This window comes from Silanimonas algicola, assembly GCF_054777375.1.
On sequence record NZ_BAAHAS010000001.1, the window covers coordinates 703,064 to 757,735 of the forward strand.

Annotated in this window: 56 protein-coding genes, 1 tRNA gene and 1 other RNA gene (2 of these 58 only partly in view); 20 read left to right on the plus strand and 38 right to left on the minus strand. The window is 69.6% G+C overall.

The window, feature by feature from the left end:
- Both ACYVAK_RS03330 and ACYVAK_RS03335 read right to left on the minus strand, forming a co-directional pair.
- Nucleotides 1-168: the 5' end (the start) of an aminopeptidase P N-terminal domain-containing protein gene (locus ACYVAK_RS03330; RefSeq protein WP_461057955.1), read on the minus strand. Its footprint begins 1,161 nt before the window's first position; 168 of the gene's 1,329 nt are visible here — the first part of the coding sequence; the start codon lies at nt 166-168; its stop codon lies beyond the left edge, outside the window.
- The gene (locus tag ACYVAK_RS03335) at nt 168-707 is read right to left on the minus strand and encodes a UPF0149 family protein (RefSeq protein WP_461057957.1); all 540 of its coding nucleotides are present in this window, start codon (nt 705-707) and stop codon (nt 168-170) included. The genes ACYVAK_RS03330 and ACYVAK_RS03335 overlap by 1 nt, the downstream gene beginning before the upstream one ends.
- A gap of 114 nt (nt 708-821) precedes the next feature.
- On the opposite strand from ACYVAK_RS03335, the gene ACYVAK_RS03340 reads away from it, so the two are divergent.
- The 7 genes from ACYVAK_RS03340 (at nt 822) to rpiA (ending at nt 5,559) form a co-directional block, all read left to right on the plus strand.
- Complete coding sequence (locus ACYVAK_RS03340; protein ID WP_461057959.1) at nt 822-3,038, plus strand: putative bifunctional diguanylate cyclase/phosphodiesterase; 2,217 nt, start codon at nt 822-824, stop codon at nt 3,036-3,038.
- A gap of 32 nt (nt 3,039-3,070) precedes the next feature.
- Complete coding sequence (locus ACYVAK_RS03345) at nt 3,071-3,295, plus strand: TIGR02449 family protein (protein ID WP_397574215.1); 225 nt, start codon at nt 3,071-3,073, stop codon at nt 3,293-3,295.
- The gene (locus ACYVAK_RS03350) at nt 3,292-3,591 is read left to right on the plus strand and encodes a cell division protein ZapA (RefSeq protein WP_461057961.1); all 300 of its coding nucleotides are present in this window, start codon (nt 3,292-3,294) and stop codon (nt 3,589-3,591) included. Before ACYVAK_RS03345 ends, ACYVAK_RS03350 begins: the two co-directional genes overlap by 4 nt.
- Nucleotides 3,592-3,645: 54 nt before the next feature.
- Nucleotides 3,646-3,833: non-coding RNA, 6S RNA (gene ssrS / locus ACYVAK_RS03355), on the plus strand.
- 4 nt (nt 3,834-3,837) lie between these two features.
- A complete protein-coding gene (locus tag ACYVAK_RS03360) occupies nt 3,838-4,425 on the plus strand; it encodes a 5-formyltetrahydrofolate cyclo-ligase (protein ID WP_461057963.1) in 588 nt (195 codons plus the stop codon).
- A gap of 1 nt (nt 4,426) precedes the next feature.
- On the plus strand, nt 4,427-4,909 hold the full coding sequence (locus ACYVAK_RS03365) for an EVE domain-containing protein (RefSeq protein WP_461057965.1): 483 nt from the start codon (nt 4,427-4,429) through the stop codon (nt 4,907-4,909).
- The gene (rpiA, locus tag ACYVAK_RS03370; RefSeq protein ID WP_461057967.1) at nt 4,906-5,559 is read left to right on the plus strand and encodes a ribose-5-phosphate isomerase RpiA; all 654 of its coding nucleotides are present in this window, start codon (nt 4,906-4,908) and stop codon (nt 5,557-5,559) included. The genes ACYVAK_RS03365 and rpiA overlap by 4 nt, the downstream gene beginning before the upstream one ends.
- Before the next feature lie 434 nt (nt 5,560-5,993).
- Here the strand turns inward: rpiA and ACYVAK_RS03375 are convergent.
- The 3 genes from ACYVAK_RS03375 to rplM all read right to left on the minus strand — a co-directional run bounded on the left by ACYVAK_RS03375 (nt 5,994) and on the right by rplM (nt 6,946).
- Nucleotides 5,994-6,068 (minus strand) — tRNA-Gln (locus ACYVAK_RS03375).
- A 47-nt stretch (nt 6,069-6,115) separates the two neighbouring features.
- The gene (gene rpsI / locus ACYVAK_RS03380; protein WP_461057969.1) at nt 6,116-6,508 is read right to left on the minus strand and encodes a 30S ribosomal protein S9; all 393 of its coding nucleotides are present in this window, start codon (nt 6,506-6,508) and stop codon (nt 6,116-6,118) included.
- 12 nt (nt 6,509-6,520) lie between these two features.
- Entirely contained in the window at nt 6,521-6,946 is a 426-nt protein-coding gene (rplM, locus tag ACYVAK_RS03385; RefSeq protein WP_461058626.1) for a 50S ribosomal protein L13, read from the minus strand.
- Between the two features lie 202 nt (nt 6,947-7,148).
- On the opposite strand from rplM, the gene coq7 reads away from it, so the two are divergent.
- Entirely contained in the window at nt 7,149-7,796 is a 648-nt protein-coding gene (coq7, locus tag ACYVAK_RS03390; RefSeq protein ID WP_461057971.1) for a 2-polyprenyl-3-methyl-6-methoxy-1,4-benzoquinone monooxygenase, read from the plus strand.
- A gap of 31 nt (nt 7,797-7,827) precedes the next feature.
- Here coq7 and sugE read toward each other — a convergent pair whose 3' ends face one another.
- Together sugE and speD are read right to left on the minus strand one after the other, a co-directional pair.
- Nucleotides 7,828-8,151, minus strand: a complete 324-nt coding sequence (gene sugE, locus ACYVAK_RS03395) for a quaternary ammonium compound efflux SMR transporter SugE (protein ID WP_461057973.1) — start codon at nt 8,149-8,151, stop codon at nt 7,828-7,830.
- Nucleotides 8,152-8,154: 3 nt separating this feature from the next.
- Nucleotides 8,155-8,979: an adenosylmethionine decarboxylase gene (speD, locus tag ACYVAK_RS03400; protein WP_461057975.1), complete on the minus strand. Its 825-nt coding sequence runs from the start codon at nt 8,977-8,979 to the stop codon at nt 8,155-8,157.
- A 155-nt stretch (nt 8,980-9,134) separates the two neighbouring features.
- Here speD and crp point away from each other — a divergent pair, with 155 nt between their 5' ends.
- Nucleotides 9,135-9,836 carry a cAMP-activated global transcriptional regulator CRP gene (gene crp / locus ACYVAK_RS03405; protein WP_461057977.1) on the plus strand — a complete coding sequence of 234 codons (702 nt, stop codon included), beginning with the start codon at nt 9,135-9,137 and terminating at the stop codon, nt 9,834-9,836.
- Between the two features lie 43 nt (nt 9,837-9,879).
- On the opposite strand, the gene trpC is transcribed toward crp, so the two are convergent.
- The 7 genes from trpC to pdsR all read right to left on the minus strand — a co-directional run bounded on the left by trpC (nt 9,880) and on the right by pdsR (nt 17,131).
- Entirely contained in the window at nt 9,880-10,668 is a 789-nt protein-coding gene (gene trpC, locus ACYVAK_RS03410; RefSeq protein WP_461057979.1) for an indole-3-glycerol phosphate synthase TrpC, read from the minus strand.
- Nucleotides 10,665-11,708, minus strand: a complete 1,044-nt coding sequence (gene trpD, locus ACYVAK_RS03415) for an anthranilate phosphoribosyltransferase (RefSeq protein WP_461057981.1) — start codon at nt 11,706-11,708, stop codon at nt 10,665-10,667. The genes trpC and trpD overlap by 4 nt, the downstream gene beginning before the upstream one ends.
- Before the next feature lie 3 nt (nt 11,709-11,711).
- On the minus strand, nt 11,712-12,089 hold the full coding sequence (locus ACYVAK_RS03420) for a hypothetical protein (protein ID WP_461057983.1): 378 nt from the start codon (nt 12,087-12,089) through the stop codon (nt 11,712-11,714).
- A complete protein-coding gene (locus ACYVAK_RS03425) occupies nt 12,089-12,670 on the minus strand; it encodes an anthranilate synthase component II (RefSeq protein WP_461057985.1) in 582 nt (193 codons plus the stop codon). Before ACYVAK_RS03425 ends, ACYVAK_RS03420 begins: the two co-directional genes overlap by 1 nt.
- A 95-nt stretch (nt 12,671-12,765) precedes the next feature.
- On the minus strand, nt 12,766-14,238 hold the full coding sequence (gene trpE, locus ACYVAK_RS03430; RefSeq protein ID WP_461057987.1) for an anthranilate synthase component I: 1,473 nt from the start codon (nt 14,236-14,238) through the stop codon (nt 12,766-12,768).
- 147 nt (nt 14,239-14,385) lie between these two features.
- Nucleotides 14,386-16,404 carry an ATP-binding protein gene (locus ACYVAK_RS03435; protein ID WP_461057989.1) on the minus strand — a complete coding sequence of 673 codons (2,019 nt, stop codon included), beginning with the start codon at nt 16,402-16,404 and terminating at the stop codon, nt 14,386-14,388.
- A gap of 37 nt (nt 16,405-16,441) precedes the next feature.
- Nucleotides 16,442-17,131 carry a proteobacterial dedicated sortase system response regulator gene (gene pdsR, locus ACYVAK_RS03440; RefSeq protein WP_461057991.1) on the minus strand — a complete coding sequence of 230 codons (690 nt, stop codon included), beginning with the start codon at nt 17,129-17,131 and terminating at the stop codon, nt 16,442-16,444.
- 137 nt (nt 17,132-17,268) lie between these two features.
- Between pdsR and ACYVAK_RS03445 the strand changes: the two genes are divergently transcribed.
- Complete coding sequence (locus ACYVAK_RS03445) at nt 17,269-17,421, plus strand: hypothetical protein (protein WP_461057993.1); 153 nt, start codon at nt 17,269-17,271, stop codon at nt 17,419-17,421.
- Between the two features lie 163 nt (nt 17,422-17,584).
- Here the strand turns inward: ACYVAK_RS03445 and rpe are convergent, their stop codons facing one another.
- The 3 genes from rpe to ACYVAK_RS03460 are packed head-to-tail and all read right to left on the minus strand — an operon-like array spanning nt 17,585 to nt 19,007.
- Entirely contained in the window at nt 17,585-18,259 is a 675-nt protein-coding gene (rpe, locus tag ACYVAK_RS03450) for a ribulose-phosphate 3-epimerase (RefSeq protein ID WP_461057995.1), read from the minus strand.
- Nucleotides 18,260-18,307: 48 nt separating this feature from the next.
- A complete protein-coding gene (locus ACYVAK_RS03455) occupies nt 18,308-18,634 on the minus strand; it encodes a J domain-containing protein (protein ID WP_461057997.1) in 327 nt (108 codons plus the stop codon).
- A 1-nt stretch (nt 18,635) separates the two neighbouring features.
- Nucleotides 18,636-19,007 carry a c-type cytochrome gene (locus tag ACYVAK_RS03460; protein ID WP_461057999.1) on the minus strand — a complete coding sequence of 124 codons (372 nt, stop codon included), beginning with the start codon at nt 19,005-19,007 and terminating at the stop codon, nt 18,636-18,638.
- An 81-nt stretch (nt 19,008-19,088) separates the two neighbouring features.
- Here ACYVAK_RS03460 and ACYVAK_RS03465 point away from each other — a divergent pair, with 81 nt between their 5' ends.
- From ACYVAK_RS03465 to ACYVAK_RS03480, 4 genes are all read left to right on the plus strand, one after another.
- Nucleotides 19,089-19,997, plus strand: coding sequence for a phosphoribosylaminoimidazolesuccinocarboxamide synthase (locus ACYVAK_RS03465; RefSeq protein WP_461058001.1), 909 nt, complete (start codon nt 19,089-19,091; stop codon nt 19,995-19,997).
- A gap of 2 nt (nt 19,998-19,999) precedes the next feature.
- Nucleotides 20,000-20,485, plus strand: coding sequence for an Mpo1 family 2-hydroxy fatty acid dioxygenase (locus ACYVAK_RS03470; RefSeq protein ID WP_461058628.1), 486 nt, complete (start codon nt 20,000-20,002; stop codon nt 20,483-20,485).
- Entirely contained in the window at nt 20,482-21,372 is an 891-nt protein-coding gene (locus ACYVAK_RS03475; protein ID WP_461058003.1) for a DMT family transporter, read from the plus strand. The genes ACYVAK_RS03470 and ACYVAK_RS03475 overlap by 4 nt, the downstream gene beginning before the upstream one ends.
- 205 nt (nt 21,373-21,577) lie before the next feature.
- A complete protein-coding gene (locus ACYVAK_RS03480; RefSeq protein ID WP_461058005.1) occupies nt 21,578-22,624 on the plus strand; it encodes a TerC family protein in 1,047 nt (348 codons plus the stop codon).
- A gap of 103 nt (nt 22,625-22,727) precedes the next feature.
- Here the strand turns inward: ACYVAK_RS03480 and ACYVAK_RS03485 are convergent, their stop codons facing one another.
- The 5 genes from ACYVAK_RS03485 to ACYVAK_RS03505 form a co-directional block, all read right to left on the minus strand.
- Nucleotides 22,728-25,292, minus strand: a complete 2,565-nt coding sequence (locus ACYVAK_RS03485) for an efflux RND transporter permease subunit (protein ID WP_461058007.1) — start codon at nt 25,290-25,292, stop codon at nt 22,728-22,730.
- A complete protein-coding gene (locus ACYVAK_RS03490) occupies nt 25,279-26,364 on the minus strand; it encodes a WD40/YVTN/BNR-like repeat-containing protein (protein WP_461058009.1) in 1,086 nt (361 codons plus the stop codon). The genes ACYVAK_RS03485 and ACYVAK_RS03490 overlap by 14 nt, the downstream gene beginning before the upstream one ends.
- Nucleotides 26,365-26,474: 110 nt before the next feature.
- Entirely contained in the window at nt 26,475-27,842 is a 1,368-nt protein-coding gene (locus ACYVAK_RS03495) for a DUF1329 domain-containing protein (RefSeq protein WP_461058011.1), read from the minus strand.
- 20 nt (nt 27,843-27,862) lie between these two features.
- On the minus strand, nt 27,863-29,890 hold the full coding sequence (locus ACYVAK_RS03500; RefSeq protein WP_461058013.1) for a DUF1302 domain-containing protein: 2,028 nt from the start codon (nt 29,888-29,890) through the stop codon (nt 27,863-27,865).
- A 222-nt stretch (nt 29,891-30,112) separates the two neighbouring features.
- A complete protein-coding gene (locus ACYVAK_RS03505; RefSeq protein ID WP_461058015.1) occupies nt 30,113-30,958 on the minus strand; it encodes a nucleoside-diphosphate sugar epimerase in 846 nt (281 codons plus the stop codon).
- Between the two features lie 102 nt (nt 30,959-31,060).
- On the opposite strand from ACYVAK_RS03505, the gene ACYVAK_RS03510 reads away from it, so the two are divergent.
- Nucleotides 31,061-32,455, plus strand: coding sequence for an SLC13 family permease (locus ACYVAK_RS03510; RefSeq protein WP_461058017.1), 1,395 nt, complete (start codon nt 31,061-31,063; stop codon nt 32,453-32,455).
- Between the two features lie 13 nt (nt 32,456-32,468).
- Here ACYVAK_RS03510 and ACYVAK_RS03515 read toward each other — a convergent pair whose 3' ends face one another.
- From ACYVAK_RS03515 to ACYVAK_RS03530, 4 genes are read right to left on the minus strand one after another with little or no spacing between them, the layout of a single operon-like run.
- A complete protein-coding gene (locus tag ACYVAK_RS03515) occupies nt 32,469-33,278 on the minus strand; it encodes a hypothetical protein (protein WP_461058019.1) in 810 nt (269 codons plus the stop codon).
- Nucleotides 33,279-33,312: 34 nt separating this feature from the next.
- Complete coding sequence (gene lpdA, locus ACYVAK_RS03520) at nt 33,313-35,106, minus strand: dihydrolipoyl dehydrogenase (protein ID WP_461058021.1); 1,794 nt, start codon at nt 35,104-35,106, stop codon at nt 33,313-33,315.
- Nucleotides 35,107-35,123: 17 nt separating this feature from the next.
- Complete coding sequence (locus ACYVAK_RS03525; RefSeq protein WP_461058023.1) at nt 35,124-36,044, minus strand: carbon-nitrogen hydrolase family protein; 921 nt, start codon at nt 36,042-36,044, stop codon at nt 35,124-35,126.
- Nucleotides 36,041-37,432 carry a dihydrolipoyllysine-residue acetyltransferase gene (locus ACYVAK_RS03530; RefSeq protein WP_461058025.1) on the minus strand — a complete coding sequence of 464 codons (1,392 nt, stop codon included), beginning with the start codon at nt 37,430-37,432 and terminating at the stop codon, nt 36,041-36,043. The genes ACYVAK_RS03525 and ACYVAK_RS03530 overlap by 4 nt, the downstream gene beginning before the upstream one ends.
- A 257-nt stretch (nt 37,433-37,689) precedes the next feature.
- On the opposite strand from ACYVAK_RS03530, the gene ACYVAK_RS03535 reads away from it, so the two are divergent.
- Both ACYVAK_RS03535 and ACYVAK_RS03540 read left to right on the plus strand, forming a co-directional pair.
- Complete coding sequence (locus ACYVAK_RS03535; RefSeq protein ID WP_461058027.1) at nt 37,690-38,307, plus strand: OmpW/AlkL family protein; 618 nt, start codon at nt 37,690-37,692, stop codon at nt 38,305-38,307.
- Between the two features lie 112 nt (nt 38,308-38,419).
- Complete coding sequence (locus ACYVAK_RS03540; protein ID WP_461058029.1) at nt 38,420-39,907, plus strand: glycosyltransferase family 39 protein; 1,488 nt, start codon at nt 38,420-38,422, stop codon at nt 39,905-39,907.
- 12 nt (nt 39,908-39,919) lie between these two features.
- On the opposite strand, the gene ACYVAK_RS03545 is transcribed toward ACYVAK_RS03540, so the two are convergent.
- Genes ACYVAK_RS03545 through ACYVAK_RS03555 form a run of 3 tightly spaced genes read right to left on the minus strand, consistent with a single transcriptional unit; the run spans nt 39,920 to nt 42,500 of the window.
- Nucleotides 39,920-40,714 (minus strand): NRDE family protein, encoded by a 795-nt coding sequence (locus ACYVAK_RS03545; protein ID WP_461058031.1) that lies wholly within the window; start codon nt 40,712-40,714, stop codon nt 39,920-39,922.
- Nucleotides 40,705-41,232, minus strand: a complete 528-nt coding sequence (locus ACYVAK_RS03550; protein WP_461058033.1) for a DNA-deoxyinosine glycosylase — start codon at nt 41,230-41,232, stop codon at nt 40,705-40,707. Before ACYVAK_RS03550 ends, ACYVAK_RS03545 begins: the two co-directional genes overlap by 10 nt.
- 29 nt (nt 41,233-41,261) lie before the next feature.
- The gene (locus ACYVAK_RS03555) at nt 41,262-42,500 is read right to left on the minus strand and encodes a glycerophosphodiester phosphodiesterase family protein (RefSeq protein ID WP_461058035.1); all 1,239 of its coding nucleotides are present in this window, start codon (nt 42,498-42,500) and stop codon (nt 41,262-41,264) included.
- A 58-nt stretch (nt 42,501-42,558) separates the two neighbouring features.
- On the opposite strand from ACYVAK_RS03555, the gene dinB reads away from it, so the two are divergent.
- Both dinB and ACYVAK_RS03565 read left to right on the plus strand, forming a co-directional pair.
- The gene (gene dinB / locus ACYVAK_RS03560; RefSeq protein ID WP_461058037.1) at nt 42,559-43,623 is read left to right on the plus strand and encodes a DNA polymerase IV; all 1,065 of its coding nucleotides are present in this window, start codon (nt 42,559-42,561) and stop codon (nt 43,621-43,623) included.
- Nucleotides 43,624-43,680: 57 nt separating this feature from the next.
- Nucleotides 43,681-45,621, plus strand: a complete 1,941-nt coding sequence (locus ACYVAK_RS03565) for a S9 family peptidase (protein WP_461058039.1) — start codon at nt 43,681-43,683, stop codon at nt 45,619-45,621.
- 6 nt (nt 45,622-45,627) lie between these two features.
- On the opposite strand, the gene glpK is transcribed toward ACYVAK_RS03565, so the two are convergent.
- From glpK to ACYVAK_RS03600, 7 genes are read right to left on the minus strand one after another with little or no spacing between them, the layout of a single operon-like run.
- Nucleotides 45,628-47,133 carry a glycerol kinase GlpK gene (glpK, locus tag ACYVAK_RS03570; RefSeq protein WP_461058041.1) on the minus strand — a complete coding sequence of 502 codons (1,506 nt, stop codon included), beginning with the start codon at nt 47,131-47,133 and terminating at the stop codon, nt 45,628-45,630.
- The gene (locus ACYVAK_RS03575) at nt 47,133-48,746 is read right to left on the minus strand and encodes a glycerol-3-phosphate dehydrogenase/oxidase (RefSeq protein WP_461058043.1); all 1,614 of its coding nucleotides are present in this window, start codon (nt 48,744-48,746) and stop codon (nt 47,133-47,135) included. Before ACYVAK_RS03575 ends, glpK begins: the two co-directional genes overlap by 1 nt.
- A 52-nt stretch (nt 48,747-48,798) precedes the next feature.
- The gene (locus ACYVAK_RS03580) at nt 48,799-49,776 is read right to left on the minus strand and encodes a TraB/GumN family protein (protein WP_461058045.1); all 978 of its coding nucleotides are present in this window, start codon (nt 49,774-49,776) and stop codon (nt 48,799-48,801) included.
- Nucleotides 49,773-50,732, minus strand: a complete 960-nt coding sequence (cyoE, locus tag ACYVAK_RS03585; RefSeq protein WP_461058047.1) for a heme o synthase — start codon at nt 50,730-50,732, stop codon at nt 49,773-49,775. Before cyoE ends, ACYVAK_RS03580 begins: the two co-directional genes overlap by 4 nt.
- 4 nt (nt 50,733-50,736) lie before the next feature.
- Nucleotides 50,737-51,867 (minus strand): COX15/CtaA family protein, encoded by a 1,131-nt coding sequence (locus ACYVAK_RS03590; RefSeq protein WP_461058048.1) that lies wholly within the window; start codon nt 51,865-51,867, stop codon nt 50,737-50,739.
- A complete protein-coding gene (locus ACYVAK_RS03595; RefSeq protein ID WP_461058050.1) occupies nt 51,864-52,421 on the minus strand; it encodes a hypothetical protein in 558 nt (185 codons plus the stop codon). The genes ACYVAK_RS03590 and ACYVAK_RS03595 overlap by 4 nt, the downstream gene beginning before the upstream one ends.
- Nucleotides 52,418-53,122, minus strand: coding sequence for an SURF1 family protein (locus tag ACYVAK_RS03600; protein ID WP_461058052.1), 705 nt, complete (start codon nt 53,120-53,122; stop codon nt 52,418-52,420). Before ACYVAK_RS03600 ends, ACYVAK_RS03595 begins: the two co-directional genes overlap by 4 nt.
- A 57-nt stretch (nt 53,123-53,179) precedes the next feature.
- Here ACYVAK_RS03600 and ACYVAK_RS03605 point away from each other — a divergent pair, with 57 nt between their 5' ends.
- Nucleotides 53,180-53,386: a DUF2909 domain-containing protein gene (locus ACYVAK_RS03605; RefSeq protein ID WP_461058054.1), complete on the plus strand. Its 207-nt coding sequence runs from the start codon at nt 53,180-53,182 to the stop codon at nt 53,384-53,386.
- Between the two features lie 70 nt (nt 53,387-53,456).
- On the opposite strand, the gene ACYVAK_RS03610 is transcribed toward ACYVAK_RS03605, so the two are convergent.
- A complete protein-coding gene (locus ACYVAK_RS03610; RefSeq protein ID WP_461058056.1) occupies nt 53,457-54,332 on the minus strand; it encodes a cytochrome c oxidase subunit 3 in 876 nt (291 codons plus the stop codon).
- A 33-nt stretch (nt 54,333-54,365) separates the two neighbouring features.
- Nucleotides 54,366-54,672: the 3' portion of a cytochrome c oxidase assembly protein gene (locus ACYVAK_RS03615; RefSeq protein WP_461058057.1), read on the minus strand. It continues 281 nt past the right edge of the window; the window shows 307 of its 588 coding nt (coding positions 282-588); the start codon falls outside the window, past its right edge — the gene reads right to left on this strand; the stop codon is at nt 54,366-54,368.

Consider the following 54,672-nt stretch of genomic DNA (forward strand, 5'->3'; position numbering starts at 1 on the left):
GAAGTCGGAATCCTGCCGGTAGGGGTGGTGCGTGTCGTGGCTGCGGATGCGCTCCGGCGCGGCCGGAAGGATCAGGATGGCGTCGTCCTGCGCCATCTGCAGCAGGGCACGGCGGCGGCGCTGGTATTCGCCCTTGGCGACCTCGGCCGGGGCCTTCGGCGCCACCATCAGTGCAGGCGCTTGCGATCGCCGGTGGCGGCGAGGCAATCGCCGTGGATCAGCAGGGCCGCCACGCGGACGAACTCCTCGAGTTCCACCAGGGCCTCCTCGTCCGCGTCCGGATCGTCGTAGCTGACGTCGGATTCGGCGATGCGGGCGACATCCCCCAAGGCCTCGCGCGCCTCCTCGCCGAGCTTTGGCTCGATGCCGGCCAGACCGACACCGCCAAGGAAGCCGCGGCACCAGGCCACCAACGCCTCGCCCCGCTCGGCCACCGGCGCATCGTCGTCGGGAAGGAGCAACTCCAGGCCGAAGTCCGTCCCGCCGAGCTGTTCGATGGTCGCCGCGTCCAGGCGGCCGAGGGCCGACGACGCCGGCGGCAGCGGCACGGCGTCATCGCCCATGGCCTCGGCGAGCCAGTTGGCGCGCGGTGGATGGCCGCAGCGCAGGGCGCACAAGGAGCCATGCAGCTCGGACGGATCCACGGACAGCGAGAGCGCGGCGATCTGCTCGGCCACCGCGGCGTAGGAGGGCAAGGAATCGGACATGTCACGCGGCCACAATCTGTCCCTGCAGTCTATCAGCGGCCCGCGCGCTTGGTGCCCGTCCCGGCCCTGCGTACACTGCTTGTCCTGCCGACGACCCCGAGGCGACCACCCGCAATGCCCGCTGCCCCGTTCGCGGCCGAAGCTTGGTTCCTGGTGGTCGTGCTGGGCATGGCCCTCTTGGGGCTCTTGGTGGCGAGGCTGCGGTCGAAGCAGATCCGCCATGCGGAAGACGATGCCCGTGCCAACGAGATCCGCCGGCTCAAGCAGCAGGCCGACCTCATCCTGGCGACCTCCGGCGACGTGCTGTGGGAGCTGGACGTACGCACCGGCATGCTCGTCCGGCAGGGCATCCAGCGCATCGCCGGCAACACCGCGCCGGATGCGGTTCCGCTGGCGAAGTGGCGCGAGGAATCGGTGCATCCGGACGACGTCGAGCGACTTCGCGGCCTGGTCGAGCGCCACGTCAATGGCGAAGGCGCGCTCTTCGAGTCCGAACACCGCATCCGCCACGAAGACGGCAGCTGGCGCTGGGTCCGCGCCCGCGGCAAGGTCACCGAGCGCGATGCCAGCGGCAAGGCGATGAAGCTCGGCGGCACCACGCGCGATATCCAGGACCTCCGCCGCGCGGAGCGCGAGACCCGAGTCGCCTACGAGGTTTTCCGCAGCATGAGCGAGGCGGTCTCGGTGATCGACCTCGACTTCACCTTCGTCGCGGTCAACCCGGCGTTCTCGCGGATCACCGGATACAGCGAAGCGGACGTCGTCGGCCTTCCATCCAACCTGCTCGATTCCTCCCAGCACAGCGCCGAGTTCTACCAGCGCGTCCGCGGGGTCGTCGTCCGCAGTGGCCACTGGAGCGGCGAGATGTGGCAGCGGAGGAAGGACGGCGGCGAGTTCCTGAGCTGGATCGAGCTGTCGGAGGTCACCGACGCCAGCCAGCAACGCACACACTTCGTCGCGGTCGTCAACGACATCACGCAGAAGAAGCGCGCCGAGCAGGAACTTCGGTATCTCGCGAACTACGACACGCTCACCGGCTTGCCGAACCGGACCCTGCTGGCCGAGAGGCTGTCCCGCGCGATCATCCGCGCACGCCGCCAGGAGAGCCGCGTCGCCGTGCTCTTCATCGACCTCGACCACTTCAAGGACATCAACGACTCGCTCGGCCATGCAGCGGGCGACCGCCTGCTGAAGGCGGCCGCGGCTCGCCTGCAGGCCGCGGTCGGACCTACCGACACGGTGGCGCGGCTCGGTGGCGATGAGTTCACGATCATCGTCGAGGACCTCGACGGGGTAGCGTCGGTCGAACGCCTGGCGCGCGAACTTCTCGCGGCGTTCAACCTACCGCTCGAGGTCGACGAGCGTCACAACGTGAGCATCACGCCGTCCGTGGGCATCAGCCTGTATCCCGACCATGCGATGGTGCCGACCGACCTGCTGAAGTTCGCGGACACCGCGATGTACCAAGCCAAGTCGCAGGGGCGGAACACCTTCGAGGTGTACGACGAGGCGATGGACGCGGAGGCACGCCGCCGGGCCAACCTGCTCGCCGCACTCCGGCGGGCACTGGCCCAGGACGAGTTCCGCCTCGTCTTCCAACCCCGACTGAGCCTGCGCAGCGACCGCATCGTCGGCGTGGAAGCCTTGCTGCGCTGGCGTTCGGCCGACGTCGGCGAGGTCAGCCCGGTCGAATTCATCCCGCTCGCCGAGGAAAGCGGGATGATCCTCGCGATCGGTGAATGGGTGATGCGCGAGGCATGCCGGACCCTTCGGCATTGGCGGGACGACGGCCTCGTCGACATTTCCTGCAGCATCAACGTTTCCGTCCTCCAGTTGCTGCGTTCGCCGCTGGCGGACCAGCTCCGCGGGATCCTCGCCGAGACGGGCGTGCCGCCGGACCGGATCGAGCTCGAGGTCACCGAGAGCATGGTGATGCAGAACGCCGAACAGACGCTCGCCGTTCTCCACCAGTTGCGCGAGGTCGGCGTGCGGGTCGCCATCGACGACTTCGGCACCGGCTATTCGTCACTGATCTACTTGAAGCGACTGCCGATCGACACGTTGAAGATCGACAAGGCCTTCATCGGCGACCTGACGGACGACCCCGACGACAAAGCGATCACGGCGACGATCATCACCATGGCGCATTCACTCGGCCTGCACGTCGTCGCCGAGGGCGTGGAGACCGCCGCCCAACTCGGCTACCTCCGCGGCCAGGGCTGCGACGAGGTGCAGGGCTATTGGCTGTCCCGCCCCCTCGAGACGCCCCAGGCCTTCGCCTTCATCCGCGAGCGCAACGAAGCACCTCGCGGCGGCGCGAACGCCGCTTGACCGCCTTTCCCATCGCCGACCAAGATGCCGCCATGAGCCGACATCCCGACCCGCGCGACGACCTCGCGACGCTCGCTGCCCGCATCGACGCCCTCGTTGCCGTGGTGCAGCGGCTGTCCGACGAGAACCGGCGGCTGGTGCAGGCCCAGGAGCAGCTGGCCGGCGAACGCGCGCAGCTGCTGTCGAAGAACGAACAGGCGCGCAGCCGTGTCGAAGCCATGATCCAGCGCCTGAAGTCGATGGAGGCCAGCCCGTGAGCGAGGGCGTCAACATCCGCATCCTCGACCGCGAGTTCACCATCGGCTGTCCGCCGGACGAGCGCGAGGCCCTGCAGTCCGCCGCGCAATTGCTGGACGCCCGCATGCGCGGCATCCGCGGCGACAACAAGATGGCGGCGTTCGACCGCATCGCGGTGATCGCGGCGCTGAACCTCGCCGCCGAAGTGAACGCGTTCCGGCGAGAGCTCGACGGCCGCGACGGCGACCTGTCGCGCGGCATCGCCGACCTCAACCGCAAGCTCGAGTCGCTGCTCGCCGTCCACGCCTCGCGCTGAACCACGGCGGCCGTCACGGCCTTGCGACGCCATCGGGCGGCTATACTGCGCATGCGTCCTCTGCTGTGCTCGACAGCGTGCGCTAACATTTCGCCTTGACCCATAAATACGGCCCGGGAATTCAGCTTCATCGCCGGTGTGCATGTCCGCCCTGCTGCGGAAAGCCTGAACGCGATGACTGCGCTCCCACTTGATCCTCGGGATCAAGGTCGTTTCGTACGCATCGGCACGGCGGAGGACGTCTTCTTGAACCCCAGCGAGCTTCGAGCCTCGATGCGCGAGCGCCGCCGTGCGCTGCCCGTCCGCGAGCGGCTCGACGCGGCCGCCGCCGTCGCGTCGCACCTGCTGCCCGAGCTCGCCGCCTTCGAAGGCCGCATCGCCGGCTATTGGGCCGTCGGTGGCGAGCTGCCGTTGCATGCCGTGCAGGCCAATCTTCCCGCCACGCTGCGCTGGTGCCTGCCGGTGCTCCACGAGGACGGCCGCCTGCGCTTCCGCGAGTGGTCGGCGGGGCAGGCGCTTGCGCCCAATCGCCATGGCATACCGGAACCCGCACAGGGGCCGCTGCTGGCGGCCGACCAACTCGCCGTGGTGTTGGTGCCCTTGCTCGCGTTCGACGCGAAGGGCGATCGCCTCGGCCAGGGCGGCGGCTGGTACGACCGCAGCTTCGCGTTCCGGCGCACCGGCGACGGAGCCCTGGCCGCGGCGCCGCGCTCGCCGCGACTGGTCGGCATCGCCTACGACGGGCAGCAGGTCGACGTGCTCGAGGCCGCCGACTGGGATGTCCCGCTCGATGCCGTCGCCACGCCCTCCGCTTTCCATCGCTTCGACCGCTGACATGCCCAAGCCCGCCCGCCAGTACTGGCTGATGAAATCCGAGCCGGACGAGTTCTCCATCGACGATCTCGAACGCGTCGGCGCAGAGCCCTGGAGCGGCGTCCGCAACTACCAGGCCCGCAACTTCATGTGGAAGCAGATGCGCGTCGGGGACGGCGTGTTCTTCTACCACTCGAACGCCGACGTTCCGGGTATCTACGGCCTCGCCACGGTCGCCTCGACGCCCTACCCTGACCCGACGCAGTTCGACGCGACGTCCGACTACTTCGACGCCAAGAGCACGCGTGAGGACCCGCGCTGGTGGCTGGTCGACGTCGGCTTCGAACGCAAGCTGTCACGCGCCATTTCCCTCGACGAGCTCCGCGGGCACGCCGACGCGCTCGATGATTTCGCCCTGCTCCGGCGGGGCAACCGCCTGTCCGTGCTGCCGGTGACCGCCGCGCAGTGGAAACACATCCTCACGCTGGAGAAGCAACGCCCATGAGCACCGCCGACGAACAGAAACGCGCCTCGGCGCTGAAAGCCCTCGAATACGTCGAGGACGGCATGGTCATCGGCGTCGGCACCGGCTCGACGGTGAAGCATTTCATCGACGGCCTCGGCGCGATGAAGGACCGCATCGAGGCGGCGGTCTCCAGCTCGGAACAGAGTACCGCCCAGTTGAAATCGCTCGGCATTAGGGTGATGGACCTGAACGCCGCCGGCCCGCTGTCGCTCTACGTCGACGGTGCCGACGAGTGCGACCCGCACAATCGGTTGATCAAGGGCGGCGGCGCCGCGCTGACGCGCGAGAAGATCATCGCCGAGGCGAGCAAGACCTTCGTCTGCATCATCGACAAAGCCAAGGAGGTCGACGTGCTCGGGCGCTTCCCGCTCCCCGTCGAGGTGATCCCGATGGCGCGCTCGCTGGTGGGCCGCAAGATCGTGGCCCTCGGCGGCCAGCCGGTGTGGCGCGAGGGCGTCACCACCGACAACGGCAACTGGATCCTCGACGTGCACAACCTGCGCATCGTCGATCCACTGACCCTCGAGCGCGAACTCAACCAGATCCCGGGCGTCGTCACCAACGGCCTGTTCGCGCGCCGCGCGGCGGACGTCGTGATCAGCGCCGGCGACGTCCGCAGGAACCGCTGAGTCCCAGCGCCTCGCGGCGTCGCCCATCGCCTGCGGCCGCGCCCGCAGGCGCAGCATCGCCGCCAATCCATCGTGGATCGCGCCGACCTCGTAATCGAGCCGCGAGAGGGCGAAGGCGGCGTGCGAGCGGGACGGTCAGCGCGGCGGTGATCGAGCGCCGGGTCACGTCTTCGGGCAAGCGCACATCGAGCACGATCGCACGCACTTGCGCCTTCCTCGCCGCCTTGACCGGCAGCAGCCACCGGGGATGACCGGCGGTTTCGGCAGCGCGTCGAATCCTCGCCGAAGGCATCGCCCTCCGCGAGGTAGACGACAACCTTCGGCGCGCCGTCCAAGGTCTTGGTGACCGTGACCGCGCCCTCGCGGATCAGGCAGGAGCGCCGGGCGAACGCCAACGACAAACGGCCCCGAAGGGCCGTTGCTTGCTGCCGGTTTGGCAGCCCGTGATGGATTCGAACCACCGAATGCCTGAGTCAGAGTCAGGTGCCTTACCGCTTGGCTAACGGGCTGTAGATCCAGAGCACCGGCGCCGGCAGAGCCGACGCACGGGCGAAGCTTAGCGCTTCGAGAACTGCGTGGCGCGGCGGGCCTTGTGGAGGCCGACCTTCTTACGCTCGACTTCGCGGGCGTCTCGGGTCATGTACCCGGCCTTGCGCAGCTCCGGCTTCAGCGTGTCGTTGTACTCGACCAGCGCGCGGGCGACGCCGAGACGGATCGCACCGGCCTGGCCGGTGGTGCCGCCGCCTTCGACGGTCACCAGGATGTCGAACTGCTCGGTGGTCTTCGTCAGCTCGAGCGGCTGGCGCACGATCATGCGCGAGGTCTCGCGGCCGAAGAACTCGTCGAGCGGACGGCCGTTGACGGTGATGTTGCCCGTGCCCTTGCGCAGGAACACGCGGGCGGTCGAGGACTTGCGGCGGCCGGTGCCGTAATTCTGCTGGAGTGCCATGTGCGGTCTCTTTTACAGGTCCAGCGGCTTCGGCTGCTGGGCGGTGTGCGGGTGCTCGGCGCCGGTGTAGACCTTGAGCTTGCGGAACATCGCGCGGCCCAGCGGCGTCTTCGGCAACATGCCCTTGACGCCGATTTCGATCACGCGCTCGGCGTGGCGGTCGAGGGCCTGCTCGAGGGACTCGGACTTCAGGTTGCCGATGTAGCCGGTAAACCGGTGGTACATCTTGTCCTTCAGCTTGTTGCCGGTGACCGCGATCTTGTCGGCGTTGATGACCACGAAGTAGTCACCGGTGTCGACGTGCGGGCTCCAGGTCGGCTTGTGCTTGCCGCGCAGGCGGAACGCCAGTTCCGAGCACAGGCGGCCCAAGGTCTTGCCGGCCGCATCGACGACGAACCAGTCGCGCTGGACGGTCTCGGCCTTGGCGCTGACGGTCATGCTCTTCATGACAGCTCCAGAAAGCGAAAAGTGAAAGGGTAGACGAAAAAGGATAGCTGGCCTCCCGACCCTTTGCAAGGGGCAGGGGCGTGTCCGACGTTCAGGTTCCCGCCCGGAACCGGGGGTTCACAGGGCGTGGCTGGCGCGACGGCGCGAGGGTGCGCGAGCATACGGCATCGCCGCCCACCCCATCCAGACCCCCGTGCCCACCCTGATCCGAGATTCCCGCCCGCTCGACCACTGGCTCGGCGAACTGCAGGGCGCGCTCAACACGATCTTCGCCCGACCGGCCGCTCAACGCGCCAATCCCGGGGCCGCGCATCCCGAGGCGACGCTTGACGACGCCGAGCGCCGCCACGCTGCCGGACTGATGCGCATCAACCATACGGGCGAGGTCTGCGCGCAAGCGCTGTATTCGGGCCAGGCCGCAGTGGCCCGCGATCCGGCGGTGCGTTCCCAGCTGCACGAGGCCGCGCAGGAGGAAACCGACCACCTCGCCTGGTGCGCCGAGCGCCTGCACGAACTCCACAGCCGTCCCAGCCTGCTGAACCCGATCTGGTACGCGGGCAGCTATGCGATCGGCGTGGCCGCGGGACTGCGGGGCGACGGCTGGAACCTCGGGTTCGTGGTCGAGACCGAGCGCCAGGTCGAAGCCCATCTCGCCGAGCATCTCGAGACCCTGCCACCGGCCGACGCCCGCTCGAGGGCGGTATTGGAAGTGATGAAGGCCGACGAGGCGAGGCACGCCGACCATGCGCTGGAATCCGGCGCGCGCGCACTGCCCCCACCCATCCCGCAGGCGATGGCGGCGGTGTCGAAGATGATGAAGGTCGCGGCCTATCGGATCTGACGGCCGGCCACCCGGCGAAGGAATCGAGGACTCAGGCCGCCGTGAGCTTCAGGCCGATGATGCCCGCCAGGATCAGGGCGACGCAGAACGCGCGGGGCCACGTGGCGGGTTCGGCGAACAGCAAGACACCGGCAATGGCGGTCCCCACCGCACCGATACCGACCCAGATCGCGTAACCGGTACCCAGCGGGATGTCCTTCAGCGCGCGAGCGAGGCACCAGAAACTGGCGGCCATCGCCGCGACGGTGACCGCGCTGGGCCCGAGGCGGCTGAAGCCCTCGCTGTACTTGAGGCCGACCGCCCAGACGATCTCAAGGAGTCCGGCAGCGACCAGCCAGAGCCACGCGACGCCCACGGATCAGGTGAGGTTGCGGCCGTGGAACAGCTCCTCGATCTCGCGCTTCAACTGCGTCTCGATGCGCATGCGGTCCTTGAAGCTGAGGTTCTTCGCCCGCTCCTCGAAGAGGTAGGTATCGAGGTCGAACTCCTTCAGGTGCATCTTCGTATGGAAGATGTTTTCCTGGTAGACGTTCACGTCGATCATCTCGTACTTCGACTTGATGGGCTTCGCGAGGAAGTCCTGGATCGAGTTGATGCGATGGTCGATGTAATGCTTCGTGCCCTTCACGTCTCGGGTGAAACCACGGACCCGGTAGTCCATGATCACGATGTCGGACTCGAAGCTCTCGATGAGGTAGTTCAGGGCCTTCAGTGGCGAGATGACGCCGCAGGTCGCCACGTCGATATCGGCACGGAAGGTCGCAATGCCGTTGTGCGGATGCGTTTCCGGGTACGTGTGCACGGTGATGTGCGACTTGTCGAGGTGCGCGACCACGGAGGCCTCGGGGGCCTCGTCATGCTCGACCACGGCGTCGGAGATGATCTCCTTGCCCGCGGCCTTCTTGTCGATGACCGGCTCCTCGGAGATGAGGATGGTCACCGAGGCACCCTGCGGGTCGTAGTCCTGGCGGGCGACGTTGAGGATGTTCGCCCCGATGATCTCGGCCACGTCCGTGAGGATCTGGGTCAGGCGCTCGGCGTTGTACGCCTCGTCGATGTACTCGATGTAGCGCTGCCGCTGCTCTTCGGTGACCGCGTAGCAGACGTCGTAGATGTTGAAGCTCAGCGCCTTCGTCAGGTTGTTGAAACCTTGCAGGCGGAGGCGCGGCAGCGGCTTGACCACGGCGGGGGTCCTTGAGGAGGGGTGCGCGAGAGGGGCCGGGATTATCGGGCAATGTGACCCGTGGGACCACCTTTTCCGGCCGGCAGGGCCAAAATGCGATTGAATCCACAGTCCGGGGCGCAATAAGCTAAGGAGACGCTTCGAAGGAACACGCCATGATCCAGACCGCTTCCGCCACCCTGCTGACCCCGACGGTCCGTCCGCAGGTGGCCAGCTCGCCGCTGGACCTCGACAAAGCCACGCTCGCCCGCTTCCTCGACCAGTGCCATCGCAGGAAGTATCCGAACCGTACGGACGTCTTCCGCCCGGGGGACGCGGCCACCACGCTCTACTACGTGGTCTCGGGGTCCGTGAGCGTGATCAGCGAGGAGTCCGAGGACCGAGAGCTGGTCCTCAGTTATGCCAATCCCGGAGACTTCGTCGGCGAGATGGGCCTGTTCGTCAAGGCGGACAAGCGCGTCGTGACGCTGCGCACCCGGTCGCCGGTGGAACTCGCCGAGATCAGCTACGAGCGCCTGCACCAGCTGCTGACCGGCCCGCTGTCGGCCGACGCGCCGAAGTTGCTCTACGTCATCGGCGCACAGCTGTCGAAGCGCCTGCTGGAGACCAGCCGCAAAGCCAGCCGCCTCGCGTTCCTCGACGTGGGCAGCCGCATCGTCCGCGCCCTGCATGATCTCTGCCAGGAGCCCGACGCAATGAGCCACCCGCAGGGCACGCAGATCCGCGTCTCGCGGCAGGAGCTGGCCCGCATCGTCGGCTGCTCCCGCGAAATGGCCGGCCGCGTGCTGAAGCAGTTGCAGGAGCAGGGCCTGCTGCACGCCCGCGGCAAGACCATCGTGGTGTACGGCACCCGCTAAGGCGCGGGTGGTGGCGCGGCGCCCCGGGGGCGCCGCACCGCGTTCAATCGAACAGCGCGCGCAGGGCCGTGCCGGGATCCTCGGCGCGCATGAACGCTTCGCCGACGAGGAAGGCATGCACGCCGGCAGCGCGCATCGTTTCCACGTCCTGGCGCGCGAGGATGCCACTCTCCGTCACCAATCGACGGTCCGCGGGCACGGAGTCCTTCATGCCCAGCGTCGCTTCGAGCGACACCTCGAACGTTCGCAGGTTGCGATTGTTGATGCCGATCAGCGGCGAGGCCGTCTGCAGCGCGCGCTCGAGTTCGTCCGCGTCGTGCACCTCCACCAGCACATCGAGCCCGAGACCCATCGCGAGGTTGCTGAACCCCGCGAGCCGGGCGTCGTCGAGCGCGGCAACGATCAGCAGCACCGCATCGGCACCGAGGGCGCGCGCCTCGTGGATCTGGTACTCATCGACGGTGAAGTCCTTGCGCAGCACCGGCAGCGCGCACGCCGCGCGCGCCTGGACCAGGTAGTCGTCGTGGCCTTGGAAGAAATCGACGTCGGTCAGCACCGACAGGCAGGCGGCGCCGCCACGCTGGTAGCTGGCGGCGATGTCGGCCGGGCGGAAATCGGCGCGCAGCACGCCCTTCGACGGGCTGGCTTTCTTGACCTCGGCGATGACCGCGGCCTGCCCGGCGGCAATCTTCGCCTCCAATGCGTTGGCGAAGCCGCGCACCGGCAACGCATCCCGGGCACGCGCGACGACCTCGGCGAGCGGCACGCGGGCGCGGCGTCCGGCGACCTCCTCGGCCTTGCGGGCGAGGATCTTCTGCAGGACGTCGCTCACGTGGATGCTCCCGATGCCTTCATGTTGGTCAGCGCGACGAACTGGTCGAGCTTGGCGCGCGGCGTCCCCTTCGCCATCTCGGCGCGGGCGCGGGCGAGGCCGTCCTGGATGCTCACTGCGACGCCAGCGGCGTAGAGCGCCGCACCGGCGTTCAGCGCGACCACGTCGGCCGCTGGGCCGCCACGGCCGTCGATGGCCTCCAGCAGCATCGCCTTCGACGCCTGTGGATCATCGACGCGCAACGCCGAGAGCGGCGCACGCTGCAAGCCGAAGTCCTCGGGCGCGATCTCGTACTCGCTGATCTCGCCATTGCGCAGCTCGCCAACCAAGGAGCGTTCGCCGAGCGAGATCTCGTCGACGCCGTCGCGGCCCCAGACCACCAGGGCCCGCTTGCTGCCGAGTTTCTTCAGCACGCGGGCCTGGATGCCGACGAGGTCGGGATGGAAAACGCCCATCAGGATGTTCGGCGCGCCGGCCGGATTGGTCAGCGGCCCGAGGATGTTGAACAAGGTTCGCACGGCCATCTCGCGGCGCACTGGCGCGACATTCTTCATCGCCGGGTGGTGGATGGGTGCGTACATGAACCCCATCCCGCTCTCGGCGAGGCAGGCAGCGACCTGCGACGGCTGCAGCTCGATGGCGCAGCCCAAGGCCTCGAGCACGTCGGCACTGCCCGACTTCGAGCTCACGCTGCGATTGCCGTGCTTCGCCACCGAGGCACCGGCCGCTGCCGCGACGAACATGCTGGCCGTCGAGATGTTGAAGGTGTGCGCACCGTCGCCACCCGTGCCGACGATGTCGACGAAATGAGCCGCGTCCGGAACTTCGACCTTTGCCGAGAACTCGCGCATGACTTCCGCCGCGCCGGCGATCTCGCCGACGGTTTCCTTGCGGACGCGGAGCGCGATGAAGATGGCCGCGGTCATCACCGGCGAAACGTCGCCGCGCATGACCTGGCGCATCAGGTCGATCATCTCGTCGTGGAAGATCTCGCGGTGCTCGATGACGCGCTGGAGCGCCTGCTGCGGTGAAATCGGCATGGTTCAGGTGTCGTCGCTGGTTTCGATGTCGATGGTGATGTGCGTCGGCGCCGCCTCGGCCAAGGCATCCAGCTCGGCGAGCGTCCTTCCGTCGAGGGCCGTGGCGAACTCCTGGTCGGTCAGTGGACGACCGCGCTGCTCGGCGAGCTTCGCTCGCACCTGCGCGAGCTTCATGTGCAGCCCGAGCTTCGCGGCATCGCCCATGCCTGCCTCGAGCGAGGCGAGACTGTCGGAGAACGCCTCGGCGCTGGACCCGTCGAAACGTTGCGCGGCATCGTCATGCGCCGGCGACTCGGGGCCGGAGCCTGCCGCCACCGCCGGTAGCGACAATGCGGCCAGGCCGGACAACGCCAGGGCAAGCGCGAGCGGGAGGGTGCGCATCAGCGACGCTCGATGAAGTTCTTCAGCAGCGCGTGCCCGTGCTGCGTGAGGATGGACTCGGGGTGGAACTGCACGCCCTCGACCGGCCACTCGCGATGGCGCAGCCCCATGATCTCGTCGAAGCCGCCGTCGTCGGCCTCCGTCCATGCCGTGACTTCGAGAGCCGCAGGCAGTGTTTCCCGCTTCACCACGAGCGAGTGGTAGCGGGTGGCCTCGAACGGGTCGGGCAGGCCCGCGAACACGCCTCGGCCGCCGTGGCGGATCATCGAGGTCTTGCCGTGCATGATGACCTTGGCGCGCACCACGTCGCCGCCAAAGGCCTGCCCGAGCGACTGGTGGCCGAGGCAGACGCCGAACACCGGGATGCGCGCGCCCAGCGTCTTCATCACCGCCACGGAGACGCCAGCCTCGTTCGGCGTGCACGGCCCCGGCGAAATGACGATGCGATCGGGCTTCAACGCCTCGATCTGAGCGACGGTGAGCTCGTCGTTGCGGACGACGCGCACCTCTTCACCCAGCTCTTGCAGGTACTGCACGAGGTTGAAGGTGAAGCTGTCGTAGTTGTCGATCATCAGCAGCACAACGGGCTCCGGCGGGGATACTGTCGGGGTCGCGGGGAATTCCTGAGCGGGGCGCAGTGTGCCAGAGCCGGAATCAAGGGGGATGCAACCGGGCCCTACAGTCCCTTCGCCGCCTGCGCCACGGCGCGGAACAGCGCGCGGCTCTTGTTCATCGTCTCCTCCCACTCCTTTTCCGGGTCCGAGTCGAAGACGATGCCGGCGCCCGCCTGCACGTGCAGCTGGCCGTTCGTGATGACCGCCGTTCGGATCGCGATGGCGGTGTCGGCGTCGCCCCACCAGTTCACGTAGCCCACGGCGCCCGCGTAGAGATTGCGCTGGTGCGGTTCGAGCTCGCGGATGATCTCGAGCGCACGGATCTTCGGCGCGCCGCTCACGGTACCGGCCGGGAAGGTCGCCTTCAGCACGTCGGCGTACGAGAGGCCGTCCTTCAGGCGCCCCTGCACCTCGGAGACGATGTGCATCACGTGGCTGTAGCGCTCGATGACGAAGCGCTCCGGCACCCGCACGCTGCCGGCCTCGCTGACGCGGCCCGCATCGTTGCGGCCGAGGTCGATCAGCATCAGGTGCTCGGCGCGTTCCTTCGGATCGGCCAGCAGCTCCGCCTCCAGCGCCTTGTCGGCCTCCACCGTCGCGCCCCGCGGCCGCGTGCCGGCGATCGGCCGCACCGTCACCGTGCCCTGCTGCTGGCGCACGAGGATCTCCGGCGACGAACCGACCACCTGCAGGCGGCCGGTGTCGAGGAAATACATGTAGGGCGAGGGGTTCAGCGCGCGCAGCGCGCGGTAGACGTCGACCGGACGCGCCTTGAAGGGGATCGAGAGGCGCTGGCTCAGTACCACTTGGAAGGCATCGCCAGCGGCGATGTAGTCCTTGGCCTTCAACACCGCGGCCTTGAAGCCGTCCTTGCTGAAGCCGCTGATGAAGTCGGACTCGTCGACGAGGCCGGCGTCGAGCACATCGGGATAGCTCGCGCCGGCATGGCGCAGGCGATGGGTGAGCGAATCAAGCCGTGCCTGCGCGCGGGCCAGCGCCTGCGGCTCGGCCGGGTCGGCGTGCACGACGAGGTAGAGCTTGCCCTTGAGGTTGTCGAACACCGCGAGCTCTTCGCTGAGCATCAGGAAGATCTCGGGGGTGCCCAGGTGGTCGGGCGCGACCGGCCTGGCGAGCTTCGGCTCGATGTAGCCGATGCACTCGAAGCCGAACCAGCCGACGAGGCCGCCGGTGAAGCCCGGTAGGCCGTCGATGCGCGGCACCGAGTACGACGCGCGCAGTCGCTCGACTTCGCCCAGTGGATCGGCGAGCTCGCGCGTCTCGACCACCTCGCCGAACTCGCGCACGGTGAGCGTGTGGCCGTGAACCGACCAGGTGCGGCGCGCCGGTAGGCCGATGATGCTGTAGCGCCCCCAGTTCTCGCCGCCCTCGACCGACTCGAACAGGTAGGCGTTCGGGCCGTCGACGAGCTTCAGGTACACCGAGAGCGGTGTATCGAGGTCGGAGAGCACTTCGCGCACGACCGGGATGCGGTTATGGCCGTCGGCGGCGAGGCGGGCGAATTCAGCAGTGTCCATCGGGGCGGGGCGGGCGGCAGGAGCCGAGGATCGAACGGCCACGCAGTATGCCAGCGCGGCCACGACGAACTGTCATGACCTGCCCCCAGACTCTCATCCCGCATCGTCAGGGATGAAACGGGGGCCACGGATGGCCCCAACCCGGCCTCAGGACCGGACGCCCTCCCCCCCCGGCGCGCGTCGCCACGGAAGTCGCAGGCGGAACACCACGCCGCTGCCATCCTCGAGGTTGTCGGCGTCGGTGCTGCCGCCGTGGGCCGCGGCCACCAGCTTGACCACGTGGAGGCCGAACCCGAGGTGCACGGCGCCATCGGCGGTGCGAGAGCGCTCTCGCAGCGACACCAGCGAATCGAACAGCCGGTGACGCATCGCCTCCGGCAGCTGCGGGCCGGTGTTGCGTACCTCGATCACCACCTCGCGCACACCACGCCTCAGCGCGATGCCGATCTCGCCATCGCCAGGGGTAAATCCGCGGGCGTTGTCGACGAGTTTGTCGAGCGCCTGGACGAGCAGTTCCGGGGACCCGTGGATCCGGCAGGCCGCTTCGAGGCCGTCAAGCCGCAGCCGGCGCGGTGCCAGCATGTCGCGGTATCCCTCGCCGACGTCGGCCAGAAGGCGGGCGAGATCGAAGCCCTCGTGCTCGGCCGCAGCGATGGCGTGCTCGATCCGCGTCGCCTCGCTCATGGTGCGCACCAGTTGCCCCATCCGCTCGACGCCGTCGCGGGCGCGCGCCACGTAGGGCCGTGCGTCGGCGGGCAGCGCCGCCAGGTCGAGGTTGTCCAACGAACTGCGGACGATGGCCAGCGGCGTCTGCAGCTCGTGCGACAGCTTGCTGCTGAGCGAACGCAGGTAGCTCGTGTAGGCCGCGATCTCGTCGAGCAGCTGCGAGAAGCTGCGGGAAAGGTCGCCGATCTCGTCCCGCGCCGTCGACACGTCGAAACGACGCACTTCGCCGCTGCGGTCGAGGGCCTGCTCGGCGGCGTCTCGCAGCCGTCGGATGCGCTGCGACAGGCGCGTGGCGAACAGGAAGGCCACGCCGCCGGAGGCGAGGAAGGCCAGCAGGGTCAGCCCGAACAGGTGCGCCGCGGCGCGATCGGCCAGCAGCAGGGCTTCGGCGTTGCTGCGATCGAGCCGCAACACCGCGCGAACCTCGCCGTCCACGCGCACCGGCACCGCGCTGCTGAGGATCAGCCGAGTGCCCTGCGGATCGCGGCGCCATCGCGACTCCGCCCGGCCTTGTGCCGCGGCGAGGCGCTCCGGCCGGTCGTCGCGCAACGGCGACGTGCCGATGGCGAACGCATCGAGTTCCGCCGCATCGAGCATCGCGCGATACAGAAGGCGCCGCCACGACAGCATGTCGTCGCCGGCGGCATCGGCGCGCAGCGCACCGTCGGCGGCCAGCGCCCAGCCGCGCCCATCGACCACCACGGCGCGCACGTCGTCGGGCAGCAGCGCACCGAGCTCGCGCTGCAGGCGCGGCGACGGGCGGTACAGGGCGAAGCGCGGCGAGGCGGATTCGGTGGCACCACCGCCTCCGTCGGCATCGCGGCGGACGAGCCGCAGGGCATTGAGCGACAGCCCCTGCGGCAGCGCCAGTTCCACCGCGTAGCCTCCGGCGGTCTCGCGCCAACCGGCATCGACCAACACCGGGGCGGCGCCGCCGTCGGCGGCTGCGGCACGCGTGTTGCCGTCGGCGCGGGCGGCCAGCTTGAGGCGCATGGGTCCGAGGCTGGTGTCGAGTTCGAGCAGCAGCGCATCGATCGCGAGGTCGCCGGGCCAGTGTGCTTCGCCGCGCTGGGGCGTCGCATCGTCGACAGCGATGAAGAGCAGCCGACGCTCGTTGTAGTGACCCACCGCGAAGCGCACACCCGGCATGGCCTCGTCCTCCTCCAGCGGCGCGGTCGCCGCGCCCCAGTCGGCGGCATCGCCATCGAGGCGTGGCGAGACCGACAGGGCATGGACGGGCAAGGACGGACCGGCGGGCGGAAGCAGCGCGGGGCGTAGCGCGAGAGAGCGTGCCACCGCCTCGCCCGAGGCCTCCAAAGCCTGCTGCTGGCCCTGCCGCAAGAGGCTCTCCATTTGCACGAGGGCCTGCCAAGCCGCCCACGGCAGCACCAGCGCCACCAGCGCGAGCAGCAGGAGCTGACGGCGCAGGCTCAGGCGCACGCCGGCGGCATCGCCTTCGATGTGCGGCGGAGGCGCCTCACGGCCGCCAGCGGTAGCCGGCGCCGTGCACCGTGTCGACCTCGTCGAACGCGGTGTCGATGGCCTGGAACTTCCGGCGGATGCGCTTGATATGCGAGGTCACCGTGGCGTCATCGACGACGACCTGCGCCTCGCGCATCAGCTGCTCGCGGTTCTTCACGTGGCCCGGGTGGCGCACCAGCGCGTGCACGATCCAGAACTCGGTGACGGTGAGCGGTACCGCTTCGCCGTTCCAGCTCACCTGCATGCGTTCGAACTCCAGCTTCAAGCCACGCAGGACGATCACCGAATCGCGCGTGGCCGGCGCGCGCAGCGCTTCGACACGACGCAGCAGCGCATGGATGCGCGCGGTGATGTGCGGCAGCGAGACGCCCTTGCTCAGGTAGTCGTCCGCCCCGAGGCGCAGGCCGGAGATCACGTCGAGCTCGGAATCGCGCGCGGTGAGGAACAGGATCGGCAGGCTGGCCGAGCGCGCGCGCAACTCGCGGCAGAGCTCGTAGCCGCCCTCCAGCTCATCGCCAAGGCCGACGTCGATCATCACGAGGTCGGGCAGCTTCACCGCGAACGCGGCGCGGGCTTCCGGGCGCGAGGCGTACGCAGAGACCGCAAAGCCATGCTTGCGCAGGGCCTCGGCGTAGTTGTCGCGGATGGCGGGTTCGTCTTCGACGATGGCGATGGCGTGGGTCATGGCCGCCAGTCTAGCGGCGCTTTCCCGGGCGGGAAGGCACTGCCCGCGATTTGCCATGACGCGTCCCGAAGCCGCCGCGTGGCGGCGGCACGGCGGTAGATCGAACGGCTGCAATGCAGGGGAAGGAGGATGTCCCCATGCCCACATCGTGTTTCCGACGCGCCCGGATGGGGCGCGAGCATCGCGTCACCGCATCGCCCCGATTCCGCGCCGAACGCGGCGCCCTATGGCTCGGACTCGGCCTGTGCTTCGCCACCCTGTTCGTGCTGCGTGCCACCGACCCCCGCTGAAAGGAACCCCATGAGCCTCGAGATCGAACTGCCTCCCGGCGCCGCCCTGCCCCGCGGCGCGCACGTCGGTGAACCGCCGCGCGATGCCGCCCTGGCCCTCGCGCGATTCCTCGGCCGCGTGCCAACCCCGCCCAGCGACCGGGAAGTCGCCCGCCGCTGCGGCTCAGCCGCGGGCAGCGGCCACTTCGGCGCGCATCGTCGCGATGACGGCGGCGTAATCCGGTGCGTTGAAGATGGCCGAACCGGCGACGAAGGTGTCGGCGCCCGCCGCGGCGATGCGGCCGATGTTGTCGGCCTTGACGCCGCCGTCCACTTCGAGCCGGATGGCCTTGCCGCTTGAATCGATGCGCTTGCGGATGGCCTCGATCTTGCGCAGGGCCGAGTCGATGAAGCTCTGCCCGCCGAACCCCGGATTCACGCTCATCACGAGCACGAGGTCGAGGTTCTCGAGCGTGTAATCGAGCACGTCCACCGGCGTCGCCGGGTTCAGCACCAGGCCGGCCTGGCAGCCGTGCGACTTGATCAGCTGGAGGGTGCGGTCGACGTGGCGGCTGGCTTCCGGGTGGAAGCTGATCACCGACGCGCCGGCCTTGGCGAAGTCCGGGACGATGCGATCGACCGGCTCCACCATCAGGTGCACGTCGATCGGCGCGGTGATGCCGTGCTTGCGCAGCGCTTCGCAGACCAGCGGGCCGATGGTCAGGTTCGGCACGTAGTGGTTGTCCATCACGTCGAAATGCACCCAGTCGGCACCGGCCTTGAGCACGGCGTTCACCTCGTCGCCGAGGCGCGCGAAGTCGGCGGAGAGGATGGACGGGGCGATGACGCAGTTCGACATGGGAATCCCGGTGCGGCGCGGAGTAGGAGGACGGGGGGCGCGTGGCGCTCAGCGCTCGCGGCGGCGCTGCTGGACGAGGTCGTAGGCGCGGTTGATCTCGCGCAGCTTCTCGTCCGCCTGCGCGCGCAGCTCGGGTGCCACGCCTTCCAGCTTGTCCGGGTGGTACTGCGAGACGAGGCGCTGCCAGGCGCGACGGATGGTCTCGTCGTCGGCGCTGGGGTCGACGTCGAGCACCATGTAGGGGTCGGGGCCGCCGCGGCGGAACCAGCCGCGGTCGAACCCCATGCCGATCAGCGCGCCCAGTACACCACCGGCCGGATGACGCAGCAGCAGCCATCCGGCGAGAAACCCGAGGATCGTGCCGTACCAGCGCAACTCAGCGCTCCGCGGGCGGGCGGAAACCCGGCTGGGCGGCGTACCAGCGCGCGAGGGCCTCGATGTCGTCGGGCTGAAGCGCATTGCTGATGGCGTTCATCGCCACCGCCTTGCGGCTGCCGTCGCGGTAGGCGTTCAAGGCGAGAACCAGGTAGGCCTCGTCCTGGCCGCCGAGGTGGGGCGTGCCGGGCTGGCGTGCCGTGCCGTTGACGCCGTGGCAGGCCACGCAGAGGCCCAGCTGGGCAGGCTGCTCGGAGACGGCGGCAGGCGGTGAATTCGCAGGCAGACGCGGCGAGCCCGCGGGCGGGCTGGTCTGGGCAAGGGCCGCAACGGGGAGGCCGAGGGCGATGGCAGCGACGAGGAGCGGCTTCATGGCGGCGGATTCTAGCCTGCAGGCCGTGAGCGCCGGGGCGCGCCGCTACAATGGCCGCTTCCCCGCGCCGCCCTGCCCGCCGTGTCGACGACCCTGCACACCTCGAACCTCGCCCTGCCCCTGCGCCACCGCGGCAAGGTGCGCGACGTCTACGACCTGCCGCCGGGCCCGGACGGCCGCGGCCGCCTGCTGATGGTCGCCAGCGACCGCCTGTCGGCCTTCGACGTGGTGCTGCCCGACCCGATCCCGGGCAAGGGCGAGATGCTGTGCCAGATCTCGAACTTCTGGTTCGGCAAGACCGCCCACCTGATGCCGAACCACCTCACCGGCACGGACGTGGCCGACGTCCTCCCACCCGGCACCGATGCCGCGCTGTACGCCAAGCGCGCGGTGGTGACCCAGGCGCTGAAGCCGCTCCCGGTGGAAGCCATCGCCCGCGGCTACCTGATCGGCAGCGGCTGGAAGGATTACCAGAAGACCGGCCAGGTCTGCGGCATCGCCCTGCCCGCCGGCCTGCGTCAGGCCGAGCAGTTGCCCGAGCCGATCTTCACGCCCAGCACCAAGGCCGCCGTCGGCGACCACGACGAGAACGTGAGCTTCGATGCGGTCGTCGCCGCCATTGGCGGTGAACTGGCGGAGAAAGTGCGCGCGGCGACGCTGGCGATCTACCGCTTCGCCGCGGCCTACGCGCTGGAGCGCGGCATCATCATCGCCGATACGAAGCTCGAGTTCGGCCTCGACGCCGACGGCACCCTGGTGGTGATGGACGAGATGCTCACGCCCGACTCCTCGCGCTTCTGGCCGGCCGACACCTACGTGGTCGGCACCAGCCCGCCGAGCTACGACAAGCAGTACGTGCGCGATCATCTGGAGACGCTGGACTGGAACAAGGCCGCGCCCGGTCCCTCGCTGCCGGCCGAGGTCATCGCGGTCACGCGCGCCAAGTACGCCGAGGCGCTGCAGCGTCTGGCCGGAATCACCATCGACTGAACCTGCGCCCCGCGGAGACGCCCATGAGCCGCCTGCACACCCTGCTCGAGCACTACGGCCGTGACCACGAGAACGCGACGAACCAGGCGATCCACCTCGTCTGCGTGCCGCTGATCCTGTGGTCGATCATCGCGATGGTTTGGACGATCCCCGTGCCCGGCACCTGGTTCCAGCCCGGTGCGTTTGCCGGATTCCTGATGGCGACACTCGCGGCTTGGTACTTCCGCCAATCCCGCCCGCTGGGCCTCGGTGCCGCACTGGCTTTCGCGGGCGCCGGCGCCCTGTGCTGGGGCCTCGAGAACGCCATCGGCATGCGTGGCCTTTTCGTCACGGCGATCGTCGTGTTCGTGGCCGCGTGGATCGGGCAGTTCATCGGCCATCGCATCGAGGGCAAGCGCCCGAGCTTCTTCACCGACCTCGTCTACCTGCTGGTCGGCCCGGCTTGGACGCTCTCGAAACTCTACCGGCGCCTCGGCCTCCCGTATTGAACACCCTGCCCCCGCGCGATATCGGACTCGTCGCGATCGTCTGCGTCGTCTGGGCGATCAACTTCCTCACCTCGGCCTACGCCCTGCAGGAGTTCCCCCCCCTGCTGTTCACCGGCCTGCGGATGGCCGTGCTGGCGGCGGTGCTCTGGCCCTTCCTGAAGGCGCCGGCGCCCGGACAGTGGCCGCGCCTGCTGGGCATCAGCGTGGGCCTGGGCGTCATCCATTTCGGCCTGAGCTTCTGGGCACTGAAGCTCGCCGGTGATCTTTCTTCGGTGGCCATCGTCATGCAGAGCTACGTGCCGATGTCGGCGCTGCTGGCGTGGTGGCTCCTCGGCGAACGCTTTGCGTGGCGAACCGGGCTCGCGATCGCGGTGAGCTTCGCCGGCGTGCTTGTCCTGGGCTTCGACCCGCTGGTACTCGACCGCCCTGCCTCCCTGCTGCTGATGCTGTGCTCGGCCGGCTTCCTGGCCGTCGCGACCGTGATGATGCGCGGCTTGCAGGGCCAGACACCGTGGAGCCAGCAGGGCTGGCTCGCCCTGATCAGCGTCGGCCCGCTGCTGGCCCTGTCGTTCGTGATCGAAGGGCCGCTGACGCACCACCTTGCTGGAGGCACGTGGATCGGCTGGAGCGGCGTGGCGTACTCGGCCCTCGTGTCGTCCCTCCTTGGCCACGGCCTGTACTACGTCCTGGTGCAGCGCCACCCGGTGGCCCAGGTGACACCCTGGCTGCTGCTTGCGCCGGTGTTGGCCGTCGCCCTCGGCGTCGCCTTCTGGGGCGACAGGCCGGGGCCCAAGCTGTGGATCGGCGGAGCGATGGTGCTCGGCGGCGTCCTCGCCATCGCCCTGCGCGGCTGGCAGAAAGCACGCCAGAGCGTCGCGCGCGCCTGACCGGGGCACGACACCGCGCCCCGGTTCACCAGGGTTTCATGCCGCCCTCACGACAATGTGAAGGCGACTGCGGGCCCCTCTGGTCATGCGTGATGCATGGCGATGTCGGAGTCGTTCATCGATCCACCGGCCCGCCGCACGGACGCTCCATGCCTCGTCACGAGGCCGGGCATCGATGACCCATCGACCTGCCTTCGGAGTAATCATGGAACTGTTGACCGGCCTCTGGCTGGGCATGCCCGTCTGGGTGTGGCTCGCCTTCCTCGGCGCCGTCCTCGCCATCCTCGCCTTCGACCTCGGCGTCCTGCACAAGGACGCGCACGAGATCGACGTCAAGGAAAGCCTGTGGATGTCGGCGCTCTACATCGGCCTTGGCCTGCTCTGGGCCGTGGCCGTGTGGTTCATCTACTACGAGTACGGTGGCGACAAGGCCATCGACCCGCAGATCGCCTCGCTTCCCACCGCGGAGGCGAAGGCATGGGAGGCGACCAAGCTTTACCTCACCGGCTACCTGGTCGAGAAGGCGCTGGCGATGGACAACGTCTTCGTCATCTCGATGATCTTCACGTACTTCGCCGTACCGCGGATCTACCAGCACCGCGTCCTGTTCTGGGGCATCCTCGGCGTCATCGTGCTGCGCGCGATCATGATCGGCCTCGGCGCCGCGCTGGTGATGAATTTCTCGTGGATCCTCTACGTCTTCGCCGTGATCCTGATCGCCACCGGCGTGAAGATGCTGATGTCGATCGACGACGAACCCGACATCGCCAACAACCGCGTGCTGGCCTTCCTCAAGGGTCGCATGCGCCTCACGAACGAAATGCACGGAGAGCGCTTCTTCGTGAAGCAGCCGGACGCGAGCGGCAAGCTGCTCTGGTTCGCCACCCCGCTGTTCCTCTGCCTCGTGCTGGTCGAGATCGCCGACGTCGTGTTCGCGATCGACTCGGTGCCGGCGATCTTCGCGATCACCCCCGACCCGTTCATCGTCTACACGTCGAACATCTTCGCGATCCTCGGCCTGCGCGCGCTGTACTTCGCGCTGGCGGCGATGGTGCATCGCTTCCACTACCTGAAGTACGCGCTGGCGTTCGTGCTGATCTTCATCGGCGGCAAGATCTTCCTCGGCGACTGGCTGTTCGACGGCAAGGTGCCCGCCGAGATCAGCCTCGGCGTGACCTTCGGCCTGCTGGTCGGCGGCGTCGTGTATTCGCTGTGGAAGTCGCGCGACCCGGCACCCGTGCCGCGGGACTGAGCGCCTCCGGCGGTCCGGGAAACGACGAAGGGGCCTTTCGGCCCCTTCGTCGTCTTTGCTCCCACCGTCGCGCCCAGGCGAGACGGTGGCCCGGCCGCACGGCCTAAGCTGGCGGCGTCCACGTGTCCTTCTCGGTCGGGCGCAGCAGGAAGCGGCACAGCGCCGGAAGGAAGACGATGGCGGCCACCATGTTCACCACGAACAGGAAGGTGAGCATCAGGCCCATGTCGGCCTGGAACTTCAGGTCCGAGAGGATCCACGTGGCCACGCCCACCGCCAGCGTCAGCGCGGTGTAGAAGATGGCGATGCCCGTGGTCTTCAGGGCGATGAAGTAGCTCTCCGACAGCGACTTCCCCGAAAGCATCGCTTCACGCATGCGGGCGAAGATGTAGATCGCATAGTCCACGCCGATACCCACGCCAAGCGCCACCACGGTGAGCGTGTTGACCTTCATTCCGATGTCGAGCTCCACCATCAGCGAGTGGCCGAGCTCGGTCACGAGGATCAGCGGCAGCACGATGCAGGCGGCGGCGAGCGGATTCTTGAAGCTCAGCAGGCACATCAGGAACACCGCGGCGTAGAGCAGCCACAGCATGACGTGCTCCTGCTCGCGCACTTCGTCGTTGATCGCCGCCATCACGCCGACGTTGCCGGTGCCGATGCGCGGGTTGACGACGTTGAGCGCCGGCGCCGAGGGGTCGCTCATCGCGGCCATGTGCGCCTCGGCGAGCTTCTCGCGGATGCCGGTGCGGTCGAGGTCGGGCAGCGCGGCGTCGCCGGCGAGTCCGAGCACGGTGCGGATGCCGGCCACGTTCGCCGTTTCGGCCTCGCGGAAGGCCTTGATGGCCGTCACGACGCGGTCGATGGTCGTCGCCTTGTGGTCGGCGAGGAACACCGTCACCGGCATCACCGAGCAGTCGGCATTGAGCAGGCCGGTGTCGGTCTCGAAGCTCTGCGTGGCGGTGCGCAGGTTGTCCGGAACACGCGGCAGCTCGCGCCAGCGCACGTTGCCCTCGTTCCAGCCGGCACTGGCGATCTTCGCCGCCATCGGCAGGCTGATCACCTGCTGCACGCCCTCGACGTTGGCGAGGTGCCACGAGAGGCGGTCGATGACCTCCATCACGCGATAGTTCGTGCAGGCGTCCGGGCTGGTCTCGACGATGACGTTGATGGTGTCGATGCCGAGGGCGAAGCGCTGGGTGATCTGCGCGGCGTCCTGGTTGAAGCGTGATTCCGGGCGCAATTCGGCCACGCCGGATTCAGCATCGCCGATCATCACCTTGTCGCCATGGGCTTCGGCGAAGAACCAGATCGCCACGCCGGCGACGACGACGATCGCCGCGGCCCCTGGCTTCGAGAGCCGGGAGAGCACGGCCCAGATCTTGTCGAACTGGGTGAGCTGGCGCAGGCGGAACTCGCGCTTCTTCTCCATGTTTCGGAGCGTCGTGTAGCTCAGCAGCACCGGCAGGAGCACGAGGTTGGTGAGCACCGTCAGGCCCACGCCGACCGTCGCGGTGATGGCGAGCTCGCGCACCATCTGGATCTCGATCAGCATGATGGTCGCGAAGCCGATGCAGCCGGCCGCCAGCGCCACGGTGCCGGGGATCAGCAGCATGCGGAAGCTGGCCTTCGCGGCCTCAAGCGGGGAAATGCCCTGCCGCTGGCGCAGCTCCTCCGGACTGCCGTCCTCCATGCCGCCGAAGAAGATCTCGCCGCGGAATCGGTTGATCATCTGCTCGCCATGGCTGACGGCGATCGCGAAGATCAGGAAAGGCGTCAGCATGTTCATCGGGTCGATGCCGTAGCCCAGCAGGCGCAGCGCGCCGAGCATCCAGACCACGGCCACGAACGAGGCGAACACCGTCAGCGTCGCGAGCTTCGCCGACGTCGAGTAGATGAACAGCAGCAGCCAGGTGAAGGCGATGGTGATCGCGAAGAAGATCACCACCGAGGCGGCGCCGTCGGCGATGTCGTCCACCATCTTGGCGAAGCCGATGATGTGCACCGAGTACTGGTCGTTCTCGTACTTGGCACGGATTGCCTCCAGCTCGTCGCCGATGGCCTGGTAGTCGAGCTTGCCGCCCGGCGCTTGGTCCTCGGGGATCAGCTCGGCCCACACCATCGTCGCCGACCAGTCGCGCGCGACCAGGCGGCCGAGGATGTTCGCCTTGACGATGTTGCCGCGGATGCGGTCGAAGTCCTCCGGCGTGGCCGTGTAGCCCTCGACGTTCGGCGAGAAGGTGTCGGGGATGACGTTACCCCCCGAGAAGCCGTCCTCGACCACCTCGACGAAGCGCGTGTTCGGCGTGAACAGCGAACGCACGCGCGCGTCGTCCGTCGCCTCCATCGCCATGACGTCCTTGGTGACGTTCTCGAGCGTGGCCATGTAGGCCTGGTCGAAGATGTCGCCATCCTTCGCCACGACGGCGACGAGGACGCGGTTCGCGCCGCCGAACTCCGCCATGTACTCGACGAAGGTCGACATGTACGGATGCTCGCGCGGGATCTGCTTCATGAAGCCCGCGTCGACGCGGAGCTGGCTGGCGAAGAACGCCATCGCCACCGTCACGATGGCGAAGAACGCCATCACGATCCCGCGGTTGTTGAAGATCACGCGCTCCAGCGCGCGGTGGAAGGCGCTGTCGCCCGAGGAATTACCGAGCGCCATGGCGGTCCGCTCCCTTGTCGCCGATCAGGATGAGCCCGCCCGCGGCGTCGGGGATGGCGCCCGACAGCACCGGCGTTTCGCCGTCCGCGTTCTGGAAGATGGTGCGTTCGAACGGCGAGGCGCCGTCCGCACGCTGCAGGATGGTGCCTTCGTTGCCGACCAGCACGGCGCCGCCGCCGGACAACGCGGTACCGCCCATGAGGGCGACCTCGGTGCCCGTGTCGAGGCGGCTCCAGCTGTCGCCGCCGTCGGTGGACTCGTAGACGTTGCCGCGCAGCCCGAAGGCCATCACGTGGCCGGCGTCCCAGGCGACGATGCCGAACATCGAGCCCTCGTAGGGGAATTCAAGCCGCTGCCAAGTGTCGCCGTTGTCGCGGGAGCGGAACATCGCGCCACGTTCTCCGGCCAGGTAGAGCGTGCCACCGGCATCGCGGGCGATGGCGTTGAGGTGCGGATCGACTTCATCCTCGAGGACCAGGTCGTCCGCACTGAGGACACCGTTCTCGTCGAAGCCAACGCCATCGTCGTCCGTTTCGGCCGGGGGCGTGTCGGCGGGCAGGGCCTCGCCCTTGATCGACAGGGGGACCCATGACTGGCCGCCGTCGGTCGTGCGCAACAGGGTGCTGAACGCACCGACCGCGAAGCCGGTGTTCGCGTCGGCGAAAAGGAGATCGAGGATGGGCGCACCCTGCGAGGGCTCGAAACTCTCAGGATCCCAGACGTCGAGCCGCTGCCGCGTCCAAGTGTCGCCATTGTCGCTCGACCGCAAGATCACGCCCGAGTGGCCCGCGGCCCAGAGCTCGCCGTCGGCACTGGCCACGCTGGTCAGCGCGACACGCGTCGGCGAAGCGAGCTGGGTCCACTGCCCCGCGTCGTCGCCGCGCAGCACGATGCCATGCTCGCCGACGGCGAACAGGCCGGCGCTGGTCCGCACGAGGTCGAGCAACAGGGCCTTCGACGCCAAGGGGAGGATCTCGGCTGGCTGGACCGAAGGGTCGTCGGGCGGCGGTTCTTGGGCCGGCGCCGCGGTCGCCCACATCAGGGCGGCACCGAGGGCGAGGACGAGCGGCATCCGGGGTCGCGGTGAAGTCGGAATCATGAAACCCTCAAGAAAAACGGGCGGCGCCGTGAAGCGCCGCCCGCGGGAGAAACGCGCCACGCTGAAGGGCGTGGCGCGACGGATCAGCGGACGCCCGCGGCGCGCAGGTTCTGCGGCGAGAAATCCGCCGGCGTGGCCTGGAAGCCGAAGTCGTAGGGCCTGTCCTCTTCGTTGTCGAGCAGGCCGGCCAGGTAGCGACCCGACTTCAGGTCGTAATGGGCTTCGATGGTCGACCAGAACGTCGGCACCTCGTAGTAGTTGATCGACGGGGCTTCCGAAACACGCCAGATCGCGCCCTGGCCGTCGTAATGGTCGATGGCGAGGATCTGGTAGCTGTCCTCGTCGAGGTAGAAGGTGCGGCGGCTGTTGATGTGGCGCTGGCCGGCCTTCAGCTTCGCCTCGACGACCCACACGCGGTGCAGCTCGTAGCGCATGAAGTCGGGATTGAGGTGGCCCGGGCGGACCAGGTCGGCGACCTTGGTGTTGTTGCTGTGCGCCTTGTAGGAATTGTACGGAACGTACATCTCCTTCTTGCCCACGATCGTCCAGTCGAAGCGGTCCATCGCGCCGTTGAACATGTCGGTCATGTCATTGGTCGCGAGGCCGTCCGACGCGGTGGCCGGGTTGTCATAGGCCACGTTCGGGGCGCGGCGGACGCGGCGCTGGCCGGGGTTGTAGATCCACGCCTGGCGCGGAGCGGCGCTGGCGTTGAGCGTTTCATGCACCAGCAGCACCTGGCCGGCGAGGCGCGCCGGGCCGAGCACGTCCTGCAGGAAGTAGAGCAGGATGTTGTTGATGTTCTCCGTCGTGCTGCCGGGCTTGTAGTACAGGCCCATGATGCGTTCCTGCAGACGGATCATCGTGTACTGGCCGCCCGGAGTCGGAGCGACGCGATTCGCCCAGCGGCGGCCGGACACGCCCTTGTACTTGAGCTTGTGGTTCCAGATCAGCTCGTGGGCGCTCTGCGGCACCGGGAACGGAAAGCCCTCGGCGCAGTTCTGCACACCCTCGCCATTGGCGACCAGCCGGCACTGCGTGGCGTTCGTCTTGGTGAAGTCGTAGGTGCGCTGCGGGAACGAAGCCGAACGGCGCGTCGGATAGACGTCCATCCGGAAGGTCGGGTACCGCGCGAACATCGCTTTCTGCCCGGCGGTCAGGTTGTTGCCGTACTGGCCGACGTTGGCGCGGGTGATCTGGAACTTCGGCCGGTCGGCGGCGAAGGGATCCGGATGGAACATGCCGTTGCGGTAGCCCGCGGGCGGACGGGTGATGCCGCCTTCCCAGGCCGGGATCGTGCCCGCCGCGTTGCCGGCCTTCTCGGCACCCACCGGCGTGAGCGTCTGGCCCAACTGGGCCGCTTTCGCCGCATCGACCGCGGCGTTGGCGACGCTGGCCGACAGGGCCAGCGCGCCGAGGGTGGCTGCGAATGCAGCCTTGGTCGTCAATTTCATGCTGTTCCCTCCCAGGAGCATCAGAACGAGTAACGGACGCTGGCGGACGCGAAGTCGCGGTCGGCGATCTGGTTGTAGATGCCGCCACCGGAGAACGACGTGTAGGACAGGTCGAAGACCCACGAGTTCAGGTAATTGAACTCGGCACCCAACGTGAGCGACTTGCGGCCTTCGAGGAAGTTGCCGCCTGGGCCCGGCGAGATGCCCTCGACGTCATGGTTGAACGCGAGGCGCGGCGAGAAGGTGAATGCCGTGCCGAGGAAGCTGTTGTAGTCGGCGCGCGCCGCCAGGCGGTAGCCCCAAGAGAAGTCGGTGGGGAAGCCGCCGCCGAGCGTCTGCGGGTTGCGGGCGCAGCCGGCGAGTGCCGGATTGAAGACTGCCGGCAAGCCACCCGAGAGCGCCGCCGCGACGTTGGCGACGCTGCATCCGCCGCCGGTATCGGTGCCCTCGCCTTCGTAGCGGAGGCCGCCGTCGAGATCGACGTCGGTCCAGCCCACCTCGGCCACCGTGGAGATCTGGTCGGCCCCCAGCACCTGGCCGAAGACCTTGGTGAAGGTCATCTGCACCTGCGTCTGCGCGTGCTCGCGCCAGCCGCGGATCTCCTGGCCGAGCGCGGCCTGGCCCAGCTGGCTGCGGAACTCGTAGGCCGGCGGCGCGCCCTGGATACGGATGAAGGTGTTGAGCGGCGTCAGGGCGGCGAACAGCAGTTCGACGTCATCGATCTGGAACGGCGCGTTCGGGCGGTAGCTGACCTCACCCTGGAAAGCGATGCCGGCCGGCAGGTTCGTGTTCCAGCTCAGGCCGTAGAGCTGGATGTCCTCCGGATACTCCACGAAGAAGCGACCGGTGTTGGCCGACGGCCCCGTGACGGCACGACCGGACAGCAGCGGCAAGCGGCTGTGGTAGTTCATGAAGTAGAAACCGAATTCGGTTTCGTTGAGGTTCTCGGCGTACCAGCGCACGGCGCCGCCGTACTGGCCGTCGTCACGCGCGTTGCGGTTCGGCAGGCGCGCCACGGCGCCGCCGCAGCCGATGCCGGCGATGGTGGCATTGCTCACGCCCGGCGGCAGGCCGGTGAAGTTGAGGTCGGTGTTCAGCGGGCCGGTCGGGCCGCCGAAGCAGGTGGCGAAGAAGCGCTCCGGGTTGTTGACCGGCTGCGGCACCGTGCCGAAGCCGAGCATCACGTAGGTGCCACCCGGGGTCGCGAAGTCGTTCGCGCTGAAATAGGTCCCGGCGGCGTCGACCTCGATCTCCTCGAACTCGAACAGGTAGAAACCTTCGATCGCGACGTTCTGCGTCAGGTTGAACGACCCGTAGATCGCATCGACGGGCAGGAAGGCTTCCTTCAGCTCGGCGCCGGCGACGCGCAGCGCCGACAGGTCGACCGGGTTCACGGCGTTGATGCCGTTCTGGATGAAGGTGCTCTCGCCCCAGCTGATCACCTGGCGACCGAGGCGCCAGGTGCCGCTCTGCTCGCCGATGTTGAAGTCGCGGAAGATGAAGGCGTCGAGCAGGCGGAAGCGCTCGCCGATGCGATCCTTGGCCTCGGCGGTCAGGTCGGCGCGATCGGCGTTCTCGAAGTCGTAGAAGTAGGTGGCGCGCGTGAAGGCGCCCCAGTTGCGCCAACCGAGCTTCATCTCGGAGGTGATCTTGAAGGTGTTGGCGATCGCGTCGCCCTTGTCGTACTTCAGGTTGCCGTCATCGCGATTCACCGAGAAGCGGCCTCGCGCAGCGACCTGTGCCGCCGAGCCCGGGAAGCCCGAGGCGCAGGCCGGGAACGGATTCGTCGCGGAGGCCGGCGGCAGCGGAAGGATGCCCTGGTTCTGCGCGCAGATGAGCGGATTGAACTGGGCCTTGCCGATCAGGCCCGGATCCTGGTCTTCGGTGCGCCACGAGTAGCCGTAGGACACCGTGGTGTCGATCGTGCCGGTGAATTCGCCGCTACCGAACTCGAAGGCCTGGGCGGTCGGGGCCAGCAGCGCCAGGCCGACGGCGGCAGCCAGCGGAGCGAGCGCGATGCCGCCGCGCAGGTGGGTTTTGGACTTCATCAGGACTTCCTCGGGACAGGACCAGTGACAAGGCGACCCCCGGGGCCTCCGGGGAGGGGGCTCGATCTCCCGACCTCGCCAGCATGGGGCGCGGGGCGCACCGGGCCGACTAGATCAAAAGCTCGAAAGTGACGACGACCCCATCTTAAGAGTCCGTTAGGAAAAGGCAATGCTCCGGCGTATGGGCGCCGCGCTGCGGCGCAACATGCCGAGACGGCGTGCTCAACCCGGGAAGTCGGCGAGCGTGGGCACGAAGCGGCGAGGCGCCCATCCGAAGGCGTCGCGGGCCGCGCGGTCGTCGAAGACGAGGTCCTCGGCGAGGCGTGAGGCCCACCCCCGGAGTCCCGGGTGCACCCGGCCAGCGAAGGCCACCCAAGGCCATGCCAGCGGCACCGCCCGGCATCGCGGCGCCGCCGCGGCCACGCTGCGCCACAGCATTTCACCGAAGGCGACCGACTCCCCGCCGGGGAGGTCGAACGCCCCGCCCGCCGCGACGTCGGCCGCCAGCGCCGCCACGGCGACGTCGGCGAGGTCGAGGGCATGCACCGGCTGGCGCAGCCCCGGCGCCCCCCGCGGCAGGGGCAGCACGGGCCAGCGCCGGGCGAGGTCGACGACCCGGCTCAGCGTCGCGTCGCGTCCCATCCCCCAGACCAAGGTAGGGCGCAGGACCGTGCAAGCGACACCTCGTGCCCTGCAGGCCGCGGACAAGGCGGCCTCGGCCGTGGCGAGGCGGGCGGCGACATCGCGCTCGGCTGGATCGGGAGAGCCCGCCTTCACGTGGACGCTGGTCGATCCGAAGGCGACGATGCGGCCGGCACGCACCCGCCCCGCGGCGACGGCACGCGCGAACGCGTCCAGCGGACCGAGGCTGAGGACGGCATCGAAGGGCCGTGGGTCGTCGAAGCTGTCGAGGTCGCCATGCCGCCAGGCGATGCCCTCGTCGTCGCGCGACGCCGTCGCGACGGGACGCCGTGACGGAGCGAGGACCGGCGACGGCAGGCCGCGCCGGCGCAGCGCGTCACCCAACTGGCCGCTGAGGCCGAAGACAAGAAGCGGTGGACGACGCACGGCGTGACCCTCGGAAGCAGGCGCGAGGATGCCACGGTGCACCGCGCCGGTGCCGGGTGCGTGCGATGCTCCGCGCCGACCGAACAGCTCGAAAGACGCCCGATGGCCGAGACCCCCGCATCACCGCCCGGACGCTCCTGGTCCCTGCTGATCGTCCCTGCCGCCGCGCTCGTGGCTTACCTTGCGTTGCTCGCCTACGGTGCAACGCACGCCCTCGCGTTCACCGCGGCGCTGACGTGCTGGTGCGCGGGGTGGTGGGTGCGCGAGCCGGTCGCCCCGGCCGTGACCGCGCTCCTGCCGCTCGCCCTCCTGCCCATGGCCGGCCTGCTCACGCCGCAACAGGTGGCGCAGGCCTACGGAAACGAGCTGATCCTGCTGCTGCTCGGCGGTTTCGTGCTGTCGATGGCGGTGGAGAAGAGCGACGCACACCGGCGCCTTGCGCTCGGCATGGTGCGCGCGGTCGGCGGCGGCTCGGGGCGCGCCGTGCTCTGGGGCTTCATGATCGCGGCCGCCGGCTTGAGCATGTGGATTTCGAACACCGCGGCCACCCTGCTGCTGCTGCCCGTGGCGTTGGCGGTGCTGGCCGACTACCGCGACGCTCGCTTGGGCGCGCCATTGATCCTCGGCATCGCCTATGCCGCGAGCATCGGCGGCCTCGGCACGCCGGTGGGCACGCCGCCCAACCTGGTCTTCATGGGCGTCTACGAGGAAACGACGGGCAAAGCCTTCGGGTTCGCCGACTGGATGCTGATCGGCGTACCCATCGTGCTGGTGCTCGTTCCGCTGATGGCGCTGTGGCTCGGACGATCTCTGGGCGGCACGCCACGCGCGGCGCTGCCGGACCTGCCCGCGTGGTCGACGGCGGAGCGTCGCGTGCTGGCCGTTTTCGCGGTGACGGCTGCCGCCTGGGTGTTCCGCGAATTGCCATTCGGCGGCTGGAGCGCCTGGCTGGGCCTGCCGCAGGCGACCGACGCAAGCGTCGCGCTGTGCGGCGCCTTGGCGATGTTGCTGGTCAGTGACGGCCGTGGCGCGCGCGTGATGGCGTGGAAGGACGCCGAGCGCCTGCCGTGGGGGGTTCTCGTCCTTTTCGGCGGCGGAATCGCGCTGTCGATGGCCTTCCAGTCGAGCGGCCTCAGCGACCTCATCGCCATGGAGCTGCGTGGCCTCGCCGCCCTCCCCCTGCTGCCGATGCTCCTGCTCATCGTCGCCAGCGTGGTGCTGCTCTCCGAGATCGTGAGCAACACCGCCACGGCGGTGCTGCTGATGCCGATCATGGCCAGCGTCGCCATCGCCATCGACGTCGATCCGGCGCTGTTGATGTTCCCAACCGTGATGGCCGCGAGCATCGGATTCATGCTGCCCGTCGCGACCGCGCCGAACGTCATCGCTTACGGCTCCGGCCGGGTGCCCGCGCAGCGGATGCTGAAGGAAGGCGCCGTGATGGACGTGCTGGGTGTCGTGGTGGTGTGCGCCGTCTGCTACGCGATGTTCCGCTAGACCGCGCCGACGATCAGGCCCGGAAACGCGCGACCGTGGCGAGGAGCCCGAGCGTGGCGGCGAGCAGCACGAGGCCGAGGCCGCGACCCAAAGGCCTGGTCGGCACGGCGACGGCAGCGAGCAGGCCCAGCAGCGCGAGGCCCTGCGGCAGCGGGTGCGCAAGCAGGGACAGGTCGAGCGCGGGTCTCGCCTCGAGGAAAGCACCGACGCTGGCGACGAGCACGAGCATCGAGCCGCCCCCCAGGATCGCGGCATAAGCGGCCGCCGCATCGCCAAAACGGGCGTTGAAGGTGGCGACGATGGCCACCGCGGCACCGATGCCAAGCATTGCCGACAGGGTAAGTGCCCCCCCGTCGCCGATGCCCGGAACGGGGGCGAAGAACGGCGCGCCAGCCAGCAGGCCGCGTGCGCCGAGCGCCAGCAGGATCGCACCGAGCGCGAGTCGGAACAGATTGCGCGCCCACCCCCCGCGGCTGGCCGCGAACTCGGCCAGCTCCGCTTGCGCCCTGTCGCCGTCGAGCATCCGCCATGGACGCACGCGCAGCACGACGCCGGTGCTGATCAGCAGGCCGGCGGCGCCGACGCCGAGCGTGCCGAGCATCGCGCCGTGCGCGGCGACGGCGGAGACCGCCGGGCCCTGCCACGCGGCGGCACCGGCGATAAGCGCAAGGCCTGGCAAGGCATAGCCCACGCCGACCAGCACGAGGCCGGCGGTGAGCGCCGAAGCACCCGCCTGCTGGACGAGTCCGGACAGGCCCTTGGTGGCGGTGTCCGTGCCCAGCAGCAGCGCGATCAAGCCGCCGAGGAGGTAGAGGAATTCCATGGGCGTCACCTCGGGGCGGCGCAGGGACGGGCGCTTACTTCTTCTTCGGGAGGTAGAGGTCGGTGATGGTGCCTTCGGCCACTTCCGCCGCCATCGCCACCGTTTCGATCAGCGTCGGGTGCGGGTGGATCGTGTGGCCGATGTCGCCCACTTCCGCACCCATCTCGATCGCCAGCGCCACTTCGCCGATGAGATCACCCGCATTCGTGCCGACGATCCCGCCGCCGATGACGCGATGCGTTTCCGCATCGAGGATGAGCTTGGTGAAACCTTCGGTGCGGCCGTTGCCGATGGCGCGGCCCGAGGCCGCCCACGGGAACTTGCCGACCTCGATGGCGAGGCCCTTGGCCTTTGCTTCGGTTTCCGTGACGCCGACCCACGCCACTTCCGGATCGGTGTAGGCCACCGACGGGATCACGCGCGCGACCCACTCGCGCTTCTCGCCGGCGGCGACTTCGGCCGCGAGCTTGCCCTCGTGCGTGGCCTTGTGCGCGAGCATCGGCTGCCCGACGAGATCGCCGATGGCGAAGATGTGCGGCACGTTGGTGCGCATCTGGCGGTCGACGGGAATGAAGCCGCGCTCGGTGACGTGCACGCCAGCCTTCTCGGCCGCGAGCTTGCCGCCGTTCGGGCTGCGACCCACCGAGACCAGCACGCGGTCGAACACCGCGCCGGCCGGGACCTTCTCGCCTTCGAAGCGCGCGTGCAGGCCGTCGGGCTTCGCCACGACCTCCGGCACCTTGGTGTTGAGGTGCACGGCCACGCCGCGGCTCTTGAGCAGGTCGGCCAGCGGCTTGACGAGGTCGAGGTCGGCGCCCGGCATCAGCTGCGGGCCGAGTTCGACCACCGTGACCGCGCTGCCGAGGCCGGCATACACGCAGGCCATCTCGAGGCCGATGATGCCGCCGCCGACGACCAGGAGAGTCTTGGGGATATCAGCGAGCTGCAGCGCGTCGGTGGAATCCATCACGCGCGGGTCGCCCCAGGGGAAGCCCGGGAGCTTCACCGGCTGCGAACCGGCCGCGATGATCGCCTTCTCGAACGCGAGGCGCTGCGTGCCGTCGGCGCCGACGATGTCGAGTTCGTTCGGCGAGACGAAGGTGGCGGTGCCCTGGAGCACGCGCACCTTGCGCTGCTTGGCCATGCCGGCGAGGCCCTTGGTGAGCGTGCCGATCACCTTCTCCTTGTAGCCGCGGAGCTTGTCGATGTCGATCTTCGGCGCACCGAAGCTCACGCCGACGGCGTCCATGTGCCTCGCTTCCTGGATCACGGCCGCCGTGTGCAGCAGGGCCTTCGAGGGAATGCAGCCGACGTTGAGGCAGACGCCGCCGAGCGTCGGGTAGCGCTCGATCAGCACCACGTCGAGGCCGAGGTCGGCGGCGCGGAAGGCGGCGGTGTAGCCGCCCGGGCCCGCGCCGATCACGACGACCTGGCAGCGGTGGTCGGCGGCTTTGCCGTCGCTGGCCGCGGCCTTCGGGGCCGGTGCGGCAGCCGGCGTTGCCGCAGGGGCAGGCGTCGCTGCCGGCGCTGCGGGAGCGGGAGCTGCCGCGGGCTTCGGTGCCGTGGCGGGCACGGCGGCGGCACCGGCCTCGGCGACCTCCAGCGTTGCGATCACGTGGCCTTCGGAGACCTCGTCGCCGAGCTTCACCTTCAGCGCGGTGATCACGCCGGCGGCCGGCGACGGCACTTCCATCGTCGCCTTGTCGCTTTCGAGGGTGACAAGGCCCTGGTCCTTCTTCACCGTGTCGCCGGGCTTCACCAGCAGTTCGATGACGGGAATGCCGGCGCTGCCGCCGATGTCGGGAACCTTGACGTCAATGCTGGCCATGGGTGTTCTCTCTTGGATCAGGCGCCGCGCAGGGCGGCATAAAGATCGGGACGACGGTCGATGAGGTTGCGGACGCTGCCGCGCTCGCGGGCGCGCACGAGCGCGGCGCCGTCGAGTTCGGCGACCAGCAGCTGGGCGACGTTCGGCGTGGCGGCCTTGGCCACGCCGTCGGCGGCGAAGGCGCTGATGGCGTCGTCGCAGGGCGTGAGCACGGCGGACTCGGCGTACTGCTGGTCGAAATTGGCCACCCCGGGGCAGAAGCCGGTGTTGCCGGCGGTGACGACGTACACCTGGTTCTCGACGGCGCGCGCCTGCGCGCTGTGGCGCACGCGCAGATGACCGCCGCGCAGATCGGTGCAATAGGGAATCGCGAACAGCCACGCGCCGGCATCGACCTGCGCGCGACCCAGCTCGGGGAATTCGCTGTCGTAGCAGATCTGCACGCCGACCTTGCCGACCGGCGTGTCGACCGGCGCGACGTCGCGGGCCTCGCCGCCCTCGACCGCCCAGCTGCCGGCCTCGCTCGGGGTGATGTGCAATTTGTCGCGGCGCTGCAGCGCGCCGTCGGGCGTGGCGACCCAGCAGACGTTGCGCGGGCGGCCGTCGATCCACGTCAGGTGCGTGCCACCCACCAGCGTGAGCCGGTGCTGCTTCGCCAGCGCGGACAGCAGCGCCGTCCACGCCGGCGTGTGGGCGGAGAGGCGATCCAGCGCTTCGGCGGGGCCGAGACGCGTCGGTTCGGCGCTGAGCAGCTGGCAGGTGATCAGCTCCGGCACCACCAGCAGCTCGACGCCGTAATCGGCCGCCACGCGCACCCACTCGGCGAACTCGCCGGCGAAGTCCTCGAAACCGGACACGCGGCGCTGCGCCCACTGCAGCGCGCCGACCGTGGCGCGCGCCGGAACGGCGTCGGACCCGGGCGGCAGCGGCGCGGTCACAGCAGCAGGCGGCGCAGGTCGCCCAGCGACTTGGCGAGGAAGCTGGTGAAGCGGGCGGCGTCGGCGCCGTCGATCACGCGGTGGTCGTAGCTCAAGCTGAGCGGCAGCATCAGCCGCGGCGCGAAGTCCTTGCCGTTCCACACCGGCTTGGTGCTGCTGCGCGACACGCCGAGGATCGCCACTTCCGGCGCGTTGATGATCGGCGTGAACGCGGTGCCACCGATGCCGCCCAGCGAGCTGATCGAGAAGCAGCCGCCCTGCATGTCGGCGGGGCCGAGCTTCTTGTCGCGCGCCTTCTTGCTGATCTCGCCGAGCTCGCGGGCGAGGTCCAGCAAGCCCTTCTGGTCGCAGTCGCGGATCACCGGCACCACGAGGCCGTCCGGCGTGTCCACCGCGATGCCGATGTGGAAGTAGCGCTTCAGCACGAGGGTGTCGCCGTCGAGCGAGGCGTTGAACTTCGGGAAGGCCTTCAGCGCGGCGACTGCGGCCTTGATCAGGAACACCAGCGGCGTGACCTTGGTGTCCTTGCTCTCCTCGCCGAGCTGCTTGCGGAAGGCCTCCATCTCGGTGATGTCGGCTTCGTCGAACTGCGTGACGTGCGGGATCATCGCCCAGTTGCGGGCGAGGTTCTGGCCGGAGAGCTTCTGGATGCGCGACAGCGGCTGTGTCTCGACCAGACCGAACTTGGCGAAGTCGACCTTCGGCCACGGGATCAGGTTCAAGCCGCCGCCACCACCGGCCACCGGCGCGGCCATCGGCACGCCCTCGCTCATCACCTTCTTGACGAAGGCCTGCACGTCCTCCTTGGCGATGCGGCCGGCGCGGCCACTGCCCGAGACTTTCGAGAGGTCGACGCCGAGTTCGCGCGCGAACACGCGCACGGCCGGCGAGGCGTGCGGCACCTTGTCGGGCAGCAGCGATTCCGCGGTGAAGGCGATCGGCGGCGTGCTCGGCGGCAGGGCCTCCGGATCGACGCCGGGCGTGGTCGCGAGGGCCGGCGCCGGCGTGGCCGCGAGAGCAGGCGACGGCGCGCGCTCGGCGACCGGCGCCGCGGGGGCAACGGGAGCAGGACTCGCGACCGGTGCCGGCGCGGGCTTGGCCGCGGGCGCCGGCAGCGCGGCGGCGGGGGCCGGTGCGGCCGCGCCCTCGTCCACCTCGATGCGCGCGACGACGTGGCCTTCGCTCAAGGCATCGCCCAGCTTCACCGTGATCTCGCGGACGATGCCGGCGAAGGGCGCCGGCACCTCCATCGTGGCCTTGTCGGACTCGAGCGTGACCAGCCCCTGGTCCTTCTTCACCCGGTCGCCCACGGCGACGAGCACTTCGATGACGGGAACGTCGCTGCTGTTGCCGAGGTCGGGCACCTTGGCGTCGCGGATATCGGCCATGTCCCCTCCGAGGGACGCAAACAAGACCCTCATTCTGGCCTTGGAGCCCATGGGGCGCCATCCCCGCCCGGCCCGAGGGCGCCACCAACGGGCCGAATACGTTTACAACCGGCCCGATTCACGCGGCGCGGACGCGCCCTTGCCATCCCGAGGACGAAACCTTGGCGCTCGCTGCACCGCGTCATGCGCAGTCTTCCGCCGGCCGCGGCGCTCCCGCCGCGCAGCCCCCACCCCAATACCCAACAAGGATGCCCCTCATGCGCTCCACCCTCGCCCTCATGTCGATCGCCATCGCCGCCGCGCTGGCTTCCACCACGGTCTCCGCGGAGGGCTTCGCCCTGCGCGCCGGTGCCGCCAACGTCAACCCGAAGTCGGACAACGGCACGCTGGCGGGCGCCGCGGCCTCGATCGACAGCGACACCCAGGCGGTCGTCGGCGCCTCGTACTTTTTCGACAACGGCATCGAGCTGACCTTCGACATGCCGGTGGGCAAGTTCGAGCACACCGTGACCCTCGCCGGCCTCGGCGAGGTCGTCGCACTCAAGCACCAGCCCATCAGCCTGGGCGCCAACTGGCACTTCCTCGGCGGCAACGACGGCGGCTTCAGCCCCTATGTCGGCCTCGGCTACAACTGGACCTCGCTGTCCGACGTGCGCGGTATCAACGCGCTCGCCGGCGCACCGGTGGACGTCGATGACTCGAATGGCCTGACGGCCACGCTCGGCGCCGACTTCCTCGCCAGCGACCGCTGGTTCGTCCGAGGCGAAGCGCGCTGGATCGACTTCGACTCCGAAGCGACGCTGGCCGGCGCCAGCATCGGCACCGCGAACGTCGACCCGTGGGTGTACTCGTTGCAGGTCGGCCTGCGCTTCTGACGCCCCCCTCGCGAAGATCGACGCCGCGGCCCGTACGGGCCGCGGCGTCGGCGTTTCCTGGGGTCGGCGCTGGCACACTGTCGCCCTGTCCGCGCGCCCGACCCGTGACCCGATGACCTTCGCCCGACGCCCCGCCCTGTTCGTGCTGCTGCTCGCCGCGGCCCTGGTGCTGCTGTTCCAGGGCACGCGGTCGCTGTGGGACCCGGACGAGGGGCGCTTCACCAACGTCGCGCTGACCATGCTCGATTCGGGCGACTTCATCAGCCTGCACCGGCACCCCGAGACCTTCCATTTCACCAAACCCCCGGTGACGTACTGGGCGATCGCCGCGAGCGTCGGGGTCCTCGGGTGGAACGAGTGGGCCGCGCGCCTTCCGAATGCGCTGGCCTTCCTCGCGGTGGTGGCCCTCCTGCTGCGGATCGGGCGGCATTTCGCCCCGCAACGGCCGTGGCTGCCGGCCCTGATCTACGCGACCCTGCCGGTGCCCCTGCTCGCCGCGCACGTCGTGACCACGGACACGATGCTGGCGGCCACCACCACGCTGGCGTTCGCCTGCTACGCGATCGCCCGCTTCGAGCACCGCCCGGCGTTCGTGCTGGCGATGTGGGCCGCGTTCGGCCTCGCCTTCATGACCAAGGGGCCGCCGGGCCTGCTCGGTCTCGCGGGCATCCTGCTCTTCCACCGGCTGCAGCCGGGCGGTCCGCGCCTGTTCCCGCCGCTGGGCCTCCTGCTGTTCGTCGCGGTCGGGTTCACGTGGTACGCGGTGGTCGTGCACCGGCACGAGGGCCTGCTGGGCTACTTCCTCGGCTACGAGGTGGTCGCGCGCATCGCGACGGCGACGCATGACCGCCACCCGGAATGGTGGGGAGGCTTCTACGTCTACGGCCTGACCCTCGGCCTCGGGCTCCTGCCGTGGTGGCCGTGGGCCTTGGGCGCCGCGCGCAGGATCGGCCTGCGATGGCGGGACGCGGAAGCACCGACGCGGCTCCTGCTCTGCTGGATCGGCGTCGCGCTCGTGGTCTTCATGCTCGCGAAGTCGCGGCTTCCGCTCTACGTGCTGCCGCTGTTCGCCCCGCTGGCCCTGCTGATGGGCCGGGCGCTCCAGGACGCCCCCTTCGGGGCCGCGAGGAAGGCCGCCATCGCCACGCTCGTGGCCCTCGTCATCGGCATCAAGGGCCTCGCAGCCTACAAGCTCGAGATCGCGGACGCCCTGCCGGACCACCTCGGTGAACGCATGGCGGTGCACAAGGACGCGCGCGTCTGGGCCGAGGGCCTGGCCGCGCTTGGCGTCGCGCGCCCGACCGAGGTGTGCTTCGTCGAGGACATGGCGCGCTACGGCCTCCACCTCTACACCGGCGCGGCGATCCAGCGCATCGCCTTCGAGGGCGATCCAGCGGCGCGCCCGCTGTCCGATTCGAGCTTCGACGACCTGCTGGCCGACGACCTGCGCGAGGCCGGGGTGGAGGCGCGCGTGTACGTCATGCGGCCCTGGGCGGAAGACCGCTTCCGCTCGATCGCCGGATCGGAAGGCTGGCGGCCCGTGCGGCTGGGCATGATCCGCGACCGCGTGGTCTACCGTCTGGAGCGCTCGACGCCCTGAGTCGACGGCGGATCAGCGCCCCCCGTGGCGCGGCAGCCACGCCGCGCTCCGCCCCGCCTCGAGCCCCCCGGGGCCGAAGCGCCGCTCCTCGAACCACAGCCCGGCGTCGTCGACCAGCACCACCGTGCTGGCGCGCGTGCCGTAGTCCTCGCCGACGATGAAGGCCGCCGAGAGCCGACGTTCCCAGTCGAGCGGCACGCCGGTCGATGGCAACGCCTCGTCCGGCGCACGGGTCGGGTCGGCGAGCGCGGCGAAGAGCGGCGTGAGCAGGGTGTCGTCCTCGCGCGGATCGGCCGGCGGGGCCGCGGCCACCCAGGCGTCCAGCCGGAGGCGCAGGGCCTCGGCTTTCGGCCACGGCGCATCGAGGTGGGCGTTGGACAGGGCGTGCAGGGCCGGGGCGGGAAGGACCCGGCCGTGCGGCGCCGGGTGGTTGCCGGCCACGTGCAGGGCACCGTCCCAGAGCAAGAGGTTGAAGCGGCCGTAGTCCGCCGCCCGGGGCGCGAGCGCCTCGAGGTACTCGGCGGCCGACGCCGGTCCCTGCAGGAAGCCCCGCACCAGGTCGCCGCGCGAGCGCGGCGCGCTCTCCGGCCGCCCGAGCCGGACGTTGGTCACCGCGGCGACGCGGCCACGCGCATCCACCTGCAGCCAACCGCCACCGGCCACGAGGTCGACGCCGCCGAATCGGGTACCCGCCTCGTCGAGGGGGCCGGCCGGCGCGGTCGGCCGGGCGTGGACCTCGTCGCGATTGCCCGCGAGCACGAAGCGCCAGCGCGGATGCCGGTCGACGGCCACCGCGATCAGGCACATGGCGAACGCTCCATGGCCTCGGCCAACGCGCGCCACGCGTCGCGTTTCGCCTCGAACGCGAGCGCCGCGTGCGCGGGGCTGGTGGACGGCAGGCGCAGGACCGCCGGCCCACGGCCAAGGCGAGCCAGTCCCGGCGCGACATGCCGCTCGAACAGCCGCACCGCGGTGCCGCCGTTGAGCGCGAGTACCGCGATGCCCGGCCTTGCCGCGACCAGGCCCGCGATGTCGTTCGGGCGCTCGCTGCCGGGGACGATGGCGGCATCGAGGCTGCCGGGCCGCACGCAGGCGGCCAGCACGTCCCACAGCCCCACGCCACGGGCATTCAGGGCCTCGATCCGCGCCTCGTACGGCGCATCGCCCTGCACGCCGAACAGCGCCGCCATCAGCGGCCAGAAGGCATTGCGCGGATGCGCGTAGTACTGGCCGGCCCGCAGGGAGGCGACGCCGGGCATCGAGCCCAGCACGAGGGCGCGGGGCGCGGCGCCGAGGCGCGGCGGCAGGGCGGACAGGACCGTCATGCCGCGAGGATAGCGGCCCGCCGGCGGGCTCAGTGCGGCGAGGTCGCCTCGGCGGCCATCGCCTCGCGGACGCCGACGGCCAGCGCCGGCTGGTCGGCGAAGATGCCGGTGATGCCGGCGGCGACGAGGGCGCGCAGCTGCGTTTCGGGCGACTGCTCGCGGCCCTCGGCGTCGAGGAAGCGGTACGTCGGCTCGGCGCGCAGCGTGTAGGCGTGGACCGCGAAGCCGAGCCGGCGCGCCTCGGCCAGCCACGGTGCGGGACCGGCCCCGAGGCGGGGTCGCGGATCGGCAGCCCCCGGCGGGGCCGGCACGGCCTGCAACAGCGACGCGGCCCAGGGGCCGAGGGCATCGACCTCGGCGCGCAGCGCCGCCAGCGCCGCCGGGCGGACGAGGTCGCCATAGGTCGTGCGGGCGCCGAAGCCCGGGACCGCCGCGGCCAAGGCCCCGTAGCGGGCCGCGAGGGCGTCGCCCTGCGTCGCGTGCCAGACCAGGTCGTAGGGCTGGCCGAAATTGGTGGTGGCCGGATCGCTGCGGCCGCTCGTGTCGCCGACGAGGAAGACCAGCGTCGCGTCGATCCCCGCGCGCGGCAGCAGGACGTGGCGCAGGCGCCGGAGGTTGTCGATCTCGAAGCTCTGGATGAACACCCGCGCCGGGTCGGTGAACCCGGCGGCCACGAGCGCGTCGACCAGCATCGCGCTGGTGTCGAGCGCGATCGGCGTGCCGTCGAGGTGCCGGCCCTCGTGGAGGAAGTACGTCGGGTGCTTGGTCTCCGGGTACACGCCGATGGGGCGCCCGAGCCGCTCGCCCTCGGCCTTCGCCAGCGCCAGCACCTCGGCGAAGGTGGCGATGCCGAAGCGACCGTCGAAGGCGGCGCTGGCGGGACGCTCCGTGGGCCGGGTTTCCCGCGCGCGCAGCGTGCGCAGTTCGGCCAGCGTGAAGTCCTCGGTGAACCAGTCCTCGATCCACACGCCGTCGACGCGCTTGCGCGCCTTGCGCCCGGCGAACTCGGGCCGGCCGGCGACGTCCGTGCTGCCCGACAGCGCGTTCTCGTGCCGCGCCACCAGCACGCCGTCGCGGGTGGGCACGAGGTCGGGCTCGATGACGTCGGCGCCCTGCGCGATCGCGAGGCGGTAGGCCTCGAGCGTGTGCTCGGGGCGCTCGCCGGACGCACCCCGGTGGGCGATGACGAGGAAGGCGGGCGCGGCGAAGGCGGGCATCGCGGCGAGCATAAGGCCGCAGAGGGCCGGCAGGAGACGGGACGGGCGCATCACGCCAGCCTGCCGCGCGCGCGTGTCGGCGGCGTGACGCGGCCGCTATGCTTCCCCGATGCGGCGCATCGTGCACATCGACATGGACGCGTTCTATGCCTCGGTGGAACAGCGCGACGACCCCGCGTTGCGCGGCCGGCCGGTGGTGGTCGCGTGGAAGGGCGCGCGATCGGTCGTGTGCGCCGCCAGCTACGAGGCGCGCCGCTTCGGCGTGCGCTCGGCGATGCCGGCGGTCCGCGCCGAACGGCTCTGCCCGCAGGCGGTCTTCGTGCCCCCTGATTTCGCCCGCTACAAGGCCGTGTCGCGGCAGGTGCACGCCATCCTCGAGCGCCACACCGACCGCATCGAGCCCCTCTCGCTCGACGAGGCCTACCTCGACGTCACGACGAACCACCAGGGCCTCGCCACCGCCACCGAAGTCGCGCGGGCGATCCGCGCCAGCATCCGCGACGAGTTGGCGTTGACCGCCTCGGCCGGCGTGGCCCCGAACAAGTTCGTCGCCAAGATCGCCTCCGACCACCGCAAGCCCGACGGCCTGCATGTCGTGCCGCCGGAGCGCGTGCTGTCTTTCCTCACGCCGCTGCCGGTCGCCCGCCTCCCGGGCGTCGGCCAGGTGATGGCCGAGAAGCTTGCGGCGATGGCCCTGCACACCGTCGGTGAACTGCGTGCGGTGCCGACGCCCCTGCTCGTGCACAAGTTCGGACGCTGGGGCCTGCGCCTCGCCGAACTCGCGCGCGGCATCGACGAGGACCCCGTCGTGCCCACGCGGATCCGGCAGTCCCTGTCGGCGGAAGACACCTTCGCCGAAGACCACTACCTCGACGAGCTCGGGCCGGCCATCGTCCGTCTCGCCGAGCGCGTCTGGGCGCAGGCGGGCCGCGAGCCGCGGCGACCGCGCACCGTGCAACTCAAGCTCAAGACCTCGGACTTCCAGACGCTCACGCGCAGCCAAAGCCCGGAACGCATGCCCGACTCGGCGACTGCCCTGGCCGAGGCCGCCTTGGCGCTGCGCGACCGCGTGGACCTCCCGCCACGCACCCGCTACCGGCTGGTGGGCGTTGGCCTCGCCCAGTTCGAGGACGGGGCGCCGACGCCGCAGGACCCGCTCTTCGCCCCCCCATGACGGCGTCCCGATCGCGGGCTGCTAGCCTCGGCGCTCCCTCCGCCCCTCCCGCCGACCATGCCGCGACCCCTCCGCACCGCCGCCCTCGCCCTTGCCCTGCTGCTTCCGACCGTGGCCACGGCCAACGCCGCGCCGGTGCAGCGCGAGCAGGTCGGCACCCGCATCAGCGAGAACATCCCCGCGCCGTCCGCCGAGCTGCTGGAACGCCTCGCGCGCTACCAGAACACCCGCGGCGCGAACTTCGCCGGCTGGTCCGGCAACGACGCGATCCTCGTCACCACGCGCTTCGGCGAGACCAACCAGGTGCACGTGGTGCGCCAGCCGCTCGGCATGCGCGAGCAGCTCACCTTCTACCGCGAGCCCACCGTTGCCGTGCAGGCGCAGCCGGGCAGCGCCGGCTTCGTCTTCGGCAAGGACGAAGGCGGCTCGGAGTTCTGGCAGCTCTACCGCTACGACCTCGCCACCCGCGAGGCCACGCGCCTCACCGATGGCCAGCGTTCGCGCAATGAATCGCCGCTGTGGTCGCACGACGGCACGCAGGTGGCCTTCACCAGCACCATGCGCAACGGCCGCGACAGCGATATCTGGGTGAAGAGCGGCGATGCGCCGGCGCGCGTCGTGCTGCAGGAAGGCGGCACCTGGTTCGCCACCGACTTCTCGCGCGATGGCAAACGCCTGCTCGTACAGCGTCGTGTTTCGATCAACGAGAGTTATCCCGGCGAGCTCGACCTCGCCACCGGCAAGCTCGAAATGTTCCCCGTCGATGGCGGCAAGGCGTCGTTCGGCCCCTTCCGCTACGCCCCGGACGGCAAGGGCGCCTACTACACCAGCGACGAGGGGACCGAGTTCCGCACCCTGCGCTACCACGCGCCGGGCATGGCGAAGCCGGTGATGCTCAGCGAGAACATCCCGTGGGACGTCACCGGCTTCGACATTGCCGATGACGGCAAGCACCTCGTCTTCGCCACCAACGAGGATGGCATCGGCAAGCTGCATCTGCGCACCCTGCCCGACCATCGCGAGGTCGCCCTGCCCGAACTGCCGGTCGGCGTGATCGGCGGCGTGGCGTTCTCGCCCGATGGCTCGCGCATCGCACTCACGCTGAACACCGCCACCTCGCCGAGCGACGTGCACGTGATCGATATCGCGGCGAAGACGCTGACGCGCTGGACGCAGAGCGAAGTCGGCGGCCTCGACACGTCGCATTTCGTCGCCCCGAGCCTGGTCCGCTACGAGAGCTTCGACGGCCTCTCGGTGCCGGCCTTCTACTACCGCCCCGCCAACGTGGCGGCCGGCCGCAAGCTGCCGGTGGTGATCCAGATCCACGGCGGCCCCGAGGCGCAGGCCTTCCCGACCTTCAGCCCGAGCATCCAGTACCTCGTCAACGAGCTCGGCATCGCGGTGCTGGTGCCGAACGTGCGCGGCTCGGCCGGCTACGGCAAGACCTACCTGCAGCTCGACAACGGATTCAAGCGCAAGGATTCGGTGAAGGACATCGGCGCCCTGCTCGACTGGGTGGCGAAGCAGCCGGAGCTCGATGCCGGGCGCGTCGGTGTGTTCGGCGGCAGCTACGGCGGCTACATGGTGCTGGCCTCGATGGTCGACTATGCCGACCGCATCGCCGCCGGCGTGAACGTCGTGGGCATCTCGAACTTCGTCACCTTCCTCGAGGCCACCGAGAGCTACCGCCGCGACCTGCGCCGCGTCGAGTACGGCGACGAGCGCGACCCCGCGATGCGCGCCTTCATGGAGGAAATCGCGCCGCTGAACAACGCCGAGCGCATCATCGCCCCGCTGTTCGTGGCGCAGGGCGCCAACGACCCGCGCGTGCCGCTCTCCGAGGCCGACCAGATCGTGGCGGCGGTGCGCGACAACGGCCGCGACGTCTGGTACCTCGTGTTCAAGGACGAGGGCCACGGCTTCGCCAAGAAGAGCAACGCCGACTGGTTCAATGCCGCCACCGTGATGTTCTGGCAGCGGCACCTGCTGGCCGAGTAAGCCGCCTCAGTCGCCGGGCTCGATCCACGCGCGCGAGCGCTGGATGGCCCGGCGCCACTCGCGGACGGTCCTGTCCCGCTGATCCCCAGGCATCGCCGGTTCGAAACGTCGATCCCGCTGCCACAGCGCGGCGATCTCGTCGGTATCGCGCCAGAACCCCACGGCCAAGCCGGCGAGGAAGGCCGCGCCCATCGCCGTGGTCTCGCCGACCACCGGGCGTTCGACCGGGACGCCGAGCACGTCGGCCTGGAACTGCATCAGGAAGCCATTGGCCGCGGCACCGCCGTCGACCTTGAGCATCGAGAGCGCGATGCCGGCGTCCTCCTGCATCGCGGCGAGCACGTCATGCGCCTGGAGTCCGATCGATTCCAGCGTGGCGCGCACCAGATGCGCGCGGTGGCTGCCGCGGGTGAGCCCCAGCACGGTGCCGCGCGCATACATGTCCCAGTGCGGGGCGCCGAGGCCGACAAAGGCTGGCACCACGACCACGCCGCCGCTGTCCGGCACCGACTCGGCCAGGGCTTCCGAATCCTCGACGCGGTCCAGCACGCGCAGTTCGTCGCGCAACCACTGCATCGCGGCACCGGCGACGAAGATGCTGCCTTCCAAGGCGTAGTCGACGCGGCCGTCGAGCCCCCAGGCGATGGTGGTGAGCAGGCCGTGCTTCGAGGGCACGCGCTGCGCCCCGGTATTCATGAGCATGAAGCAGCCGGTGCCGTAGGTGTTCTTCACCATGCCGGGCTGGAAGCAGGACTGTCCGAACAGCGCGGCCTGCTGGTCGCCCGCGCAGCCGGCGATCGGCAGGGCCACGCCGTCGAACAGGCCGGCGTCGGCATGGCCGAACACCACGCTCGACGGGCGCACCTCGGGCAGCATCGCCGCCGGGATGTCGAGGGCATCGAGCAGGGTCTCGTCCCAGCACAGGCGTTGGATGTCGAACAGCATCGTGCGCGACGCGTTCGACATGTCGGTGGCGTGCACGCGGCCACCGGTGAGCTTCCACAGCAGCCAGGTGTCCACGGTGCCGAACAGCAGTTCGCCGCGGCGCGCACGCTCGCGCGCGCCGGGGTGCTGGTCGAGGAGCCATTGCAGCTTCGTCGCCGAAAAGTAGGCGTCGATGACGAGGCCGGTGCGCTCGCGCACGTGCGGCTCGAAGCCGCGGGCCTTCAGCGCATCGCAGAGCCCGGCCGTGCGCCGGCACTGCCAGACGATGGCGTTGCCCATCGGCTTGCCGGTCTCGCGTTCCCACACCAGCGTGGTCTCCCGCTGGTTGGTCAGCCCGATCGCGGCGACCTGCCCAGCGCGCACGCCGGCCTTCGCCAGGGCCTCGCGCGCCACGCCGAGCTGCGTCTCCCAGAGCGCCATCGGCTCGTGCTCGACCCAACCCGGCTGCGGGTAGATCTGCGCGAACGGCTGCTGCGCCAACGCCATGACCTTCGCTTCCCGATCGAACAGGATGGCCCGCGAACTCGTCGTGCCCTGGTCGAGGGCCAGCACGTACGGCTTGTCCATCAGGGGTGCTCCTCGAAGTACTCGTCGAACTTCGCCTGCGCGTCCGAGCCGAACAGGATCTCGCAAGCGTCCATCAGGCCCTTGGCGGCACGGATCTCCTCGCGACGGACCACGAGGGCGATCTTCGACCGCCGGCGAAGGAAGTCCTCGAGCTTGGTGACCATCTCCTGCTGCTTCGCGAGCCGGATCTCGCAGCGCAGGTAGTCGGTGCCTTCGATCAGCACTTCCGCCTGGCGCGGGTCCTCGCGGATTTCCGCCAGCAGCTCGAAGGCCTGCTGGTCATAGCGCCGCCACAGGCGGCTGCTCAGGCGCTCGATCGACTGCGGCGAGGTGTAGCTGTCGAGGTCCATCAGCCGGGCCTGGTGCAGGTACTCCTCGCGCACGCTCGGGTGCGGTTCGCCGTACCAGCGGTAGTCGGCATGCGGCAGGGCCACGCCCATCGCCGCGACGTGTTCCGCGATCTCATCGCCCACATTGATGCAGTCCGTCAGCTTCCCACCAAACACGCTCAGGTGCGCTGAAGCCGGATTCACGTCGATCTGGTGCCGGCGCGACATCTGCAGCCAATCGTCGCCGTCGGCGGCCACGCCGTCCGTCTTCACCACCAGCGGCCGCACGCCGCAGCGCTCGGCGATGATGTCGGCGCGGGTCAGCGGCGTGGCGAGGTTCAGGCGCTTGTTGATGTTGTCGAGCACGAAGGCCCGGTCCTCGTCGGTGACGACGGCATGCGGCGACGCCACCCGCGTGTCGGTGGTGCCGACGCAGGTGCGCAGGCCCATCGGGATGGCGAAGAACAGCCGGCCATCGTCGGCGAAGAAGGTCAGGATGCGCCGGCTGGAGGTGATGCGCGGCACGACGAGGTGGATGCCCTTGGAGAAGACATGGCGATGCGCCGTGCGCTCACCGGTCAGGCCGTTATGGGCGTCGACGAAGGGCCCGGCGGCGTTGACCAGCACCGTCGAGCGGATCGCGAACTCGGCACCGGTCATGCCGTCGCGGGCCCGCGTCACCCATCCGCCGTCCTCCCGCTGCGCGCCCAGCGATTCGACGTAGTTCGCCGCGATGCAGCCCCGGTCCATCGCCGAGCGCACGAACTGGAAGACGAAGCGGGCGTCGTTGTCGTGCAGGTAGGCGTCGGAATACTCGAGCCCGCCGGCGTAGCGTGCGGTGCCGACGACCGGCTCCTCGCGCTCGATGGCGGCCTTCGACAGCCAGCGCGGCGGGTCGGTGCGCGCATTCCCGAACAGCCAGTACAGCCAAGCCCCGGCCCAGACGAGGCGCGGCGGAAAACGGAAGCCGCGGTCCAGCGTCGAGAAGAAGCGGACCGGAAGCACCCGCGAGGGGTAGGCCTCGAGCAGGCGGTTGCGGCTCCGGCAGAGGTCGCGCACCAGGCCGAACTCGCGGCTTTCGAGGTACTTGATGCCGCCCCACGCGAGATTGCTCGAATGCTGGCTGGTGAAGCCGGCGAAGTCGCGCTGGTCGATCAGCGCCACCGAGGCGCCCTTTCCCGAGAGCGCCGCCGCGGCGACGGCGCCATTGATGCCACCGCCGATGACCAGCACGTCGAAGCGACGCGCGGCGAGCTTCGCGAGATTGCTGTTGCGCAACTGCATGCCGGCTCCCGATGGGCCTGTCCGCGCCCGCCGGCACCAGTCTATCGCCGCCTCAAGGCACGGCCGGCTCGGCGACGCTGAAGACAGGCAACAGCAGCTGGGCATCCCAGCCCGTCGCGTCGTCGGGCGTTCGATGGAACGTCGCGGTCGCCTCAGCCGCCGCCCCTGCCCCGCTGAAGGCCCCACGCCCGCCGAGCGGTCTCGGTCCGCAGGTCCCTGCCATGCAGGCCCAGAACGCGCCCGTTCGCGCCGAAACGTTGACGCGCATTATCGGCAGGTCATCAAGATGCGCCATGGTCGGCACCGGAGCCGTCTGCCCCGGCATCAGGCCCGACACGTTCGCCGGGCGCGCGCGACGCGCGTGGTAGTTGCCGATCAGGACGACGAATCTCCCAGTGGCGTCGGCCGCCATGGCGTCCCGCAGAACGCTGGCCATGCGCCGATTGCGCTCGTCGGCACCGCCCCCGGCATTACCCGCGTCGAAGGCGAGCACGCGCAGCTCGGCGCCCTCCCCTCGCATTCGCCGTGCCGCGTCGAGCAGATCGACCATGGCCACGCTGCGTCGGCCGTCGCTGCGCTCGGCCGGCAGGGCCCAGAAGGCACCGGAGAGCAATGCCGCGCGCGATGCGGCGTCGCCCGGCGAGTCGAGGAAAGCGTCGATACGATCCTGCTCATCCGTGGGAATTTCGAGCGCGACGGTCACGGCCTCATCCTGCGCCACCCAGCGCCGGACCACCGCCTCGGCCACGGCCGGGGCCTCGCGCGTGCCGTGGAGTTCGCCGAGCACGAGCCGTCGGGGTCCGGCCGCGTCGACGGGCAGCAGGGCGGCCGCGTCCTCCACGACACGCGTCGGGGTGGGAAGAGCGACAACGACCGAGGCCACCCCCAGCGCGGCACCGTATAGGACGGCGCGCCATCGTCGGCGAAAGAAGGTTCCGTCCATGCCAGGCTCCGGATTCAACGGTTCCGTTGAACTGGCGACGCGGGCCACGGGATGCAAGCCACCCCGTCGACGGAAGTAGCGGCTCAACCCACCCGCTCGAAACTCAGGCCCGGCGTCGCATCGACGGCCGGCGCTTCGTCGACCAGGTAGTGGTCGACCAGCAGGAAGGCGAACAGCACCATCAGGTAGATGATCGAGTAGTTGAAGACCCGCATCGGGTACATCGGGTCGGGCGGGTTGAACAGGCGCACGGCGTAGTAGAGGAACACGCCGCCCAGCACCAGCGCGCCGCCGAGGTAGAACAGCCCGCTCATGCCGCTGGCGTAGGGCAGCACCGTCGCCGCAATCAGCAGCAACGTGTAGAACAGGATCTGCCAGCGCGTGTACACCACGCCGTGGGTCACCGGCAGCATCGGGATCATCGCCTTGGCATAGTCGTCCTTGCGGAAGATCGCCAGCGCCCAGAAGTGCGGCGGCGTCCACACGAAGATGATCAGCACCAGCAGCAAGGCGTGGTGGTAGTCGTGCGGGGCGTCGAACAGCGCGCCGAAGCCGGCACCTTCCGGCCAGCCCTTCACCGCGGCCCAGCCCAGCAGCGGCGGCGCCGCGCCGGCCAGCCCGCCGATGACGATGTTCTGCGGCGTCGCGCGCTTCAGGTAACCGGTGTAGATGATCGCGTAGCCGATCAGCGAGGCGAAGGTGAGCGCCGCGGTGAGCGGGTTCACCCACAGCGCGAGGATCAGCATGGACAGCGCGCCAAGGCCGATGGCGAAGCCGAGCACCTGGGCGGCGGTCAGCGAGCCGGTCGGCAGCGGGCGGTGCTGGGTGCGCGCCATCACCGCATCGATGCGCTGGTCGAGCAGGTGGTTGATCGCCGCAGCGGACGCCGCCGCCAGCCAGATACCCAAGGAGCCCAGCACCAGTGCACGCCAGCCCGGAAACTCGGGCGTGGCGAGGAACATGCCGATGACCGCGGTGAAGACGATGAGCGCCACCACGCGCGGCTTGGTCAGTTCCCAGTACTGGCTGGCGAGGTTGACCATCGGCTCAGGCCCCGGGCGAGCGCAGGCGCGCCAGCAAGGTGACGACGGTGAACAGCATCAGTACGGCCACCAGCAGGTGGGCGGTGGCGACGTACAGCGGCAGGCCCATCACCACGTTGGCGATGCCGAGCGCCACTTGGGCGACGAGCAGCACCAGCAGGGTGATGCCGGAGGTGCGGAAGCCGGGGGCGAACGCCAGCCGGAACCCGAGGAAGAGGAAGTACGCCGTGACCACCGCGGCGCCGATGCGGTGCGCGATCTGGATGGCGGCGCGAGCCGATGCGTCGAGCACGCCGCCTTCGTAATCCACGCCGATGCCCCGCCAGAGCACGAAACCCTCCGCGAAATCGGTACTCGGCCACCATGCGCCCTTGCACTTCGGGAAGTCGAGGCCGCAGGCGAGTGCCGCGTAGTTCGACGCCACCCAGCCACCGAGCGCGATCTGCACGGCGAGGAGCACGAGACCAATCCAAAGGAGCACGCGCAGGGCCGGAGCATCGACATGCACGCGCATCGCGTTCGGCGTGGTCCACCACGCCAGCACGGTGAGCAGGGAGAACGTCGCGAGGCCGCCCATGAGGTGGCTCATGACGATCACGGGCTTCACCAGCCAGACCACCGTCCACATGCCCAGGAGGGCCTGGAACGTGACGAGCATCAGCAGGCCCACCGAGAGGCGCGCCACGCCGTCGGCCCAACGCACGAGGCCCGACAGCCAGACGACCTGCCCTGCCGCGGCAAGGCCGAGCGCCAGCACGTGGTCGACCTTCATGTAGGCGAAGATCGCCGCCACCACCAGCAGTGCGCCGATGGCGACCGTGGCGACGCCTTGCGCCTTTCGGCGCACGGCAAGCAAAGCCAGCACCAGCACCAGCGTGCCAAGCGTCGCCGCCATATGGCGGTGCACCTGCTCCCACACCGCCTTGCTCACCTCCACCGCGCGCTCGAAGTTGGCGTTCGCGTGGGCGATGTCCGCTTCCGTCGTGGGCCAGGTCACCTTTCCGTAACAGGTCGGCCAGTCCGGGCAGCTCAGGCCGGCGTTGTTCAGGCGGGTGAAGCCTCCGAGGAAGATCACGCCGAAGGCGAGGATCACCGCCACCCAGGCGATGCGATGGAAATGCCGCACGGGGATCATTCCGTCACCTTCAAGAGGCGCGCGAGGTCCTTGCGCAGGCCGGTCGGGTCGAAGCCCGGCGCGTAGCGCATGACGAGGAATCCGTTGGGATCGATCAAGTACACCGCGAGGCTGCCATCCACGTGGGAGGCCGGCAGTTTCGCACGGAGCGCCGGCGAGGCCGCCATCGGAAGGAAGGCCCGGTACTCGGGTGCCTGCACGGGCACCTCGCCGAACCACAGCACCTGCACGCGGTCGGCGTGGCGCCCCTCGGAAACCCAGACGCGGTACAGCGAGTCGCTCAAGCGGAGGCAGGGTTCCCCGCAGCCCGGTGGCGGCAAGACCACGACGCGCCACAGGCGCTTGTCGGGCTCCCACTCGGGATACGGACTGCCGTCGGCACGGGCGAGGCCCAGGGTGCCCAACTCGATGGGTGTGGCGAACAGCTCGCCCGCGTTCCGCGTGGCGGTCGGGCGCCATCCCGAGTAGATCAAGTACAGCGCGATGCCGAATGACGTGAAGAAGAGCGCGACGACCAGCAGCAGGGTCGCGCGGGAACGCAGGAGGGTGGTCATGGACGGCGTCGGAACTGGAGGAAGAGGGAGAGCAGCAACAGGCCGGCGGCGAAACCGAACCATTGCAGCGCGTAACCACGGTGCTTGTCGGGCGACAGGGTATTCGCCAGCAGGTCGAGGTCGCGTTCGTGGCCGAGGGGGACCGTCGGATCGAGGCGCAGCACGGCCGAATCGATCGCCACGCCGGCCTCGCGCAACACCTCCGGCTCAAGGCGAAGCGCGAGAAGGCCACCGTCTGGCAGGGGCGAGGCGGCGGGCCCGAGCGCCAGGCCCGGCGAGGGCGGCGGTACCAGCAGGCCTTCCAGGCGCATCAGGTCGGCGGGCAGCGGCACCTCGGCCGGCACACGGCGATCCGCGGGCAGCGGGCGCCAACCCATGTCGACCCAGAGGCGCATCCCGTCGCCCAGGCGGAACAGGCGATAGACCTGCACGCCGACGCGCGCCCCGCGCCGCTGGTTGTCGAGGCGGATCGCGGGCGTGGCCTCGAAGGTGCCCTCGACGGCGACCCAAGCGAGACGGCCCTCCGCAGCCGCGGTGGCGACGGGCACGGGCCGGCGATCGGCCAGCACGCGCGCGCTGTCCGCCAACAGCGCGTCCTTCTCGGCCGCGCGACCGGACTGCCAGAGCCCTGCTTGCACGAACGCGAGGCAGAGGCACAGCACGACGACCCACAGCAACGCGCGGCGCAGCACCGGTTTCACCCCATGCTCCCTTCGGCAGCGGATAATCCGCGCACGTCCCGCCCTTCAGGTCCGCCCGTGGAAAAGCTGCTGGTCATCGCGTTTCTCGCCGTCATCGTCTGGAACCTTTTCGCCGCGCTGTTCCACATGGTGTCGAAGCCGCAAGCGGACGGCCGCATGGTGCGCTCGCTCAGCTGGCGCATCGGCCTGTCGATCGCCTTGCTCGCCATCATGACCGCGGGCCATTTCCTCGGCTTCTGGCAGTTCCACGGCGTCGGCCAGTAAGGCCCCTGCCTGTCCGGATACGACAAGGCCGGCGCAAGCCGGCCTTGTTCGTTTCCGCCGGTGGGCGGGATCAGAGCACGTAGACGAACAGGAACAAGCCGAGCCAGACCACGTCAACGAAATGCCAGTACCAAGCGACTGCCTCGAAGCCGAAGTGCTTCTCGGGGGTGAAATGCCCCTTGAGCACGCGGAACCACACGACGAGCAGCATCACCGTGCCAAGGAACACGTGCAGGCCGTGGAAGCCGGTGAGCATGTAGAACGTCGCGCCGTAGATGCCGGAACTGATGCGCAGGTTCAGGTCGCCCCAAGCGTGCACGTACTCGTACGTCTGGACGCCGAAGAAGCAGAAGCCGAGCAGGATGGTCGCACCGAGCCACGTCAGGACCTTGGAGCGCTCGCCGACGACCATGGCGTGGTGCGCGATCGTCAGGGTCAGGCCCGAGGTCAACAGGATGACGGTGTTGATGAGGGGAAGGCCGAACGCCGGCAGCGTGTCGAAGGTGCCGCCGATCGCCTCGGGGCCGTTCGCCGGCCAGCCGGCGACGTAGCCGTTCCAGAGGAACTCGTTGGCGAGCGCGCCCTGGCCGTCGCCGGAGAGCCACGGCAGGCCGAAGGTGCGGATGTAGAACAACGCGCCGAAGAACGCGGCAAAGAACATCACCTCGGAGAAGATGAACCAGATCATCCCCTGGCGGAACGAGACGTCGACCTGGCCGTTGTATTTGCCGGCCTCCGACTCGCGGATCACGTCGCCGAACCAGCCGAACAGCGTGTAGATCATCATCGCGCTGCCCGCCATGAAGATCCAGAACGACAGGTCGCTGCCGTTGAACCAGTTGACGAGGCCGATCATCAGCACGAACAGCGAGATCGAGCCGACGAAGGGCCACTTGCTGTGGTGCGGGACGAAATAGACGTCGGCGTCGTGGTGGGCGGTAGCCATGGAAACCCCTAGCGGTGCAGCGGTGGAATGGTGTCAGCGTGGCGCGAAGACGGGGGCCGATGCAACCGCGGGCACCGGGCCGGCGGCGGCGCGGGCCGTGGCCGCGTCGTTCTTGAAGAAGGTGTAGGACAGCGTGATCGTCTTGACGTCGGCGGGAAGGGCCGGGTCGACGATGAAGCGCACCGGCATCGTCTTGCTCTCGCCGGCCATGAGCAGCTGCTCGGTGAAGCAGAAGCACTCGGTCTTGACGAAGTAACCCGAGGCGACGACCGGCGCCACGGAAGGCGCCGCGTTGCCAACCACCGGGGTGGCGTCGCGGTTGCCCGCGACGTAATTCATC

Excerpts from the sequence above, each read along its gene's own strand:
- ACYVAK_RS03335 (WP_461057957.1), bottom strand. The coding sequence starts at position 707 with ATGTCCGATTCCTTGCCCTCCTACGCCGCGGTGGCCGAGCAGATCGCC.
- ACYVAK_RS03340 (WP_461057959.1), top strand. The coding sequence starts at position 822 with ATGCCCGCTGCCCCGTTCGCGGCCGAAGCTTGGTTCCTGGTGGTCGTG.
- ACYVAK_RS03345 (WP_397574215.1), top strand. The coding sequence starts at position 3,071 with ATGAGCCGACATCCCGACCCGCGCGACGACCTCGCGACGCTCGCTGCC.
- ACYVAK_RS03365 (WP_461057965.1), top strand. The coding sequence starts at position 4,427 with ATGCCCAAGCCCGCCCGCCAGTACTGGCTGATGAAATCCGAGCCGGAC.
- rpiA (WP_461057967.1), top strand. The coding sequence starts at position 4,906 with ATGAGCACCGCCGACGAACAGAAACGCGCCTCGGCGCTGAAAGCCCTC.
- rpsI (WP_461057969.1), bottom strand. The coding sequence starts at position 6,508 with ATGGCACTCCAGCAGAATTACGGCACCGGCCGCCGCAAGTCCTCGACC.
- rplM (WP_461058626.1), bottom strand. The coding sequence starts at position 6,946 with ATGACCGTCAGCGCCAAGGCCGAGACCGTCCAGCGCGACTGGTTCGTC.
- crp (WP_461057977.1), top strand. The coding sequence starts at position 9,135 with ATGATCCAGACCGCTTCCGCCACCCTGCTGACCCCGACGGTCCGTCCG.
- trpD (WP_461057981.1), bottom strand. The coding sequence starts at position 11,708 with ATGCCGATTTCACCGCAGCAGGCGCTCCAGCGCGTCATCGAGCACCGC.
- ACYVAK_RS03420 (WP_461057983.1), bottom strand. The coding sequence starts at position 12,089 with ATGCGCACCCTCCCGCTCGCGCTTGCCCTGGCGTTGTCCGGCCTGGCC.
- trpE (WP_461057987.1), bottom strand. The coding sequence starts at position 14,238 with ATGGACACTGCTGAATTCGCCCGCCTCGCCGCCGACGGCCATAACCGC.
- pdsR (WP_461057991.1), bottom strand. The coding sequence starts at position 17,131 with ATGACCCACGCCATCGCCATCGTCGAAGACGAACCCGCCATCCGCGAC.
- ACYVAK_RS03445 (WP_461057993.1), top strand. The coding sequence starts at position 17,269 with ATGCCCACATCGTGTTTCCGACGCGCCCGGATGGGGCGCGAGCATCGC.
- rpe (WP_461057995.1), bottom strand. The coding sequence starts at position 18,259 with ATGTCGAACTGCGTCATCGCCCCGTCCATCCTCTCCGCCGACTTCGCG.
- ACYVAK_RS03460 (WP_461057999.1), bottom strand. The coding sequence starts at position 19,007 with ATGAAGCCGCTCCTCGTCGCTGCCATCGCCCTCGGCCTCCCCGTTGCG.
- ACYVAK_RS03480 (WP_461058005.1), top strand. The coding sequence starts at position 21,578 with ATGGAACTGTTGACCGGCCTCTGGCTGGGCATGCCCGTCTGGGTGTGG.
- ACYVAK_RS03485 (WP_461058007.1), bottom strand. The coding sequence starts at position 25,292 with ATGGCGCTCGGTAATTCCTCGGGCGACAGCGCCTTCCACCGCGCGCTG.
- ACYVAK_RS03490 (WP_461058009.1), bottom strand. The coding sequence starts at position 26,364 with ATGCCGCTCGTCCTCGCCCTCGGTGCCGCCCTGATGTGGGCGACCGCG.
- ACYVAK_RS03495 (WP_461058011.1), bottom strand. The coding sequence starts at position 27,842 with ATGAAATTGACGACCAAGGCTGCATTCGCAGCCACCCTCGGCGCGCTG.
- ACYVAK_RS03500 (WP_461058013.1), bottom strand. The coding sequence starts at position 29,890 with ATGAAGTCCAAAACCCACCTGCGCGGCGGCATCGCGCTCGCTCCGCTG.
- ACYVAK_RS03510 (WP_461058017.1), top strand. The coding sequence starts at position 31,061 with ATGGCCGAGACCCCCGCATCACCGCCCGGACGCTCCTGGTCCCTGCTG.
- ACYVAK_RS03515 (WP_461058019.1), bottom strand. The coding sequence starts at position 33,278 with ATGGAATTCCTCTACCTCCTCGGCGGCTTGATCGCGCTGCTGCTGGGC.
- lpdA (WP_461058021.1), bottom strand. The coding sequence starts at position 35,106 with ATGGCCAGCATTGACGTCAAGGTTCCCGACATCGGCGGCAGCGCCGGC.
- ACYVAK_RS03530 (WP_461058025.1), bottom strand. The coding sequence starts at position 37,432 with ATGGCCGATATCCGCGACGCCAAGGTGCCCGACCTCGGCAACAGCAGC.
- ACYVAK_RS03535 (WP_461058027.1), top strand. The coding sequence starts at position 37,690 with ATGCGCTCCACCCTCGCCCTCATGTCGATCGCCATCGCCGCCGCGCTG.
- ACYVAK_RS03540 (WP_461058029.1), top strand. The coding sequence starts at position 38,420 with ATGACCTTCGCCCGACGCCCCGCCCTGTTCGTGCTGCTGCTCGCCGCG.
- ACYVAK_RS03545 (WP_461058031.1), bottom strand. The coding sequence starts at position 40,714 with ATGTGCCTGATCGCGGTGGCCGTCGACCGGCATCCGCGCTGGCGCTTC.
- ACYVAK_RS03550 (WP_461058033.1), bottom strand. The coding sequence starts at position 41,232 with ATGACGGTCCTGTCCGCCCTGCCGCCGCGCCTCGGCGCCGCGCCCCGC.
- ACYVAK_RS03555 (WP_461058035.1), bottom strand. The coding sequence starts at position 42,500 with ATGCGCCCGTCCCGTCTCCTGCCGGCCCTCTGCGGCCTTATGCTCGCC.
- dinB (WP_461058037.1), top strand. The coding sequence starts at position 42,559 with ATGCGGCGCATCGTGCACATCGACATGGACGCGTTCTATGCCTCGGTG.
- ACYVAK_RS03565 (WP_461058039.1), top strand. The coding sequence starts at position 43,681 with ATGCCGCGACCCCTCCGCACCGCCGCCCTCGCCCTTGCCCTGCTGCTT.
- glpK (WP_461058041.1), bottom strand. The coding sequence starts at position 47,133 with ATGGACAAGCCGTACGTGCTGGCCCTCGACCAGGGCACGACGAGTTCG.
- ACYVAK_RS03575 (WP_461058043.1), bottom strand. The coding sequence starts at position 48,746 with ATGCAGTTGCGCAACAGCAATCTCGCGAAGCTCGCCGCGCGTCGCTTC.
- cyoE (WP_461058047.1), bottom strand. The coding sequence starts at position 50,732 with ATGGTCAACCTCGCCAGCCAGTACTGGGAACTGACCAAGCCGCGCGTG.
- ACYVAK_RS03590 (WP_461058048.1), bottom strand. The coding sequence starts at position 51,867 with ATGATCCCCGTGCGGCATTTCCATCGCATCGCCTGGGTGGCGGTGATC.
- ACYVAK_RS03595 (WP_461058050.1), bottom strand. The coding sequence starts at position 52,421 with ATGACCACCCTCCTGCGTTCCCGCGCGACCCTGCTGCTGGTCGTCGCG.
- ACYVAK_RS03610 (WP_461058056.1), bottom strand. The coding sequence starts at position 54,332 with ATGGCTACCGCCCACCACGACGCCGACGTCTATTTCGTCCCGCACCAC.